Below are 55,776 nucleotides of genomic sequence, written 5' to 3'. Positions count from 1 at the left end.
CCTTGTTGGTCGGCGAGGCGCTGGTGTACGACGAGTTGAAGCCCGGCATGTTGCACTCGTCCATGTACGAGCACTTCTCCTTCATGCTGGAGTAGTAGCGCGCGGTCCAGCCGATGCCGAGGTCGCCATACTGCCAATCCAGGTTGAAGGTGGAGCGCACGCGGAAGTCGCCCGCCCAACCGGTACGCTGTTCCACCGGGGTGGTGGCGGCGCTGTCGTTGCGCTGCTCCAGATAATCGGTGTAGGTGGTGTTCCAGTTGACGGCGAACTTGCCGAACGCGGTTTCCGGCAGGCGGTAACGCACGTTGATGTCATAGCCGGCAGTTTCGCGGTAGCCCGCGTTGACCAGCGAGCGGTCCAGCGCGTTGACCTGGCCGTTGCTGCCACGGGTGAAGCGGCCACAGGCAGCATCCGAACCCTGCACGTAGCACTGTTCCAGGATGTTGGTGGCCGACTCACCGACGATGGCGTTGTCGATGCGGATCTTCCACCAGTCCAGGCTGACGTCCAGGCCCTGCACGAAGTCCGGGCTGTAGACCAGGCCCACGGTCCAGGTCTTGGCGGTTTCCGGCTTCAGGTCCGGGTTGGAACCCGAGCTGAAATCGGTGGTGGCCTGCTGGCCGGGCTTGGTGGCCACGCTGCCATCGCTGTTGAGCTGGCGGAAGTTGGCCGGCACCTTCAGCGCCTGGCAACGGGCGGCGACGGCCGGGCTGCTGGCGGCGGTGCCGAAGGAGGTATCGCACGGGTCGGTGAACGAGTCGCGACTGCTGACGGTGCCGCCATACAGGTCATCCACGGTCGGCGCACGGAAGCCGGTGCCGTAGGTGGCGCGCACCAGCAGGCTGTCGATCGGCTTCCACTTCAGGCCGAACTTGCTGTTGGTGGTGGAACCGAAGTTGGTGTAGTCCGAGTAGCGACCGGCCACGTCCAGCGACAGTTCGCGGGCGAACGGCAGGTCGGCCAGCAACGGCACCTGCAGTTCCAGGTAGGCCTCGTTGAGCGAGTAGTTGCCGCGGGTCGGCTGGCCGCTGGTGCCGGCGATCTCGCCCTTCTGCACCTTCATGTCCGGCGTGTAGCTGGCCTCCTCGCTGCGGTGCTCGAAGCCCATCGCGGCCAGGATGTCGCCGGCCGGCAGGGTGAACAGCGAACCGGAGATGTTGCCGCTGGCGACCTTGGTGGTGCTCTGCATCTTGTCGACGAAGCGGGTGAACAGGTAGTCCTGCACGTCCTGGTTGCTCAGCGAGCCCGGGCCGGTGTAACCCATCGGGGCAGCCGGGTTCCACGGCACGCAGCCGGCGATCACCGCGCCCGGCGCACCGCAACGGGCCACGTTGCCGTCCATGAAGGACGGGCCGACGGCCAGGTTGACGTGCGGCTGGTACATGCTGCCGGTACCGATGCGCTCGCCTTCGTTGCGGTTGTACATGTAGTTGATGTTCCAGTCCCAGTACCGCGAACCGGTTTCGAAGCTGCCTTCCAGGCCGATGCTGGCGCGCTTGGTTTCCAGGTTGTTCTCGGTGCCGCGCGGCAGTTCCTCGGTGCGGTGCGCGAACAGCGCATCCTGGCCCCACAGGTTGAACGCGCTGTCCTTGGACAGGGCGGCACGGCTGCCATTGCGGGCCTGCGCGGCGCTGACCGAGTACGGGTAGCCGGCCAGGTGCTTGGTCGACTCGCGCTTGCTGTACAGCGCGTCGGCGACGATGCGCAGGTTGTCGGTGATCGAGAAGCCACCGTTGGCGAACACCGAGGTGCGCTCCAGGCCGGTCAGCAGGCTCATGTTCGACTTGGTGTTGGCACCATCGGCCGGGTCCGGCGCATGGAAGTTGCCGGCCTTGCTCGGGTCGCCGCCCGGACCCACGGTCAGGTTCTTGCCACCGACGGTGACGTAGCCCCACGGCGTGTTGCCGTTGAGGCCATCGTTCGGGTGGCGCGGGCCGTTGGTGTAACGGCTGAACTCGCGGTCCTTGCCCAGCACCTCGTCTTCCTTGGTGCGCTCGGCGCCCACGCTGAACCAGCCGCGCTCGAAGGTCTTGCCGAAGGTTGCACTGTATGCGCGCTTCTGGCCGTCACCCTGGCCGTACTGGCCGACATAGACGCTGGCTTCGCCACCATCGAAATTCTTGCGGGTGATGATGTTGACCACACCGGCGATGGCATCGGAGCCGTACAGCGCGGAGGCGCCGTCGGTCAGCACTTCCACGCGCTCGACGATGGACGACGGGATCGAGGCCAGGTCGGAGTAGCCGCCGGCGCTGACGCCCATGCGGCGGCCGTCGATCAGCACCAGGCTGCGTTCCGGGCCAAGGTTGCGCAGGCTGACGTACATGCCGCCGAAATCGCGCGAAGAAGTCAGCGACGAGGCGCGGCTCATGCTCGGCGCCCCGGCGGCAGGAATGTCCTGCAGGATGTCGGCGACGTTGACGTAACCCTTCTTCTCGATCTCGGCGCGGTTGAGCGCGACCACCGGCTGTGCGGTTTCGACACTGGCCTGGCGGATGCGCGAGCCGGTGATTTCGATGCGGTCGAGGTTGGTCGGGGTATCGCCGGCGCTCTGTGCGAAGGCGGGGGTGGTGCAGCTGGCGGCCAGCGCGATGACGATCGCGTTGCGCAGCGGATTGGTTTTCAGGGACATCCGTGAAATCTCGTGTTTCAGTAAAAACATGCGCCCGTTCTATGGGCGCGTGGGGTGCTGCAAACCAACGTGGGGGGCGCGATTCTAGAATGTTTCCATTCGTAACTGTTTGTCTCGACGCCGCTGGAAGTGCGCGAAGATGAATCGCAACCAACAATCCACAGATGCACTGTGCGCAGCGTCACGCGCGCTGCGTTTGCGATGAGTAGAGGCATCGATAGCGGCACAGAACCGCGACGCTTGAGCGGTTGTGACAACACGCCGCAGTGCGCACTTGTACCCAGGTGCCTATCCGTTGCGATGCATCCACCCGCATGAAATGCTCTTCGCGCTGTCATCGAAAACAAGAGGCGAAGGAATGATCCAGCTCGACGAAGCACGCCGTCGCGTGCAGGCTGCACTTGCCAGCGACGATGAGCCGGTTGCCATCACGCACGAGCATGAGATGGTCGAAGGCTGGCTGTTCTGCTTCCAGTCGCTGCGCTACCTGCAATCCGGCGAGATCTCGGACGCACTGGCCGGCAATGGCCCGATCTTCGTCGACAGGCATACGGGTGAGCAGCACGCGCTGGGCACGGCGTACGCGCCGGAGGAGGCTGTTCGCCGGCATTTGGCCCTGCGGCACCCACCATCCGATGTTGCGGCGATGGATGCCTGAGTTCAGCAACGAAAAAGGGACGGAGCCTTCGCTCCGTCCCCCTGCGTGATGCGCAGTCCACCGCTGCATGGTGCTCAGGTTTCGCGCAGCGCCGTAGTGATCGGCAAACGCGCCGCGCGCAGCGCCGGGAACAGGCCGCCGACCAGGCCGATGCCCAGTGCCCATTTCAGGCCGGTCCACAGCAGTTCCGGTGATACGTGGAACTTGAACACCACCGCGCTGAAGTTGCTGCCGATGGTGGACACGCTGTAGCCATTGAACAGCAGCCATGCAACCGCACAGCCGAGCAGGCCACCGAGCAGCGCCAGCAGCATCGTTTCCAGCATCACGGCCGTCACCACCGGCAGGCCGCGGAAGCCGATCGCACGCATGGTGGCGATTTCGCGGGCGCGCGTGGCCACGGCCGCATACATGGTGTTGAGCGCGCCGAACACCGCACCGACCGCCATGATCGTGCCGATCACCTTGCCCAGAATGTCGATCAGCTTGGTCAGCCCGCCGCCCTGCTTGCTGTAGTAGACGCGGGTGGTTTCCACGTCCAGCTTCAGGCGTGGGTCGGCAGCGACGGCCGCCTTGAACTGATCGAAGCCGGCCTTGCCATCGGTACGCACGCTGATCGACTGCCAGGCGCTGCGCTGGTAGGTGGCGGCCAGCGTATCGGCGTCGGTCCACAGTTCCGAATCATGCGCATCGCCAGTGGCGAACACACCGACCACGGTCCAGGTCTGGTTGCCCAGCGTCAGCGTCCTGCCGACCTCCATGTCGCGGAACTGGCCCTTGGCGCCCTGGCCGACCACGATCTCGCGCAGCCCGGTGGCGAACTTGCGGCCCTCAACGATCTTGACCTTGTCATGCACAGCCCACGCCTGCGGGCCGACGCCGCGGAACTGCGCGTTGACGTCGGTGCCATCGGACTTGGACACCAGGTTGACCACCTGCGACAGCTCCGGTGACAACAACGGCCGGCCCTGCGCATCGCGGCTGATGCCGGGCAGGGTGGACAGCATGGGTACCTGTTCGCGGGTGATCACCGAGTTGGTCTCGGCCTGCGAGCCACCGCGCAGCACGATGGCAGTGGTGTCATCGCCGGTGTTGTTGAGCGTGGCCTGGAAGCCTTCGCCCATCGCCAGCATCGCCACCAGCACGCCGACCACGCCAGCGATGCCGACCACGATCACCGAGGACGCGCCCCAGCGCTGCGGCAGGCTGGCAACGCCGATGCGGGTGGCGGCCAACGCCAGCCGTCCACCGCGGGTCAGCAGCAACCACAGGGCCACCAGCACGGCCACGGCCAGCACGCCGATCCACGGCAGCCCGATCCACAACACCAGGCCGATCGCCAGCAGCAGCACGGTTACGCCGTTGCCCAGCCACTTCTTGAGCTTGTTCATCTGCAATCCTCCTCAGCGGCCGGCCAGTGCATCGACGATCTTCAGGCGCTTGGCACGCAGCGCTGGCAACAGGCCGACGATGATGCCGATCACCACGATCAGGCCCAGCCCCATCAGCCAGGTTGGCGTCGGCACGTGCGGCGGCAGCATGCCCATGCTCTTCGGGCCGATGGCCGGCAGGATCAGGGCGGCCAGGCCCATGCCGATCAGGCCGCCCAGGCCGATCAGCAACACCGACTCCACCATCACCAGGGTCAGCACGGTGCTGTCCTTGAAGCCCAACGTTTTCAGCGTGGCCAGCTCCGGCACGCGCTCGCGCACGGCCTGCGCCATGGTGTTGCCGGTCAACAGCAGCAGGGTGAAGAACACCGCGCCCATGATCGAGGTGACGATCATGCCGATATCCGCGAACTGCTTGACGAAGGCCTGCTGGAACGCCGATTCGGTCTGGGTCTTGGTCTCGTGGTCGGAGTTGGCCGAGATCGCATCGATCGCCTGTGCCACCCGCGAGGAATGGTCCGGGTTGTCCAGCGTCACCGTGTACCAGCTCACCTGGTTCTTGATGTAGTCGTTGGATTCATCGAAGTACTTCCAGTTCATCATCAACTGGCGTTCTTCGTTGGCGGCCAGCGCACGGTCCTTGGAACGGTAGATGCCCTTGAGCACCAGCGGCCAGTCGTTGCTGCCGCCACGCGGGAAGATCGTCGCCTGCAGCGGGATGGTGTCGCCGATCTTCCAGCCGAACTGCTTGGCCAGGGTTTCGCCGACGATGGCGCCGGTGCGGGTCTGCTTCCAGTCCTCCAGTTGTGCCGGATCGATCTGCAGCTCGCGGTAGACATCGAAGTAGTTGGGTGACACCGAGAAGTTCGGGAAGAAGTTCTTCGGGTCCTGGTAGATGCCACCAAACCACATGCCATAAGCCACGTCACGGACGCCGGCCACCTGCCGAACCTGTGCTTCCAGCCGGATCGGCAGTGACTGGGTGATCGACAGCCGCGAGGCCACCACCAGGCGGTTGGCGCCTTCCACGCTGCCACCCGACGAGAACGCCACGCGCACCGAATCGAGCATGCCGAACAGCAGGAACGCGGCCACCACCGACAGCAGGGTCAGCAAGGTGCGTGTGCGGCTGCGGAACAGCTGCGCCCACACCAACGAGAAGTATTTCATCGCTGTGGCCTCCGTCAGTGGGCCAGCGGCGCGTCGGCCAGCTCGCCCTTGTCCAGGTGCACCGTGTGCGTGGCGTACTCGGCGGCCTTCGGGTCATGGGTGACCATGATGATGGTCTTGCCGTGCTCGCGGTTGAGCTGCTGCAGCAGGCCGAGGATCTCCTCGGCCGATTGGCGGTCGAGGTCGCCGGTTGGTTCGTCGCAGATCAGGAAGGTCGGGTCGGAGACGATCGCGCGGGCGATCGCCACGCGCTGCTGCTGGCCGCCGGACAGTTCATTCGGGCGGTGGCTGCGACGGTCGGCCAGGCCGACCAGGGTGAGCGCGATTTCGGCATTGCGGCGGCGCTGCGCCGCACTGAGGTGGGTCAGCAGCAGCGGCAGTTCCACGTTCTTCTGCGCGGTCAGCATCGGCATCAGGTTGTAGAACTGGAATACGAAGCCGACATGGTGGCTGCGCCACGTCGACAGCTGGCCGCCACTCATCTGGTCGATGCGCTCGCCCTCGATGCTGATCTCGCCGCCAGTGGGGCTGTCCAGGCCGCCGATCAGGTTGAGCAGGGTGGTCTTGCCCGAACCGGACGGGCCCATCAGCGCGACGAAGTCGCCGCTGGCGATGTCCAGGTCGATGCCGTGCAGCACCTTCACTTGCTCGGGGCCACGCTGGTAGGTCTTGGTGATGTTGCGCAGTGAAACCAGGGTCGACATGGGTGGTTCTCCACGGGAGGCGGGAAACGGGGAAGCGCACCTGCGGCGGCCGCAGGCGTGCGTCGAGCGATGCTGCCGGCCGCGCCCACGGGCGCCAGGCCGTTACTGCGCTTGTTTCTGTTGCACCTTGGCGCCATCGCGCAGGGTGTCCGGCGGGTTCACCACCACCGATTCACCTGCGCTCACGCCCTTGAGGATCTGGCGGTCCTTGCCCATCGCCTGGCCGGCCTCGACCGTGCGCTGCTGCACGCGGCTCTCGTCACCCAGCACGAAGGCCACCGAGGCACCGTCGCGCTGCACCACGGCGCCGCCGGGCACGCGCACGCCCTGCGGCTTGGCCGCGGCCTGCGGCTGCGCCTGTTCCAGGAAGCTGACGCGCACGCCCATCTCCGGCACGATGCGCGGGTCCTTCACCTTCAGCGCCACGCGCACCTTGACCGTGGCCTTGCCGCGGTCGGCGGTGGGGATGATGGCGATCACCTCGCCGGGAATCTTCCATTCCGGGTAGGCGTTGAGCGTGGCTTCTACCGGCATCTTCGGCTGCACGCGGCCGATGAAAGCCTCGCCGACCTCGACTTCGATCTCCAGCGAGTCCATGTCCACGATGGTGCCGATGCCGGTACGGGTGAACCCACCACCCGCCGACAGCGGCGAAACGATCTCGCCGGGCTGCGCCGCCTTGGCGGTGACCACGCCGGAGAACGGCGCGCGCACGATGTTGTTGTCCACGCCCAGATCGGCGATGGCCAGCTGGTCGTTGGCAACCTTGACGTTGCGCTGCGCGGTATCCAGCTGCGCACGCAGACTGTCGCGCTGGGCCACGGCCTGGTCGTACTGCGAGCGCGAGACCAGCTGCTGGCCAACCAGCGCCTGCAGGCGGCTGGCTTCGGCGGCGGCCTGCTTCTGCTGTGCCTCCAGGCCGGCCACCTGGCTGCGCGCAGCCTGCAGCTGCGAGGCATACAGGCTGCGCTGCGCGTCGGCATCGATCGGGTCGAGCGTGGCCATCACCTGGCCGGCTTCGACCCGCATGCCTTCCTCGATCATCACCTCGCGCACCTTGCCGGTGATCTTGGCCGACACCGTGGCCATGCGACGGGCAACCACGTAGCCACTGGCGTCGAGCACCGAACTGCTGGCGCTGCCCTGCTGGATGGCCACGGCGGGAGCGGTTTCCACCTCTACGGCCGGTGCGCGACTGAACAGGTAGGCCACGGCCGCGGCGACCAGCAGCACGACCACGATGATCGCGATCCACAACCAGCGGCGACCACCGCCATTGCCTCCGGAGGCCGGCGGCGGCGACTTGCGGTCGATACGGAGTTCCTTCAACAGCTCGGCAGAAGCGTTCATTCGTTCCATCACAGGCGTTCGGGCGGGTGTGGCCGGAAGCGCGGACGACGGCGGTTCCGGCGGTGGAGCGTGCGGCACAGCATGAAGGCAGGCACAGCGATGACGGCAGTGACAGCTGTCATCCGATGACACTGACGGCGGCAACTGCGAAATGTGACCACGACGGCACAGGATGGCAACGTCTCCGCTACCGGTACCGCCCATGGATCCGATCGCCCTATTGCCGGCCCGCCGCAGCGGCGCCGCCAAGCGTACCGTGATCTGCGCTCGGCTGCGCCAGTGCCGCCCAGCCGGCGGTGGCGCCTGCGCGCAGGCGGCTGAACTGGCATGATCGGCGGCGATCGTCCCCGCCTGGAACCGCCCGTGCCGTCCATCTGGCTTGCCTCGCTGCTGCGCCCCGCGCCCGACTCGGCGGTGGCCGATACGCTGCGCCGGGGAAAGTCCCCCTGGGGCGAGGCAATCCACCTGCTGTGGTCAGTGTGGATCTTCCTGACGCCCTTGCTTGGCCATGGCTTCACCCTGCGCTGGCTGCTGCTGACGCTGGCCAGCTACCCGGTGTTCCTGCTGCTGTACGCCAAGGTGATGGTGGCGCCGCGCCATCACGCCCCGCGCTATGCCCTGGGCCTGATCGCGATGTCGCTGGTGCTGCTGCCCTGGTACCCGTCCGGGCTGACCTACTTCGTGTTCGGCTGCGTGCTGCTGCGGGTGAGCGGTCGCGGAGGGTGGTGGCAGTATCTGCTGCAGCTCACTGGCCTGAACCTCCTGTTCTGCAGCCTCGCCCTGCTGTTCCAGTACCCGTGGCAGAGCCTGGTCTGGATCCCCGCCGTGTCCTATATCGTCGGCCTGGTCGTGAACGTGGAGGCACTCAACCAGCAGAAGGATGCGGCACTGCAGCTGTCGCAGGACGAGGTGCGGCGGCTGGCGGCCACTGCCGAGCGCGAACGCATCGGCCGCGACCTGCATGACCTGCTCGGTCACACCCTGTCGCTGATCACGTTGAAGCTGGAGCTGGCGCGCAAGCTGCACGACCGCGGCGACGGGCGCGCGCGGCTGGAGATCGGCGAGGCCGAGGCCATCGCCCGCGAAGCGCTGGCACAGGTCCGCAGCGCGGTCACCGGCATCCGCGCCAGTGACCTGGCCGGTGAGCTGGCGTCGGCGCGGCTGCTGCTGGAGTGCCAGCAGGTCCACCTTCAATACGCACCCCCACCGGCGATGCCGGTGGATGTCGAACGTGGGCTGGCGCTGGTGCTGCGCGAGGCCGCGACCAATATCGTGCGCCACGCACAGGCGACGCAGGCACGGGTGGAGTTCATGCTGGAGGGACGCATGCTGGCGATGCAGATCCGCGACGATGGTCGTGGCGGCGTGCAGGCCGAGGGCAATGGGTTGTGCGGCATGCGCGAACGCGTGGCCGCCCTGGGTGGGAGCCTGCAGGTGCAGTCCGCAAGGGGCGAGGGTACGGTGCTGACCGTGCGCGTGCCACTGGCCGCCGCGACCACACCGCTGCCGCCAAGCGTGCCGCCGTCGCTGGTGCAGGACGGTGCCGCATGATCCGCATCCTGCTGGCCGAAGACCAGGCGATGGTACGCGGCGCACTGTCGGCACTGCTGGGCCTGGAAGCGGATATCGAAGTGCTGGGCAGCGCCGCCGACGGCGAAACCGCGTGGCGCATGCTGCAGCAGCTGCAGCCGGACATCCTGGTGACCGACATCGAGATGCCGGGCTTGTCCGGGTTGGAGCTTGCACAGCGCATCGCGCGTCACGAGCTGCCGATCAAGGTGGTGATCGTGACCACCTTTGCCCGCGCCGGTTTCCTGCGCCGTGCGTTGGAAGCGGGCGTGCTGGGCTATCTGCTGAAGGATGCACCGGCCGAGAACCTGGCCGAGGCACTGCGCAAGGTGAAGCAGGGCATCCGCGCGATCGACTCGCAGCTGGCACTGGATGCGTGGTCGCAGGCCGATCCGCTGACCGACCGCGAGCGTCGCGTGCTGCGGCTGGCGGGCGAGGGCCGCACCGCCAGCGAGATCGCCGAACAGCTGGGGTTGTCGCACGGCACAGTGCGCAACTATCTGTCCGAGTGCATCGGCAAGCTGGGCGTGGCCAATCGCATTGAGGCGTACCGGCTGGCGCGGCAGAAGGGGTGGTTGTAGGGGCGGCCTGCCTTTCCTGGTGATGTCGTTTCCGCGACCGCGGGTGGGTGTCACTTTCTTTGCGCGCAAAGAAAGTAACCAAAGAAACGCTCCGCCGGCCGCGAGCCGGCGCGCTTCGCACGCCGGTGCCCTGCGCTCCTCGGTCCGTCGAGGGACGGTGCGGGAACTCGCTGCGCTCAGACACCCGCACCTCTTCGCCCTCGCCGGACCTGCGGTGCTCGGCTCGCTCAAGGCGGACTTGAAGGTCAAGATCAACAGCAAGAGCATCCACGCATGGCGTGGATCTACTGGGTGCAGCTGTCGCTCTTGATGTTGGGTCCGCCTTGAGCGAGCCGAGCATCGCAGGGGAATCAGGGGCGAAGAGGCGCCGGTGTTTGAGCGTAGCGAGTTCGGCGCCGTCCCCTGATTCACCGAGAAGCACAGGGCACCGGTGCGCAGCACCGGCTCGCGCTCTGGCGGCGCGTTTCTTTTGGTTACTTTTCTTTTCGCGCGAAAAGAAAATTGACACCCCCCGCGGTCGCGGAAACGATCCGCCGGGAACTCCCGGCGAACCCGATCATCACTCCTTCCCGCGCGCCATCGCCTGGAACACCCCGTCGCGACGAACCCACAGGTGGAACAACGCCGCACCCACATGCATCAGCACCGTAGCGAACAGCACATACGCCAACAGGCTGTGCGCATTGCGCAAGGCGGCATACAACGCCGGGGTGTGCGGCACGATCGGCGGCAGGTGCAGCCCTCCCCACAACACGATCGGGTATCCGCCGGCCGACAGCATCGCCCAGCCGATCAACGGCATCGCCAGCATCAGCGCGTACAGCATCCAGTGCGAGGCCTTGGCCGCTACCCCCTGCCAGACCGGCAGGTCGGCAGGCAGCGCCGGTGGGCGATGGCGCAGCCGGTTGTACAGGCGCAGCAGCGCCAGCAACAGGATCGCGATGCCCAGCGGGCGGTGCAGGTCGATCAGCGCGGGACGCAGGTGCAGCGAGGCGACCATGGTCACGCCGATGAACAGCATGGCGACGATCATCAGCGCCATGGACCAGTGCAGCACCCGCGCCAGCAGGTTGAAGTGGCCGTTGCCGGTGCTCATCGTGCGGCCTCCTTCGGTTGTTCGACGTTGCCGCTGGCGCGCTCGCGTTCACGGCGGTTGAAGGACTGCGAGTACACCGCCGAGCGGGCCGCCAGGATCGGATCATTACTGCCGCGCACCCCACTGGGCAGGATCAGCGGATCGAAGTTGATCTGGCCGCAGGCGCCCTGTTCCTGCGATTGCATGCGATCCAGGCTGAGCACGCCCGCCACTACCTGGTCACGCGACTCGGGCCACGGCACCGACGGATCATCGATGGCGTCGCCGGGCCCGGCGGTGGTCACGACCAGGTTCCAGCGCACCGGCCCGCGGGCCAGGCGCTGCTGCAGTTCCTGGCTGAGGAAATCGACGCTGGCCTGCTTGCGCGCTTCCGCATCCATCTCCACCACCGGCGCCAGCGGCTGCCAGCGCCAGCGCACCGCACGCTTCTGGCCCTGCGCATTGATGAACCAGAAACTGTTGACGCTGTTGAAAGTGGTGTCGGCCCAACTGCTGGTCCATGGCGCTGTCTTCGCCCACTGCTGGAACGCCTGCGCACTGGGGTATTTCGCCAGCACTGCCGCCATCTTCTGCGGGTCCGGCCTGCCGGTGGCCGGATCGGGAATCGAGGCGCGGGTCTGCTCGTAGAACGCCTCGGCCGTGGGTACCGCGAAGAACGGGAAGCTGTTCATCGCCATGCGCCATTCCTGGCCATCATCGCTGACCATCTGCACCGCCAGGCTGCGCACGCGTGCGGTGTTGTCGGCGCCGTAGGGGTCGCCGCCACCGATCGACAGGCGGCCCATCACCGGCACACGCGTCTGCGAGAACACCCGGGCACTGGACAGGGTAGGGGCCTGTGCGCTGGGTTCGAACCAGCCGCTTACGCAGACGCCCTTGCTGTGTGCACGGCGGAAGCCCGGATGGGCCGGGCCGGTGGCCTCGATGGTGTCGGTGAAGCGCTGCGCGGTGAGGCGGTCGCCCATCCAGCCGGCCAGCCAGGCGAAGGCCAGCGCCACGGTACCCAGGATGAGCGCGATCAGCGCGATCCAGAGCAGGGGGGAATGCTTGCGCGGTGCGCCCGGCGTCTGGCCGGCACGGGTGTAGCCAAAGAGCGACATGGTCGGAGTCCTGCCTTCACGGAGCGTGTGGGTGGTCGACCCACACATCCTCGCAGAACCCTTCCAGGCCCGGTATTCAAATTTTCGTCAAGTTTGCCGGGGACGGCGTGCCGACCAAGGCCGGCACCCACCCGATCAGCTGTAACGCGCCTTCAACATCGCCCACGCCGAGCGCAGCGCCAGCGCTTCGCCACCGGCCGGACGGCCCGGGCGTTCACCGTCGTTCCAGGCGTACACGTCCAGGTGCGCCCAGCGCTGGCCGTCTTCGAGGAAGCGCTCCAGGTACAGCGCGGCGGTCACCGAGCCGGCCATGCGCGAACCGGCATTGGCCAGGTCGGCAATGCCGCTGCTCAGATAGCGCAGGTAGGGCCGCCACAGCGGCATGCGCCAGACCGGGTCACGGGTTGCGTCGCCGGCCTGCAGCCACTGCTGTGCCACCGTGTCGTCGTTGCTGAAGAGCGCCGGCAGATCCGGACCCAGCGCGATGCGTGCGGCACCGGTAAGAGTGGCGAAATCCAGCACAAGGTCCGGCTTCTGCTCACCGGCGAAGGTCAGCGCATCGCACAGGATCACGCGGCCTTCGGCATCGGTGTTGTCGATCTCCACGCTCAGGCCCTTGCGGGTGGCGATCACTTCGCCCGGGCGGAACGCATCCGGACCGATCGCATTTTCCACCGCCGGCACCAGCAGCGTCAGGCGCACCGGCAGTCCGCGCGCCATCACCAGGCCGGCCAGGGCCAGCGCATGCGCGGCGCCACCCATGTCCTTCTTCATGTTGCGCATGCCGTCGGCCGGCTTGATGTCCAGGCCGCCGGTATCAAAGCACACGCCCTTGCCGACCAGCACCAGTGCCGGGTCGGTTTCCTCGCCCCAGCGCAGCACCACCAGGCGCGGCGCACGGTGCGAAGCGCGGCCCACGGCGTGGATGGCCGGGAAGTTCTGCTTCAGCAGTTCATCGCCGGTGATCGCCTCGACCTGCGCACCATGTGCATCGGCCAGCGCACGCGCGGCGTCTTCCAGCTGCTGCGGCCCCATGTCTTCGGTCGGGGTGTTGACCCAGTCGCGCACGCGCAGGCTGGCGGCGATCAGGTCGGCCACTTCGCCGGACGGTGCGGCCACCAGCTGCGCCGGGGCGCGGTTGCGCTTGCGGTAACGGTCGAAGCGGTAGCTGCCCAAGCCCCAGCCCAGCTGCAGCAGCGCCTGTTCGGCGGCAGGCAGTTCATTGGCCAGCTGCCAGACACTGCCTTCCGGCAGCGCGTGCGGCGCATGCGCATAGCTGTAGGCATCGGCGCGATCACCGACACCGATCACCGCGCCGGCCAGGCCCTCACTGCCGGGCAGCAGGGCCACGCTGTGCGCACCGGCAGTGAAACCCTGCGAGGCCAGCCAGGCCTGGGTGGCGGCCGGTTGGCCGTCCTTCCAGGCGGCGAACTGCTCGCGGTCCAGCACGTACAGCGGCAGCGCCGCGGTGGTGTCGGCGGTGAAACCAGTGATCTCGCTCATGCGTCAGGTACTCCGGGATGCGGCGGCGTCGAGGTTGGCGTCCAACCAGTCGGCCAGGCCGGTGAGGGTGTCGAACTGCAGGTCCGGCTGCAGTTTCGGATGGGTCCAGGTGGCTGCTTCGCGGTTGATCCAGCACCCGCGCAGGCCGGCGGCGATCGCCCCGGCCACGTCCATTTCGGCGTGGTCGCCGACATGCAGTACCTGTGCCGGCGCCACACCCAGTCGGGTGCAGGCGGCGTGGAAAATGCTTGCCTCCGGCTTGGCCGCGCCGTGTTCGCGCGCGCCCAGCTGGAAGGCGAAATGATGCGCCAGGCCGATCCGCTCCAGATCGGCGTTGCCGTTGCTCAGCGCTGCCACCGGCACCCGCGCGGCAATCCGCGCCAGCGCATCGATCGCATCGGGATAGCACTCGACCTGATTGCGCGCGGCGTAGAACGCTTCGTACGCTGGCTCCAGCAGATCGAGGCTGGCGCCACTGGCGTGCAGCGCTTCGTGAAGGGTCAGCCGACGCAGCGCGCTCAGGTCGTGGTGGAGGTGCGGATGGGCGTGGTACAGGCGCTCGCGCAGTTCGCGCATCGCCGCTACCGGATACATCGCGGCGGTGGCGGGGCTGTGTTCACGCATCCACTCGTGCAGGACCAGGTCGATGCGGGCGCCGATCGGAGCGAACGGCCACAGCGTGTCGTCAAGGTCGAGGGTGATGGCTTGGACGGGGAAATTCACCCCGCCATTCTACGCCTGCCCGCGCGGGCTTTCATTCCAGCAGCCGTGCCCAGCCCTGCATGCCGTCCAGCCGTGCCAGCACCAGCTTGATGCAGACCAGCAGCGGCACCGCCAGCAGCAGGCCGATCATGCCCCAGGCCCAGCCGAACACCATCAGCGCCAGGATCAGCACCAGCGGCGACAGCTTCATGCGCCGGCCCAGCACGATCGGGGTCACCATCTGCCCTTCCAGAGTGTGCAGGGCCAGGTACGCGGCCGCCGGCAGCAGCGCCTGCAGCGGGTCGCGGAATTCCACGAAGCCCATCAGCAGCATCAGTGCCACGCCGATCAGCGGGCCGACGTACGGGGCAAAATTCAGCAGCGCGGCCACCGTGCCCCACAGCAGCGCCTCCTGCAGGCCGATGCCGAGCAGCATCAGCACGCCTGCGAACACCAGCCCGACCAGGGTGTTGATCACGCTGATGGTCAGCACGTAGCGCGAGACCTCGCGCTCGATCGACCGCAGGATGTCGGCGGTGAAGCGCTGCTGCTGGCGGTTCGGGAACAGCGCGATTGCCGCGCGCTGCAGGCTCTGCCCATAGATCATGAAGAACAGGGTCAGCAGCACCACGGCCAGCACCGAGGCGGCAAGCCGTGGCGCGCGGGTCAGCATGCGGTACGGGTCGTCGAGCTGGGTGCGGATCACCTGCACCTTGTGGTTGCTGTCGCCGCCGGCGACGCGCGCGAAGTTCTCCGCCGCCTGGTTGGCCTGCTGCACCGGCTTGGTCAGGTCCTGCACCTGGCGGGCGACCTTGCGCAGCTGCTGCGGGGCTTCCTGCGCCCATTCCATCGCCGGGCCGATCAATTGCACCGCCAGCGAACCGGTCACGCCCAGGCCGGCGCCGAGAATCAGCAGCGCCCCCAGCGCGCGCGGAATCCACAGTTTCTGCAGCAGGCGCAGGATCGGGTTGCCGACCAGTGCGAAGAACATCGCCAGCAGCACCGGCAGGATGATGTCCTGCGCAGCCCACAGCGTGTAGCCCACCGCCAGGGTCGCCAGCACCACCAGCGACATCGGCCCGCGTGGGCGAGACGGAGGCGGCAGCGGTGCCTCCGGGTCCTGCGGATCGGCTGGTGACAGGGACAGGGAGGACTCGCTCATCGACGCATCAGCCGGAAAGGGGAGCGCATTATCCGCCGGCCGCGATCGGCGCGGCGGATTCCATGGATCAACGTTCGGACAGTTCGGTGGCGGCTTCGGCCGGGCGCGGTTCGCGCGGCTCCGGTTCTGCGGCGGGCCGTGGCGCCGGCGCTGGCGCGGGCCGTGCGGTTGATGCCGATGCGGCCGCCTGTGCCTGTTCGCTGGCGTTGTCGGCTTCTTCGGCCGCATCGTCGGCGGTAGCCGCAGCCTGCGCCGCCATCGCCGTGGCGAACGCTGCCTGCGCACTGGCGAACAGGTTCGAGACTGAACCCACCATCTGCAGCCAGCGCGCACCGTTGACCTTGCCCGGCATTTCCAGCTTGCCGGCAATGAAGCCACCGGCCAGGCCCACTACCACGATGCGTAGTGGCGACCAGCTTTGGCGCCAGACCTGGCTGAGCGTGGACCAGTGGCCCTGGGTCTCGGCCAGACGCACGGTCACCACCTGTTCGCAGCGCTTCACCCGCCGCTGCAGCGCACCGAACTTCATGGCTTGCCCTCTGGCAGCTGCACATCGGCATCGGGGTCGTCTTCGCTGGGCTCGTCGAACAGGCCCAGGCGGGACAGCTGGCGCCGGGTGGCGTGCATGCCGGTGTGGTGGAAGAAGTAGGACACCCGCCAGATCGCATAACCGGTGACGGCCAGGCTCAGCAGCGAGGTGATCAGCAGGGCCTGCAGCCAGCTCAGGCCCCAGCTTTGCAGCAGGGCGATGAGGGTGGCGGCCATCAGCAGCCAGGCCGACGCACCGAATACGATCGCTACCCCGGCCCAGGCCAGTGCACGGCCGAATGCGCTGCGAGCCAGCGCGAAGTCGGCCGAGGCCAGCCGGCGCAGCGAACGCAGCGAGTGCTTGGCCGAATCGGCAGCGGCACGACCGGCCGCCCCGACCTGGCGGATGCTCTCATCCAGCGGCGGGGTGGCCGCCGGATCAGGGGCTTGCGCGTTGTCTTCGCTCACGCCGCGGCTTACTTGTCGCTGCTGCCGCGGGCCAGCTTGGCGATGATCCAGCCGGCAGCGAAGGCCACGCCGAACGAGGCCAGCGGACGTTCGCGGATCAGCTCGGCGGCGCTGTCGATCAGGTCCTTGCCCTTGTCCATCAGTGCATCGACCTGTTCCTTGGCAGCGGCCCCGCCGAACTCGGCGGCGGCCAGGCCGGACAGCGCGCTGTCGGACAGTTCAGCCTTGACGTTGGCCTTGCCGATCCGCAGTTCGTCGGTCGCGGCACCGGTTGCGCCCTTGATCGCACCGCCGGCGGCCGTGGCGGCCTGCTTCAGGTGGGAACCGGCTTCACCCAGGTGTTCCTTCAGGTTCTCGGTATTGGTGGGGCTCATCGAATCACTCCTGTTGCGATGGGGGAACGGGCGTCGGCGGTGCCGACCTGGACTGACAGCAATAGCATTGCCGGGGTATAGGGGGTGTTACGGCAGGGCGATCAGCGCATCACGAGCTGGCCCTGCTGCTGGCCATTGTTGCGCAGCACGCGCACCACCAGTGTCGGCGGGCGTTGCTGGAAATTGGCACGCCAGCTGGCCAGGTCGGCGAATTCACCCACGGTGGCGTCGGTGATGATGTCGCCCTGCTGCAGGCCGTTGCTGGCCGCGCGGCTGCCGCGCTTGACCTCGCTGACCAGCACGCCGCCGACCCCCGACTGCCGCAGCGACTCGGGCAGGTCGACGAAGGTGGCGCCGGTCAGCCGCGGGTCCAGGCTCTCGCCGGTGACCGCACGTGCCTGTTCCTTCAGCGTTGCCTTGATCTGCACGGGCTTGCCTTCGCGGCGGACGTCCAGCGTCATCGGGCTGCCGACGGCGGCCAGGCCTTCCACGTTGTGCAGGGCTTCGGCGCTGTCCACGCGTTGGCCGTTGGCCGAGACCACCACGTCGCCCGGCTTCAGCCCGGCTGCGGCAGCGGCCGAGCCGGCCAGCACGCGGGTGATCAGCGCACCACGTGTTTCGGCCAGGCCCAGTCCCTGCGCAATCTGCGCGGTCAGGTTCTGGCTTTCCACCCCCAGCGTGCCGCGCACCACCACGCCGTGCTTGACCAGCTGGTCGACCACGCTGCGCGCCAGGTTCGATGGAATCGCCAGGCCCAGGCCGATGTTGCCGGCCATGCTGCCCTGCGGGTTGAAGCTGGCGGTATTGATGCCGACCAGCTGCCCCTGCAGGTCGACCAGTGCACCACCGGAATTGCCGGGATTGATCGACGCATCGGTCTGGATGAAGTTCTGGTAGCCCAGCCCGCGGATGCCGCTGCGGCCCACCGCCGAGACGATGCCGGACGTGACCGTCTGGCTGAAGCCGAACGGGTTGCCGATGGCCACGACGAAGTCGCCGACCCGCAGCTGGTCGCTGTTGCCCAGCTTGATGTCGGTGAGGTTCTGCGCCGGAATGCGGATCAGGGCGATGTCGGTATCGCGGTCCGAACCCAGGAACTGGGCCTTGACCGTGCGCCCGTCGGCCAGTGTCACCTGCACGTCATCGGCGTTCTCGATGACATGGTGGTTGGTCAGTACCAGGCCTTCCTTGGCGTCGATGATCACGCCGGAGCCGAGCGATTCGTTGATGCGTTCCTGCGGGATGTCCGGGAACAGGCGGCGGAAGAACGGGTCGTTGAAGAAGGGATTGCGTACGCGAACTACCTGCTTGGTGTTGACGCTGACCACCGCCGGCATCGCCTTCTCCAGCATCGGTGCCAGTGACGGTACCGCCTGTCCGGCCACCGAGGCCGGCAACGCTGCGGTGGTCGGCAGGACCGCCGGCAGCGGCGCGGCGTCGGCACGGTTGTCCAGGTGGGCATTGATGCCGGTGGCAACGAAGCCACCGAAGGCGGCGGCGATTGCGAGCGTGAGCAGGGTGGGAAGCGGTCGCATGGGAGTCGGTTCGCTGGCGTGGGTGGGGGCTGTTCGGGCCTACGGTAAAACAAGGCTGAATGAGTGTGTCGCGATCTGGATAAATGCGCCATGAAAACGGGGGCCTCGAAGGAGGAGCGCGGGGGCCAAAAACGCGGCTGTGGCGACACCCGGGCAGGTGATGGGTGCGCCACTCAAGGCCAACGCGCGCCGCACTGGCACAGGCGGATGCTTGCGCAGTTCCGCGCAGGCGGGTGCCGCAATGCGCCACGACGGATGCCGGACGCTGCATCCGTGCACGTGCGCGCGACGACGGCCAGACAATGCTGGGTTCGCGTGGCGCAGCACTGAAAAAAAGGGGTTTGCTGCGAACCGCAGGTGGCAACTAGGGCTGCTGCGTACACCATCGGCGTCGCAACAGATGCGATTGCTGGCACATGCCCCGTTCCACGATCGTCAATGTCGGTATAGCATCGCCCCGTTTTGATACTTAAGGCCCGCAGGAGGGCAACATGAGCAACGGTAATGGTGTGTCGGTCGTGACCGACGCTGTCGAGAACGTGAAAGAAACCGCCACCAACGTCGGCGAGACCATCGCCCACGCCGCCGAAGACGCAGTGAAGTCGGTCAAGAAGACCGTCAAGCGCGCCAGCAAGGCTGCCGGTACCCGCGTTGCCAAGGCCAAGAAGGCCGTGGCCAAGGTCGAGAAGACTGTTGCCAAGAAGGCCGAGAAGGCTGCCAAGTCGGTTGGCAAGACAGTTGCCAACGCCAAGAAGAAGCTGGAAGCGGCCAAGAAGAACGCCAAGGCCGAAGCTGTTGCCCTGAAGAAGGAAGTGGCGAAGAAGAAGGCGGCTGCGGGCAAGGCCGTGACCAAGAAGGCCGCCGCTGCCAAGAAGACCACCAAGGCCGCCACCAAGGCTGCCGGCAAGAAGGTCGCCACCGTGAAGAAGGCCGCCACCAAGAAGGCTGCTGTCGCGAAGAAGACCGTTGCCAAGAAGACCACGGCCGCCAAGAAGGTGGTTGGCAAGAAGGTCGCCACCGCCAAGAAGGCTGTGGCCAAGAAGACCGTCGCCGCCAAGAAGGTTGCCGGCAAGAAGACAGTGGCTGCGAAGAAGGTTGTCGGCAAGAAGGTTGCCGCCACCAGGAAGGTCGCCACCAAGAAGACCGCCGCCGCCAAGAAGGTTGTCGGCAAGAAGGCTGCCGTCGCCAAGAAGGCCGTTGCCAGGAAGACCACTGCTGCCAAGAAGGCTGTCGGCAAGAAGGTCGCTTCGACCAAGAAGGTCGTCGCCAAGAAGGCTGCACCGCTGAAGAAGGTCGCCGCCAAGAAGGCTCCGGCCAAGAAGGCTGTTGCCAGGAAGGCCCCGGCCAAGGCCGTGCGCAAGGTCGCCAAGCGCAAGTAATCGCGCCGTGACCGAAGGCCCTGCCGCCCACCGGGTGGTGGGGCCTTTCGCGTTTTCGGGGCGCGGTCTGGGGCAAGATGCAGATTCTTCCCGCCGGAGCCCCAGCATGCGCGGTATCGATTTCAGTTCCTGGCAGGGCGTGCTGTCCACGTTGGCCGGCCTGGTCCTGATCACCCTGCTGGGCGTGGGCATCCGCCTGCTGGTGATGCAGACCCTGCAGCAGCGTCGCGAGCGCGAGAACCGGCAGATCAACGAGCGGCTGCGCACACTGATGGCGGCCTACAAGACCCTGGGCGGTTCATTCACTGGTGAACTGGGCGTGGATCCCAGCCATCGCCGTGATCTGCGCCAGCGCGAAGCAGCCGAAGGCATCGCCGAACCGCGTTCAGATCGAACGCGCCGCATCCGCGATGCGGTCGAGGCCGCGCTCTCGGACATCCTGTTGCTGGGCACCGACGAACAGGTGCGGCTGGCCGCGCGCGCTGCCAACGAACTGGCACAGGGGCGACCGGTGCATACCCACGAACTGGTGGTCTCGCTGCGCGACTTCGTGCGCGAAGCGCTGGACCTGGCGCCGATTCCTCCCGACCTGCGGATTCCGCCGCAGGGGCCGACCCGCCCCGCTGCCAGTGGTGGCGGCAAGGGGCGCAACGATGGCGATGCCAAGGGCGGCCGTGCGGGTGGTGGCGGAGGTGGGGGCGGCGGAATGGGCGCTGGCATGGGCGGCATGGGCCTCGGTGCCGGCGCCGCACTGGGCGCCGGCCATGCCGCTGCCAGCGATGAAACGGACGCGCGCTGAGCACGTCCGCCGGGTTCAGCGGGTCAGCTCGTAGATCGGCACGAAGCCGCCGTAGATCATCCGCGCACCGTCAAACGGCATCGGATTCTTCGTTGGATCAAACCGCGGGTCTTCCATCATCTTCTTCATACCGGCGTCGCGGGTCGATTTGTCGGGCCATTCGATCCAGGAAAACACCACCGTCTCGTCCGGCGTGGCTTTCACCGCGCCGAAGAAATCGGTGGTCTTGCCGTGCGGCACGTCATCGCCCCAGCACTCCACCACGCGCAGTGCGCCGTACTCGATGAAGACCGGATCTCCTGTGCGTGCATGGGCGAGGAACTTCTCCTTGTTGGCGGTGGGAACCGCCAGGACGAAACCATCGATGTAGCTCATTGCCAGCCTCCGGATGGACCGTGCCACATGCACGGCCTTCAAATACACGACGAACCAGCGCGGCGGGGATCGACATCCCGCGTACGCCTGTTCAGCCTGGGCCACCCGGGAGCGGGGCCAGCGCCGTATCCGGTGGCTGCTGGCCGGCCAGGTGGCGCACGAAGTAGTCCCACATGCGGTGCGTATAGGTGGCGTCGTTGCGGAACAGTTCGTGGTCCTGTCGAGCCAGGTACAGCAGGTCGTAGCGACGCTGGGCCTTGTTCAGGGCCGCGGCCAGCTGCAGGGTCAGCGCGGGTGGCGCGTTCTCGTCCAGTTCGCCATAGACCAGCAGCAGATGCCCGCGCAGGTTGCTGGCCAGCGCCGCATTGTCGAGACCGGCAAAGGGGGCCGGCACGCCATCGGCCATGGCTGTAGCTGGCACCACGCCACCGAACAGCCGGTCCATGCCGTGCAGGGCGCCGCCGTACATGCCCTGGAAATTGTGGCTGCCGGCCGAGGCCACGGCCACCCTGTAGAACGCGGGGTAGCGCAGCAGGGCACGCGCCGCGCTGTAGCCGCCGAACGAATGCCCATAGATGCCGACCCGCTGCAGATCGATACCCTGGTAGCGTTCGCCCAGCTGGCGCAGTGCGGCCACATGGTCATCGAGCTGTACATCGGCGCCATGCAGGAAGCTGCTGTCATGGAATGCCTTGTCGCGGCCGCCGGTGCCGCGGGCATCGATGCTGACCACCACGAAGCCGAGCTCGGCGAGGCTGGCGCGGGATGCCGGGTTCTGCGCCGAGACCGCTTCGGCATAGGTGACCGGTGCATTGCTGATGAAAGCACCGCCGTACATCGCGTCGATCACCGGGAAGCTGCCGTCATCGCGATAGTCGCGGGGCAGGTAGATGGTGGCGAAGATCGGCGTGCGCCCGTCGGCGGCCAGCAGCCGCTCGCGCCGTGGCGGCCGCCAGCCAGCAGTGACGACCGCCTGCGCATCCGCAGCCTCCAGCACCATCACTTCGCGGCCATCGTCGCTGGCGCGCAGCACCGTGCGTGGCGGCTGCGCGAGGCTGGACACCGTATCCACCAGGTAGCCACCGCCGGGTGACAGCGCTTGCGGTGCACGTCCACCGAACAGCATGCCGGTGCCCGCATCAACCAGGTGGTCGTCGCCATCGGCGGCCAGGCGCTGCACCGCTCCGCCGTGCAGCGGTACCCGGTACAGGCCACGCACGTAGGGATCGCCGCCCTCGACACCGCCGGCACTGAAGTATGCCCAATCGCCTGCGCTGTCCACGCCGAGCAGGTCCCGCACCGCCCACCGGCCGCCGGTGAGCTGGCCCATCACCTTGCCGTCGGACAGGCGCACCCGGTACAGATGGCCCCAGCCATCGCGCTGCGAGAACCACACGGCGGTGTCCCGGCCGGGCAGGATTGCCACCGCTGGCCGGTTGTAGGAATACACGTTGAGCTGCAGGCGGGTATCACTGGACTCCTCCAGCACGGTGCGCAGCGCACCGCTGCCGGCGTCGATCTCTACCAGGCGCAGGCGCCGTGGCATGCCGAAGTGCGCCATCGCGGCGTACAACCGGCCACCGTCCCAGCCCAGGATGCCCGCCTCGCTCAGGATGTTCCAGCCCTCGGGCAGGGTGATGTCCTGCTGCCGGCCGCTGCGTACATCGACGATGTACAGGCTGTCGCGCACCTGCTGTGCATCGCCCAGTACCCCCAGCTTCACGGTGTGCACGCGTGGGCGCGCGCTGTTGGCCGGCGTGCTTTCCAGATAGGGGTAGTCCTGCAGCGCACGCTCGTCGTAGCGGATGCCGGCCACGTAGCGGCCATCCGGTGACCAGCCGACCGCAAACGGCCGCACCGGCATCCGGCCCTGGCGGCGCGGTATGCCGCGGAGGGTGAAGTCCGGCAGTACGCCATAACCATGACCGGGTTCGCCGCCGGTGGTCAGTGCCCGTGCTGCCGTTCCGGGCGACTGCAGCCACAGATTGTGGTCGCGCACCTGCAGCCAGGCATCGCCAGCGGGCGAAAGCAACGCATCTGCCGGCGGCATCGCATCCTGCGACGGCGCGCATTGCCAGCGCGGCCACCGGCAATCGATCGGCGCCTCGCCGCTGAATCGCAGGCGCAGGCCATCGTCGGTTGCCTGCACGCTGGCCAGTCGCAGGCGTGGCCCGCTGGCACCGAAGGGCGCCACCGCGCTGTCCAGTGCGGCGGGCTCGAACAGGACCTCGCCAGTGGCCTGTAGCGGGTCGACCAGTACCGCCTGGCGTCGACCGCGTGCATCCTCGCGCTCATACCAGAAGCGGCCATCGGCCAGCCAGTTCGGCACGACCGAGGCATTGCGCAATGCACCGCGCAGGTGGCTGTCGTGCACGCGCTCGGCGCGCTGGTAATCAGAAGGCTGCAGTGGCTGAGCCGATACAGTGGAACACCCGCCGATGAAGGCGAGGACGACAGCGCAGAGCGGGAACCGCAGCGGAGCAGGCACGTGCAAGGCAACCTCCTGTTGCAAGGGTCAGCGGAACTCGAATGCACGCGCGCCGCGCGCGTATGCCAGACGCAGCCTGAATCAAGCCAAAAAATTCAGCAATGCGAAGGCTGCTGTTTTCAGGGAGCGTTGTGGCGAATAACGGAGAATTTACATTCCCGATGCGATGGCGCCCTGGCGCTGCTGCACACCATAAGAAAGTAAAGGTGTACCCCCATGAAGAATTCGCTGATTGCCCTGGCCCTGGCCGCTGCCCTGCCGTTCACCGCCTCGGCTGCTGAGAACCTGTCCTACAACTACGCCGAAGCCGACTACGCCAAGACCGACAACGACGCGTTCAAGTCCGACGGTTGGGGTGTGAAGGGTTCGTACGGCTTCCTGCCGAACTTCCACGCTTTCGGTGAGTACAGCCGTCAGGAATTCGACCACACCAACGTCAAGCTGGACCAGTGGAAGATCGGTGCCGGCTACAACGTTGAAATCGCTCCGAGCACCGACTTCGTTGCCCGCGTTGCCTACCAGAAGCTCGACCCGAAGCACGGCCTGGACTTCAACGGCTACAGCGCTGAAGCCGGTATCCGCACTGCCTTCGGCGCTCACGCCGAGGTCTACGGCATGGTTGGCTACGAAGACTACGCCAAGAAGCACGGCGTGAATCCGGAAGGCCAGTGGTACGGCCGCCTGGGTGGCCAGGTCAAGCTGAACCAGAACTGGGGCCTGAACGGCGAACTGAAGATGAACCGCGACGGCGACAAGGAATACACCGTCGGCCCGCGCTTCAGCTGGTAACTGCTGTTCCGGCGCGCCTGCGCGCTGGAGAAGTCTCGACAGGCCCGGCTCTTGCCGGGCCTGTTGCGTTTGTGGCGGCGCGAAACAAAATGCCGTCTGACTGGTGGCGCACGCGGGCCGAGCATTGCAAGGAATTGGATTCCGCCGCTGCGGGCACCGGCCTACGGTGGATGTTCCATGTTGCCTGGACAGGCCGCGATGCCACCGACACTCCCGCCCCTGCGGCCTGATCGGCCACGACGCCTGGCGCTGCTGGATCCGCACCCGGTACTGCGGTTGGGCGTGGAAGTTCTGCTCCGCCAACACAGTGGTGTGCAGGTGCGCGTGAGCCTGTCCAACGAGGCGCACCTGCTGCAGCTGCTGGAGCGCAGCCCGAGGTGTGTCGACCTGCTGCTGATCGATGCGCTGCCGATGGGCGACCTGGGCGATGGATTGGCCCTGCTGCGCGTGCTGTCGCAGCGCTGGCCGGCGCTGCCGGTGCTGGTGCTCTCGGCGCACTGCAACGCCAGTACGGTGACCACCGCGATGCGAGCCGGCGCGCGCGGCTTCCTGTCCAAGTCGATGCCACCGGAGACGTTGCTGCGCGCCATTGACGTGGTCGCTCGCGGAGGGCGCTTCGTGCCACCGGAACTACGCGAGGAGCTGAAGCTGCCGCGCACACGCCGGGTATCTGCACCGGTGCTGACGCCGCTGAGCCAGCGCGAGCGTGAAGTGCTCGGGTTGGTGCTGAAGGGCGTCAGCACCAGTGAAATGGCCCTGCGCTCAGGGCGCTCGGCCAGCACCATCAGCTCGCAGAAAACCTCGGCCTACCGCAAGCTCGGCATCCGCGGGGATGGTGACCTGTTCCGCTTCCGCCACCTGCTCGAATGCGGCTGAGCGGCCTTACTCGCCCTGGTACTGCTTCTCTTCCACCAGCGCCGAACCGGCCACGCGGTTGATCTCGTTCTTCACCTGCACGCGCTCGCCATTGGTGCCATAGACACCGCGTGCCAGCTGGATGAACGCATCGTCGAACACCTGGGCCGCTTCCTTGTCGCGCAGCTGGTCCTGGATGTCCCACATGCGTTCGTTGATCGCCTTCAGCTGCTGCTTCAGCGCGTCCAATGCCGGCTGCGCCTGCAGCTGCTGCTGCAGCAAGGGCAACAGGCCATCCAGTTCGGTGCGCACGTTGGCCAGCTTGGCAGCATCATCGATGCGCTCGGCCTTGATCTCGAGAATGGTGATCTTGTCGATCAGCTCGCCGATCGATACCGGGGTCAGGATGGCGTCCACGTGGTTGGTTCCTGGAAACAAGGCGTCATGATACCGCGCGGCTGGCACGTAGCCTCCATCCACGGGATTTACGCCGAATTTGCGCGGCAGGCCGGGCAGCGCCCTCGATCCGTTACGGCGGCGCCCCCGACACTGCCGTCCCAGCGGCGCGACCGCCTTCGACGAGGAACACAGTGCAGTGAACAGCAAGGAGACGATGGCGGCGCTGGTGGCCGCCCTGGCAGGGCTGCTCGGGATCGGCAGCGCGCAGGCACAGGTGCAGGCCAGTGGCAGTGCTGCACTGACCAGCGACTACGTGTGGCGTGGCAGCTCGCAGAGCGATGGCGACCCGGCGGTGCAGGCCGGCGCGAAGGTCTCGATCCCGTCGGGATGGTACGCCAGCGTGTGGGGTTCGAACGTTTCGTTCAAACCGGACAATGGCGCGCGCAGCGAGTTCGACCTGGTGGCCGGCTGGTCCGGCGCACTGGCGCCGGCCTGGAACCTGGATACGAACCTGACCCGCTACGTGTACCCGGGCACCGGCCGCACGCTGGACTGGACCGAACTCAACACCACGTTGACCTGGAAGCAGCGTGCCTGGCTGCAGGTCGCCCATTCCAGCGATGCACTGGCCGGTGGCCATCGCGGCACCTATGCCCAGCTGGGTGTGCGTGTGCCGCTGCACGAACGCGTCCGCCTGGAAGCGGCGGTGGGCCAGTACTGGCTGGCCACCGCGCAGGGCCCGGACTACCTGCATGGCCAGCTCAGTGCCATTGCCACGCTGGCCCCGGCATGGGAGCTGCGTGCCACCGTGCACGACACCGACAGTGCGGCCAAGCGCCTGTTCCCGGGCAATGCCGGGGGGCGTTGGGAGCTGGCGCTACAGGGCAACTTCTAGCTGGCCACCGAGGCCTGGCGCGCGCGCAGCGCGCCGGGCAGCCACAGCAGCAGGGCCAGCACGGCCACGGCGGCACCGGCCACGCAGACGCCGGTCCAGCCGAAGCGCTGGTAGACCTGTGCAGACAGCAGCGAGCCCAGCGAGCCGCCGATGAAATAGCCGGTCATGTAGCCGGCATTGAGGCGGTTGCGTGCCGCAGGCTGCAGCGCATAGATCAGGTTCTGGTTGCTGACATGCAGCAGCTGCGCGGCCAGGTCCAGCACCACCACGCCGACCAGCAGCGCCAGCAGCGAGTGGGCCGACAGCCCCAGTGGCAGCCACGACAGCAGCAACAGCGCCAGTGCAATGGCGGTGGCACGTCCGGTCTGGCCACGGTCGGACATGCGACCAGCCAGACCCGCCGCCAGCGTCCCGGCCGCACCGACCAGCCCGAACAGGCCGATGGTGGCGTCGCTGTAGGCGTACGGCGGTTGTGCCAGCAGGAATGCGAGCGGGGTCCAGAAGATCGCGAACATGGCGAAGCTGCAGGCCCCCAGCAGCGTGCGCTGGCGCAGCACCGGTTCCCGCACGAACAGCTCGCCGATGGAGCGCAGCAATGCGAAATAGCCAAGGCCGGCGCTGTGGTGGAATCGCGGCAGGCCGCGCTGCAATGCCAGTGCGGTCAGCACCAGGGTGGCAGCGGCGATCGCGTACACCAGGCGCCAGTCGCCCAGGCTGGAAAGCAGGCCGGCCACGGTGCGCGCCAGCAGGATGCCCAGCAGCAGGCCACTCATCAATGTTCCGACCACGCGGCCACGATGTTCCGGCGCGGCCAGCGTGGCGGCGAACGGCACCAGCACCTGGGCCACCACCGAAAACAGGCCGGTGATCGCGGTGCCCACCAGCAACCAGGTCAGCGACGGTGCGCAGGCACTGATCACCAGTCCGCCCGCCGACAGCAGGCTCATCACCACGATCAGGCGGCGGCGTTCGAACAGGTCACCCAGCGGCACCAGCAGGATCAAGCCGGCGGCATAGCTCAGCTGCGCGGCGGTAACCACCATGCCGACCTGGCCGAACGGCACGCCGAAGGCGTCGGCGATGGTGTGCAGCAGCGGTTGCGCGTAGTAGTTGCTGGCCACGGCCACGCCGGTGGCGACCGACATCAGCAGCACCTGCCAACGGTGCAGAGGGGGAAGGGACGGGCTCACGCGATGTTCCAGGAAGCGGGGGGCACAGTGTCCGCCTGCTGCGAGCATGATGGAAATGAATCATCATCATCCATGCCATCTGAAAACAAGATAGTTGTATGAACCTCAAGCAGCTCGAGTTCGCCGTGGCGCTGGCCGAGGAGGGCAATTTCACCCGTGCCGCCGAGCGCTGCCACGTGGTGCAGTCCGCGCTCAGCCACCAGGTCGCCCACTTGGAACAGGAACTGGGTGCCACGCTGTTCGAGCGCCTGCCGCGCCAGGTGCGGGCCACCGCCGCCGGTGAGGCGTTGCTGGTGCACGCACGCCAGGTGCTGGCCAGCCTGCGCCACCTGCGCGCCGACGTGGCCGCCGTCAGTGGCGAAGTGCGTGGGTTGCTGGCCATCGGGCAGATTTCCTCGCTGACCGGAATCGACGTTGTTACGATGCTGGCGGCCTTCCAGCGCGTGCACCCGCAGGTGGAGTTCCAGTTGCGCGTGGACAAGAGCGAGGACCTGATCGCGCAGGTACAGTCGCGCGCGCTGGATGTGGCACTGGTCGGCCTGGCGCCTTCGGCAGCGCTGGACGGTGTCTGCCATCAGGTGCTGCAGGAGGAGGATCTGGTGGCGGTACTGGCGCCATCGCACCGGCTGGCCGGGCGCAAGCGGCTGCCATTGGCCGCACTGCAGGATGAAGCACTGGTCGACTTCCCGCGCGGCACCGGCGCACGCCGGCAGACCGATGATGCTTTTGCCGCAGCCGGACTGCCGCACACGGTCCGTTTCGAGGTCAACCTGATGGAACTGGTCGAGCGCTTCGTCCGCCATGGGTTGGCGGTCGGCATCGTGCCGGCATTGATCGCCGATGGGTTTCAGGGCGTGGTGCAGATTCCGCTGCAGCCGACCCCGACCCGGCGCGTGCACCTGGTCTGGCAGCGCCTGCCGACACCAGCGGCGCGGGCGTTCGTCGACGCCGTGCTCAACCGCGCAGGCGCAGGCTCAGGCCCTTGAGGAAGTTGCGCAGCATCTGGTCCAGGCAACGCCGGTAGTTGGCGTGCCCGGGTTGGCGGAACAGCGCGCCCACTTCCGACTTGGAGACATTGAAGCCTGCGCTGGCAAAGATCTCCATCAGGTCCACGTCGCGCAGCTGGAACGCCACGCGCAGCTTCTTCAGCACCAGGTTGTTGTCGATACGGGTTTCCACTGCGCGCTGCGGCTGGCTCTCGTCGCGGCCACGCAGGTGCACGATCAGGCCGTCGAGGAAGTGCGCCAGCGCGCTGTCGTTCATCGCCTCGAAACCGGCTTCGTCCTCGCGGCGCAGCCAGGCCTTCACCTGCCCGGTATCCACGGCAAAGGCCGGGTCGGCCATCTGGCACAGGGCGACCACGTGCTGGTCACCCAGGTCCAGGGAGTAGCGCACGCTGCGCAGGACATCATTGTTGATCATGGCCCAATTGTACCGGCCCCTGGCGTGTCACCGGAGTGTCATCGAACTGCAGCATCGTGAGCACTCGTTCGCTGGGACCCTTGCATGCGCCGGTATCTGTTTTCCGCACTACTGCTCGCCGGCAGCTTCGCTGCCTTCGCCCAGGACCGCTTCGTACCCGTCGAGCGGCGCCTCAGTGCATCCCAACTGGCCGAGGTCGGGCTCAGTCCAGCGCAGTTGCAGGCGTTGAACCGGGTACTGCGCGAGGCAGAGAGCACGACCGCTGCGTCGACGGCAGTGGTGGCCCCGGTCGCTGCGCCGCTGCCTGCCAATGTGCCGGCACCGGCAGCAATGCATCTGGGCCTGGATGACGAGCCGGTCAGTGCCCGTGTAGTCGGAGAGGTCGCAGGCTGGCAGCCCGGCACGCTGTTCACCCTTGATAACGGCCAGCAATGGCAGGTGATGAAGGGACAGATGAAGCTGCGCAAGGTGTTGCAGTCGCCGCAGATCGCCGTTGTTCCAGGAATTGCCGGGCGCTGGTTCCTGCAGGTCGACGAAGACCTGCCCAAGGCCAGAGTGTTTCGCGTGCGTTGAGCCGGGGGGACGGCTGGACGGCGGGCAACTCAGGACGGGCCGGGAATGCCAGAATGGGCGTCCGGTTTTTCCCCCTGGAGTTGCCTGATGACCCGCACTGTCCTGATTACCGGCGCCACGTCCGGCTTCGGCGCCGCCGCCGTCCACCGCTTCGCCCAGGCCGGCTGGAAAGTGATCGCCACGGGCCGCCGCAGCGAACGCTTGCAGCCGCTGGTCGAGCGCTACGGCAAGGACGTGGTGCACGCCGCCGCCTTCGACATCCGCGATGCGGTGGCGATGGAGGCGGCCCTGCTGGCGCTGCCGCCGGCCTTTGGCGAGATCGACCTGCTGGTCAACAACGCTGGCCTGGCGCAGGGCACCGCGCCGGCACAGAGCGCCACGCTGTCGGACTGGACCACGATGATCGACACCAACATCACCGCGCTGGTGACCCTGACCCACCGGCTGCTGCCGCAGCTGGTGGAGCGCAAGGGCGCGATCATCAACATCTCGTCGGTGGCCGGCGTCTACCCGTACCCGGGTGGCAACGCCTACGGTGGCACCAAGGCCTTCGTCAGTCAGTTCTCGCTGGGCCTGCGTTCGGACCTGCACGGCACCGGCGTGCGCGTGACCACGATCGAGCCGGGCATGGCCGAAACCGAATTCACCGTGGTACGTACCCATGGCGACCAGAACGCCTCGGACAAGCTCTACAGCGGCGCCAACCCGATGACCGCCGAAGACATCGCCGAGCAGATCTTCTGGGTGGCCAGCCTGCCGCCGCACCTGAACATCAACCGGCTGGAGCTGATGCCGGTCAGCCAGTCGTTTGCCGGATTCCAGGTCGCCCGCGAGGGCTGACCTGCTTTGCGGGTCCTGTAGAGCCGAGCCTATGCTCGGCTTCGTCTGGATTCAGCCGAGCATGGCTCGGCTCTACAGAAACAAGAAAGCCGGGCACTGCCCGGCTTTTTCATTCACATCGGCAGGCTTACTGCGCCTTGATCGCCATCGCCTGCAGGCCGGTGCCATCCAGCTTCTGCTTGGCTTCGGACAACTCGCCGGCACTGCCGTACGGGCCCATGCGCACGCGGTACACGGTCTTGCCGTTGATCTGCGCCGACTCCACGCGTGCCGCCAGGCCCATCATGGCCAGCTTGGCCTTGGTGGCTTCGGCGTCACCGGAAGCCCCAAAGGCTCCTGCCTGCAGGATGTAGCGGGCGTTGTCGGCGGCCGCCGGTGCAGCTGCGGATGCCGGCGGTGCCGATGCGGCGGGCGCGCTTTCCGCGCGCGACGCCGGAGTGGCGGCCGCCGTGCTGGCCGACGGGGTTGCCGCGGCCGGGCGCTCGCTCAGCGGTGCCGGCAACGGAAGGTTGGTCGCGGTTACCGGCGCGGTGCTTGCGACGCTGGCCGTTGCGGTCGGTGCCGGCGTGGCCGTACTGGCCGGCGGTACCGGCTTGCCCTCCAGCGCGGCCTGCGCGCGCGACGCTTCGGCCTTGGCCCGGCGCTGATCCTCGGCGCGCGCGCTGGCGGCCAGTTCGGCGTCGGACATTTCCACTTCCTTGCCCGGCAGCAGGGTGTAGAAGTCGTACTGCGTCGCGGCGGGCTTCTCCGGTTCGGCCGGCTTCGACGTGGCCGGCTGCGCGGCCGGCTGGCTGCCGACATCGCTGTCGGCATCAGCGACCGGGGCCGGCTGCGCGTTCGGGTTCGGCTGCGGACCGGCACGCAGGAAGCCATCGCCTTCGCCCTTGAACAGGTTCGGCGCCGCCAGGAACACCACGGCGGCGATCGCCACACCGGCCACCAGCCACACCCATCCGGGGGTGCCCTGGCTGCTGCTGTTGCGTCGTGCCTGGGTTTTGCCGCGTCGTGCTGCCATGTGTACTGCGTCTCCTGATGCTTACATTTTTTCCGGGGCACTCACGCCCAGGAGTTCGAGGCCGTTGGCCAGCACCTGGCGCGCCGCGCAGGCCAGGGTCAGCTTGGCGTTGCGATCGGTGGCGTCGTCCACCAGCACCGGCGTCCCGTGATACCACGTGTGGAAGGCATGCGCCAATTCACGCAGGTACTGCGCCACCAGGTGCGGCTCCAGCGCCACGCCGGCCGCTTCCACCACTTCCGGATACCGCGAGATCTCGTTCATCAGCCCCAGCGAGGCATCGTCGGCCAGGCGGCCCAGATTGGCCAGGCCATTGCCCTGCTCGTACACAAGGCCCTTTTCCTGGGCCTGGCGCAGCAGGCTGCAGACGCGGGCGTGCGCGTACTGCACGTAGAACACCGGATTGTCGTTGCTCTGCTGGCGGGCCAGGTCGATGTCGAAGGTCAGCTGCGAATCGGGCTTGCGCGCGATCAGGAACCAGCGGGTCGCATCGCGGCCGGCCTCCTCGATCAGGTCGCGCAGGGTGAAATAGCTGCCGGCACGCTTGGACAGCTTCACTTCCTCGCCGCCGCGCATGACGGTGACCATCTGGTGCAGCACGTATTCCGGCCAGCCCTGCGGGATGCCCACTTCCAGCGCCTGCAGGCCGGCGCGTACGCGCGCCAGCGAGCCGTGGTGATCGGCACCCAGTTCGGTGATCGCGCGCTCGTAGCCGCGCTGCCACTTGGACAGGTGGTAGGCCACGTCCGGTACGAAGTAGGTGAAGGTGCCGTCGGACTTGCGCATCACGCGGTCCTTGTCGTCACCGAAATCGGTGCTGCGCAGCCACAACGCGCCGCCTTCCTCGTAGGTGTGCCCGGAGGCCTGCAGCTTGGCCACGGCCTCGGCGACCTTGCCATCGGCGTACAGCGAGCTTTCCAGGAAGTAGATGTCGAAGTCGACGCCGAAGGCGGCCAGGTCCAGGTTCTGCTCGTTGCGCAGGTAGGCCACGGCGAAGCGACGGATCGCCTGCATGTCGTCCGGGTCCTTGGCGCCGACCACCAGCGTGCCTTCCAGGTCAACGCTGGCGCCGGCCATGTAGGCGCGGGCAACATCGGCGATGTACTCACCGCGGTAGCCGCCTTCCGGCCAGCCTTCTTGGTCCGGCGCAATGCCCTTCACGCGGGCCTGCACCGACAGCGCCAGGTTCTCGATCTGCACGCCGGCGTCGTTGTAGTAGAACTCGCGCTTGGCGTTCCAGCCGTTGGCGTCGAGCACGCGGGCCACGCAGTCGCCGATCGCCGCCGCGCGGCCATGGCCAACATGCAGCGGGCCGGTCGGGTTGGCCGACACGTACTCTACGCCCACCGTGCGGCCATTGCCGGACAGGTTGCGGCCGTAGTCGTGGGCTTCCTTGATGACCGACGCGGCTTCGCGCTGGTATGCAGCCGGAGCCAGGTGGAAGTTGATGAAGCCGGGGCCGGCGATCTCGACCTTGCTGACGTCCTCGCTGCGCGGAAGCGCCTCGACCAGCGCCTGAGCCAGTGCGCGCGGATTGCTGCGCGCGGCCTTGGCCAGCAGCATCGCGGCGTTGGTGGCGAAGTCGCCATGGTCACGGGTCTTCGGGCGCTCGACCACGAAGTCCGGCGGCAGGGAGTCGGCGGGCAGGGTGCCATTGGCGCGCAAGGCTTCGATGCCTTGGCTGATCAGGGCGCGGAGGAGATTTTTCACGAGGCCTGCTGTGAGAATGAGCGGCGGAATCGCCCATTTTAGCGCAGATACCCGCGCCCACGCTGACCAGAACATGCCTGTGGGGGGGATCTGCCCGGCCCTGGTCAGGCCCGCTCAGCCGAACAGGCGTGGCTGGGGCGGGGACAGCAGGCCCCGTTCAGCAAATGAAACGGGGCGGCCTTCGCCGACCACGAAGTGGTCCAGCAGGCGTACGTCCACCAGTGCCAGCGCCTGCTGCAGTTCATCGGTGATCCGGGTATCGGCGCCGGAGGGTTCCGGGTCGCCGGAGGGGTGGTTGTGGCTGAGGATCACCGCTGCCGCATTGTGCAGCAGGGCTCGCCGCACCACCTCGCGGGGGTAGACCGGGGCGGCATTGATGGTGCCCTGGAACAGTTCCTCGCAGGCGATCAGCCGGTGGCGGTTGTCCAGGAACAGCGCCATGAAGATCTCGCGGGCCTGGCCGCGCAGGCGGTGCTGCAGGTAGCGGCCGACCGCGGCTGGGTTGTTGCCGACCGCCTCGCCCTGCTGAAGCTCGGCGGCCAGGTAGCGATGGGCCAGTTCCAGGCCGGCGGCCAGGGCACAGCTTCGTGCCGGCCCCAGCCCCGGCAACCGGGCCAGCTCGCGGGCCGGGCGGTCCAGCAGCACGCGCAGGGGGCCATGCGCCTGCAACAGGTCGCGGGCGGTCTGCACCGCGTCGCGTCCACCGAAGCCAGAGCCGAGGAACAGCGCCAGCAGCTCTGCGTCGGACAACGTGGCGGGGCCGCGGGCGATCAGCTTCTCGCGGGGACGTTCCTGCTCGGGCCAGTCATGGATGGGCATGCCTGCATCATCGCCAGCGCGGGTAATGCGTCCCATCAGGGCAGTGCGCACGCCCGGGTAGGCTGTTGCCTCAGTCGCGTCGCGACTGCAGATAGGCGAACAGCTCCTGGTTGTTCTGCAGCCCCAGCTTGCGCTTGGCTTCGGCCTTCTGCCGGCTGATCGTTTTCGGGCTGCGGCCGCAGTGGACGGCGATGGCGTTCACTTTCAGCCCGGCGGCCAACAGGTCCAGCACTTCCTGTTCGCGGGCCGACAGCGCCGCCGGTTCACGCGCGAACATCAGGTCGCGCGCCTGCAGGTGATGGCGCAACTGCTGCGAGACGAACACCTGCCCGGCCATGGCTGCGTTCAGGGCCTGCGGCAACTCGCCGAAATCGGCGCACTTGTCGACCAGGCCACTGACACCTTCACGCAGCAGGCCATCGAGCAGGCCGGGGTGACGGGCGCCGGTGAGCACCACCACGGGCAGGCCCGGGTGGCGTGCGCGCAGCTCAGCGATCAGTTCCGGGCCATCCGGGCCGGTACCCGGCATGGAGAGGTCGGTCAGTACCGCGTCGCAGCCGTGGTGCACGACCAGCTGCAGCAGCTGGGCGCCGTCACGCGCGCTGCCGACGACCTCCATCAGATGGGTCTGCAGCACGATGCGGATGCCGTGCAGGACGACGGGATGGTCGTCGGCGATGATGATGCGCGGGTGCACGCGGGATCCTCGAAAAGCGAAGCGGCACACCAGCGGTGGCCACTGACGATTCTGCAAACGTGGCCGGCCTACAGGTATAGGAAAGTTCCGAATCGCGGTGTCTTGAACCCCGGAAGCGTTGTGGTGCAAGTCCCATCTGCTGATAGCCGCCCGCTATGTGCGCTGTGCACCGGGACATTACCGACCATCGGGTAAGCTAATGCCCTCGTTTGCACAGGAATTCCAGGTGGCTGACTCCCCCAACGCTTCCCCCGCGCCGGCCCGCGCGCTGGAAGGCCAGAAACTGCTGTTGTGCGTCGGAGGCGGGATCGCGGCCTACAAGGCCCTGGAGCTGGTGCGGCGCCTGCGTGACGCGGGCGCCCAGGTGCAGGTGGCGATGACCGCCGGCGCCCAGCAGTTCGTCACCCCCCTCAGCTTCCAGGCCCTGTCCGGGCAGCCGACCCGCACCACGCTGTGGGACAGCGCCGCCGAGCAGGCCATGGGCCACATCGAGCTGGCCCGCTGGGCCGACCGCATCGTGGTCGCGCCGGGTACCGCCGATCTGCTGGCGCGGCTGGCCCAGGGCCATGCCGATGACCTGGTCAGCACCCTGTGTCTGGCCAGCACCGCACCGCTGACGATCTGCCCGGCAATGAACCACCGGATGTGGCTGCATCCGGCTACCCAGGCCAACATCGCCCTGCTGCGCCAGCGCGGTGCGCAGGTGATCGGCCCGGTCGATGGCCCGCTGGCCGAAGGTGAATCCGGCCCCGGTCGGCTGGCCGAACCGGGCGACATCGTGGCCGCGCTGGCGACCAATGGCGGGGTCGTTGCGACGGTTGCCGCGCCGGAAACCCGTGCCCTGCAGGGGTTGCGCCTGCTGATCAGTGCCGGCCCGACCTACGAAGACATCGATCCGGTGCGCTACGTCGGCAACCGCAGCAGCGGCAAGATGGGCTTCGCCCTGGCCGCCGCCGCCGCCGCGCTGGGCGCGCAGGTGGTGCTGGTCAGTGGCCCGGTCCAGCTGCCGACGCCGCCGGGCGTGCAGCGCATCGATGTGCGCTCGGCCGCGCAGATGCGCGATGCCGTACTGAAGTCGCTGCCCGCCGACATCTATATCGGTGCCGCCGCAGTGTCCGACTACACCCCGCGCCAGGTCGCCGCGCAGAAGCTGAAGAAGACCGCCGACAGCCAGTCGCTGGTGATCGAGCTGGTGCGCACGCCGGACATCCTGGCCGAAGTCGCCGCGCAGACGCAGTCGCTGAAGTTGGTGGTCGGCTTTGCCGCCGAGACCCATGACGTGGAGAAATATGCTCGCGGCAAGCTGATCGACAAGCGCCTGGACCTGGTGATCGCCAACCAGGTCGGCATCAGTGGCGGTGGTTTCGAGAGCGACAACAATGCCGCCACGGCCTTCTGGCAGGACGGTGAACAGGTATTCCCGGCCACCTCCAAGCGCGAACTGGCCGAACAATTGCTGGCGCTGATCGCGCGGAGACTCCAGGCATGACCCAGGCATCCCTTTCCCAACCGCTGCAGGTCAAGCTGCTCGATCCGCGCTTCGGCGACAGCTGGCCGCTGCCGGCCTACGCCACCGAAGCCAGCGCCGGCATGGACCTGCGCGCGGCGCTGGATACCGCGCTGACCCTGCAGCCGGGCGACACCGCGCTGGTGCCCAGCGGCTTGGCCATCCACATTGCCGACCCGAACCTGTGCGCGGTGATCCTGCCGCGTTCCGGGCTGGGCCATCGGCATGGCATCGTGCTGGGCAACGGCACCGGCCTGATCGATGCCGACTACCAGGGGCCGCTGCTGATCAGCGTCTGGAACCGTGGCCGCGAGGCCTTCACCATCGAGCCCGGCGATCGCATCGCGCAGCTGGTGGTGGTTCCGATTGCCCGCGTCAGCCTGCAGGTGGTGGATACTTTCACCGACAGCGTGCGGGGCACGGGTGGATTCGGCCATACCGGGGTGCGTTGACAGGGGACATCGATGAGCGGCATCGGGGAAGGACAGCGGGGACGGTCGTTGGGTCGCAGTGCACCTCTACTGGGGGTGCTGTTGATCCTGTTGGCCGGCTGGTTCGGATGGAGCGCGGTGCAGCAATGGCGGCAGGAGGCCAACGGGCAGGCGCTGGAAGAAGCGCGTGACCAGGCTGTGCAGGGCCTGCAGCAGGCCGCTGCAGGCCAGTTGCAGCAGCTGCAGCAGCAGTTGAAGAACGATCGCGTGCAGCAGGCGCTGCAGGCCGGCGATGCCGCTGCGGCGGCGCTGGCCGTGCGCGAGAGCTGGACCGGAGTTGAGCAGGTCGAGGTGCTGACGGCCGATCTGGCCAACGCCTATGCCGATCCGGCCACCTTCGGGTATGCACGCCTGGCCCTGCTGGAAGCTGCGCTGGCCGAGGCCAGGCCCAGCCTGCGCGTGGTCCGCGACGGCGGCGGCAATCGCCTGGGCCTGGCCGCGCCGGTGCAGCTGGGCAGCTTGGGGCCGGCCGTGATCTATGTGCGCCAACCGCTGCTGCGGCTGACCTCGCCGCTGGACCAGGTGCGCGCGCCGTCCGCCGGCTTCCTTGGCCTGCGCCAGGGCGGCTTCGATCTGGTCACCCAGGGCGACGCGGGCCTGGCCGAAAGTGCGGAAGCCCTTGCGCGCCCGGTTGCAGGCACACCGTTGCGGCTGGTCGCGTCGGTGCCGAATGTCGACGCCGGTCCGCTGGGCCTGGGCGCGCTGGCCAGCGCCATTGTGGCGTTGCTGCTGGCGTTCATTGCCGTGTTGCTGGTGGTGGGACGTGACCGACTGCCGAAGTCGCTGCCCTTGCCGCGCCGCGCCGCAGCGTCCGAGGCCGACCATGGCCCGACCCTGAGCGAGAGCCTGCAGCAGGCGCCGCCACCCGAGGCCGCTGTGACCGGCAGTGGCGATGCCGCGCCACCGCCGCCACCGCCAGTGCCCGCTGAAGAGCTGGCCGCCGGCATCTTCCGTGCTTATGACATCCGCGGCGTGGTGGGCAGTGAACTGACACCGAAGACCGCGGCGCTGATCGGCCAGGCCATCGGCACCGTGGCACTGGAGCAGGGCCTGCGCGAGGTGGTGATCGGTCGCGATGGCCGCCTGTCCGGCCCGGAACTGGCCGCAGGGTTGGCCGAGGGCCTGAGGCGCGCCGGTTGCGCGGTGATCGACATCGGCCTGGCACCGACTCCGGTCGTGTACTACGCCGCCTTCCATCTGCGTACCGGCACCTGCGTGGCAGTCACCGGCAGTCATAACCCGCCCGAGTACAACGGCTTCAAGGTGGTCATCGGCGGCGAGACGCTGTCCGGCGATGCCATCACCGATCTTTACCAGCGCATCGTCGAGGGCCGCCTGGTGCAGGCCGCCGAGCCGGGCGACTACCAGCAGCGCGATGTCAGTGCCGACTACATCCAGCGCATCGCCGATGACGTGCAGCTGGACCGTCCGCTGAAGGTCGTGGCCGATGCCGGCAATGGCGTGGCCGGCGCACTGGCGCCGCAGCTGCTGGAAGCGATCGGCGCCGACGTCATCCCGCTGTACTGCGATGTCGACGGTACCTTCCCCAACCATCATCCCGACCCGAGCGAACCGGCCAACCTGGAAGACCTGGTGCAGACGGTCAAGCGCTTTGGCGCCGATCTCGGCGTTGCCTTCGATGGCGACGGCGACCGGCTGGGCGTGGTGACCGGCGAAGGCCGGATCATCTACGCCGATCGCCTGCTGATGCTGTTTGCTGCCGATGTGTTGATGCGCAATCCGGGCGCGATGGTGATCTACGACGTGAAGTGCACCGGCAAGCTGTCAGACCACGTGTTGCGCAACGGTGGCAGCCCGCTGATGTGGAAGACCGGGCATTCGCTGATGAAGGCGAAGATGCGCGAGACCGATGCCGAGCTGGCCGGCGAGATGAGCGGCCACTTCTTCTTCAAGGAACGCTGGTTCGGTTTCGACGACGGTCTGTACGCCGCTGCGCGATTGCTGGAGATCCTGGCCCAGCGCGAGGAAACGCCGGGCGAGGTGCTGGGCGAGCTGCCGGAAATGGTCGCCACGCCGGAGCTGAAGGTACCGGTGGCCGACGGGACGCCGCATGCCTTGGTGGCGATGCTGGTGGCGGCGGCGCAGTCCCCGGACAACCCGTATGTGGGTGGCCGCCTGTCGACCATCGACGGGCTGCGCGTGGACTTCGCCGATGGCTGGGGCCTGGTGCGTGCCTCCAATACCACGCCGGTGCTGGTGCTGCGCTTCGAAGGCAACGACGAGGCGGCACTGGAACGCATCCAGGCCCTGTTCCGCAGCCAGCTGCAACCAGTGCTGGGCGACACCCCGCTGGGGTTCTGACCGATCCTGGTGGGTGCCGACCGTTGGTCGGCACGCCTTGCCCGCTCTTGGTAGGTGTCGACCCTGGTCGACACACCCTCACCCCTTGAACCGCAACCCCACGCCCGGCTCGGTGAACAGGTAGCGCGAATCCAGCGCCGAATCGCCCAGCTTGTGCCGCAGCTTGCCGACCAGGATGCGCAGGTAGTGAGTGTCGTGCTGGTGGGTCGGCCCCCAGATCTCCTGCAGGATCTGCGGCTGGGTCACCACCCGTCCGGCATTGCGCAGCAGCAGCGACAGCAGCGCGTATTCCTTGCGGGTCAACGCCACCGGCTCACCCTGCAGGGCGACTTCGCGACGCACCAGGTCCACGTGCAGGTGGCCATCGTCGAACACCGGCGGCGTGCCATCGGTCGGCACGCTGCGCGTGCGCAGCAGCGCCCGCACGCGCGCCATCAGTTCCTGCGTGCCGAACGGCTTGGTCACGTAGTCGTTGGCGCCGGTATCCAGTGCGCGCACCTTCTCGGCTTCGCCGGCGCGCACGGTCAGCATGATCACCGGCACCTGGCTCCACTGGCGCAGCTGTTCCAGGACCTCGTGGCCTTCCATGTCCGGCAGGCCGATATCCAGGATCACCAGGTCCATGTCCTCGCTGGCGGCCAGCTGCAGGCCTTCCTGGCCGGTGGCGGCCTGCCGCACCTGGTAGCCCTGCGCGCGCAGGCTGATGTCCAGGAACCGGCGGATCTGGGTTTCATCATCGATCACCAGCACGCGTGCGGCCGGCACGCTGGCATCAATCGGGGTCGGGCTCATCGTGGGAGGCTGGCTTGAGCAGGGGCAGGGTGATGCGGATCAGGGTACCGCGACCGTCGCGTCCGGGCAGCGCCTGCACGCTGCCGCCATGTGCGCCGATCATGCCCTGGCAGATGGTCAGGCCCAGGCCGGTGCCGTGGCGGCCTCGGTCACCGCGCTCGACGCTGTAGAACATGTCGAAGATGCGCGCGCGCTCGTCATCGGGAATGCCGGGGCCGGCGTCGATCACGTCGATGCGCAGCTGGCCGTCCAGCTCGCGCGCCTGTACCTGCACGGCGGCGTCGGGCGGCGAGAACTTGGCCGCGTTCTCCATCACGTTGAACACGGCCTGTTCGACCAGCGCCGGGTGCACCCAGATCGGTGCCAGCGTGGCTGGAATGTCCAGCTCCAGCCGCACCTTTGGCTGGTAGCGCTGCAGGCGCCGTGCCGCCGAGCCGATCAGCTCGTCCACGCCGATCCAGTCGCGGTTGATCTTCAGCCCTTCGTGGCCGAGCCGGGTCATGTCCAGCAGGTTCTGGATGTAGCGGTCCAGCCGTTCGCCCTCGACCAGGATGGTGTCCAGCAGGGCGCGGCGATCAGCGGTATCCATCGCTGCACCGTAGCTGGCCAGGCTGTCGGCCGACCCGATCATCGCCGCCAGCGGCGAGCGCAGGTCGTGCGACACCGAGGAGAGCAGGGCCGAGCGCAGCCGCTCGGTCTCGTTGCTGACGTGCGCCTGCTCCAGTTCCGCCACCAGCCGCGTGCGCAGCGCGGCCTGGGCGATGTCATCGACCATCGCTTCGGCCAGCTGCCGCTGCTCGGGCAGCAGGCGCGCCTGTGCGCCGGGCAGGTACAGGCCGGCCACGCCGATCGCACGGTCTTCGCCGTCCAGCAGCGGCAGGAACCACCATTGCGCGCCGGCCAGGGTATCGGTGAAACGCCCGCTGGGCTGGCCGTGGCGCAGCGCCCAGTCGGCGGCAGCCAGGTCGGTATCGCCGGGCTGGCTGCGGCCGCCGGCGGCGGTATCGGTGCCGATCCGCAGCCACGCCGGCACGTCCAGGGCCTGCTCCAGCGCATGCCGGCCCGCCTGTGCCACCTCGCCGTTGCCGGCCGCGCTGGCCAGCTGGCGTCCCAGCTGCTGGCGCGCGCGCGCATGGCGGTTGGCCGCACGCAGCGCGATGACCTGCATGCGCAGGCGCGAGGCCAGGCGCCCGGCCACCAGTGCCGCGGCCAGGAACAGGAAAACGGTGATCACGCCCTGGCGTGCACCGATGGCGAAGGTGAAGCGCGGCGCGATGAACAGGAAGTTGTAGGCGAGGAAACACAGGATCGCGGCCATCACCGCCACGCTGGCGCGCGTGCGTGCAGCCACCAGTACCACCGCGACGATGAACACCATCGACAGGTCGGCCATGCCCACCCAGTGTTCGGCCAGCCACGCCACCGCACAGGCCAATGCGGTCGCGATCAGGGCTTGTGCAGGCTCGTAGCTGATGCCGCGCATCGGCGGCAGCAGGCTCTCGCGGCGCGAGCGTGCGCGTGCCTGCGGCGTGCTGATGATGGTGATCTCGTAATGCGCGCCACGCTGGATCAGCTGCTGGGTCAGGGTGCGGTTGAACATCCGTGCCAGTGGACGTTCGCGGGTACGGCCCAGCACCAGGGTCGACACGCCGTTGTGTGCGGCATGGTCGAGCAGGGCATCGGCAATGCTCGATCCATGCAGCAGTTCGGCGTCGCCGCCCAGCCGCCTTGCCAGCGCAAAGGCCGCATCGATCTCGCGCCGGGTCGCCTCGTCCTGGCGCCGGCCCTGCACGGTCACTACCGTCCACGGTGCGTCGCGGCGCTCTGCGATGCGCCGCGCCACCCGCACCAGGTATTCGCTCTGGCCGCCCCCGTCGATGGCCACCAGAACGCCGCGACGCAGGGGCAGATTGCCTTCGCCACGCGCGGCGCGGGTTTCGCGCAGGCTGCTGTCGACGCGGTCGGCGGCTTCCTGCATCGCCAGTTCGCGCAGCGCGGTCAGGTTGGCCGGCGAGAAGAACGCCTGCAGGGCCTGTGCGGCTTGTTCGGGCACATAGACCTTGCCCTGCTGCAGGCGCGCGATCAGTTCGCGCGGCGGCAGATCGACCAGCACGATGTCGTGCAGGCGGTCGAGCACGCCGTCGGGCACGGTCTCGCTGACGCGCACGCCGGTGATCCGCATCACCACGTCGTTGAGGCTTTCCAGATGCTGGATGTTGACCGTGGTCCAGACGTCGATGCCGGCGTCCAGCAGCTCCATCACATCCTGCCAGCGCCGCTCATGGCGGCTGCCCGGTGCATTGCGATGGGCCAGTTCGTCCACCAGTACCAACGCTGGATGCCGTGCCAGCACGGCATCCAGGTCCATCTCCTGCAGGGCATGGCCGTGATAGGCCACGTCCTTCAGCGGCAGCTGCGGCAGGCCCTCCAGCAGCGCCTGGGTATCGGTGCGTCCATGGGTTTCCACCAGGCCCACCACCAGGTCGACGCCGCGGCGCAGCTGTTCCTGCGCGCGGGTCAGCATGGCGTAGGTCTTGCCCACGCCCGGCGCCGCACCGAGGAACACGGTCAGCTTGCCGCCGGCTTCGCGTTGCAGGCCTTCAACCAGGGCATCGGCCTGGCGGGTACGTGCATCAGTCATGGGGGCCGCTGTCATGGCCACCATTGTGCGCGCAGCAGGTGCAGCCCAGCATCACGGCGCCTTGGCCGCATGGTCCAGCGCGAAGTTCAGCGTCACCACGTTCACCCGTGGCTGCCCGAACAGGCCCCACTGGCGCCCTTCGGTATGCGCCTGCACCAGTGCCTGCACGCGCTCCACCGGCAGGCCACGGGCACGCGCCACGCGTGCTACCTGCAGCTGCGCCGCCGCCGGCGACAGCTGCGGATCCAGTCCGCCGGCGGACTGGGTGACCAGGTCCGCTGGCACCTGCGCCGGGGCGACACCTTCGCGCGCGGCCACCGCAGCGGTGCTGGCGGCGACGCGCTCGGCCAGCGCCGGGTTGCTGCGCGCCAGGTTGGAACCGGCCGCGGCCATCGGGTCGTAGTTGGCCGCCGACGGACGCGCCTGGAAGTAGCCGTCAGCGGTGAACGGCTGCGCCAGCCAGGCCGAGCCGCGCACCTGGCCGCTGCCATCGCGCAGCAGGCTGCCTTCGGCCTGGGTCGGGTAAGCCAGGCCGGCAAAGCCGGTGGCGATGCCGGCATAGACCGCGCCGGCCAGCAGCAGGGTGGCCAGGCCCAGGCCGATCGCCGGGCGCCAGCGGGCGCCATCCTGCAGGCTGGCCACGCGGGCCTCGGCCTTGGCGTCGCCCGGAAGGGAAGATGAGGTGGAAGCAGAACGGTTCATGCGCCGAATACCAGGACAAGAAGGAGGTCAATCGCCTTGATCGCTGCGAACGGCAGCAGCACGCCGCCGAGGCCGTACACCAGCATGTTCCGGCGCAGCAGTGCGGTGGCGGTGGCCGGGCGGAAGCGCACGCCACGCAGGGCGAGCGGGATCAGCGCGGGAATCACCAGGGCGTTGAAGATCAGCGCCGCCAGCACCGCGTTGCGCGGGCTCGACAGCTGCATCACGTTCAGTGCGGCCATGGTCGGAACGGCCACGGCGAACAGCGCCGGCAGGATCGCGAAGTACTTGGACACGTCGTTGGCCAGCGAGAAGGTGGTCAGCGCGCCGCGGGTGATCAGCTGCTGCTTGCCCACTTCCACCACCGACAGCAGCTTGGCCGGGTCCGAATCGAGGTCGACCATGTTGCCGGCCTCCTTCGCCGCCTGCGTGCCGGAGTTCATCGCCAGGCCGATGTCGGCCTGGGCCAGCGCGGGAGCATCGTTGGTGCCATCGCCCACCATCGCCACCAGTCGGCCACCGGCCTGTTCCTGGCGGATGCGTGCCAGCTTGTCTTCCGGACGGGCCTCGGCGATGTAGTCGTCGACGCCAGCCTCGGCGGCAATGGCTGCTGCCGTCAGCGGGTTGTCGCCGGTGATCATCACCGTACGGATGCCCATCGCCCGCAGCTGCGCGAACTTCTCGCGCATGCCGTGCTTGACCACGTCCGACAGCTCGATCACGCCCAGCACGTGGCGACCCTCGGCCACCACCAGCGGGGTGGCGCCATTGCGCGCGACCTGCTCGACGCGGCCGGCCAGTTCAGCCGGCACGTTGCCGCCCAGCGCCTGCACGTGGGCGCGGATCGCATCGGCAGCGCCCTTGCGGATCTGCCGCCCATGTTCCAGATCCACGCCGGACATCCGGGTCTGGGCACTGAAGGCCAGGTAGTCGGCATGGTCTGGCTCGGCGGTGGCGCAGCCCTGTTCGCGCGCCAGGCGCACGATCGACTTGCCTTCCGGGGTCGGGTCGGCCAGCGAGGACAGCAGCGCCGCCTCGCGCAGTTGGCTGGCATCGATGCCGGCCAGCGGATGGAAGTGGCTGGCCTGGCGGTCGCCGTAGGTGATGGTGCCGGTCTTGTCCAGCAGCAGCACGTCGACGTCCCCGGCCACTTCCACCGCCTTGCCCGACTTGGCCAGTACGTTCGCGGCCAGCGCACGGTTCATGCCGGCGATGCCGATGGCCGGCAGCAGGCCGCCAATGGTGGTCGGGATCAGGCACACCAGCAGCGCGATCAGCAGCAGCGGATCGACCTTGACGCCGACGGCTGCACCAATGGCCGGCAACGTGGCCACCACCACCAGGAAGGTCAGCGTCATCGCCGCCAGCAGCAGGGTCAGCGCGATCTCGTTGGGGGTCTTCTGGCGGTTGGCACCTTCCACCAGCGCGATCATCCGGTCCAGGAAGCTGTGGCCCGGCTCGGCGGTCACCCGCACGATGATCTGGTCGGACAGCACCTTGGTGCCACCGATCACACCGGAACGGTCGGTACCTGCCTCGCGCAGCACCGGTGCCGATTCGCCGGTCACCGCCGCTTCGTTGATGGTGGCCAGGCCCTGCACGATCTCGCCATCGGCCGGCACCAGCTCACCAGCACTGACGATCACATGGTCGCCCGGGCGCAGTTCGGCGGCCGGCACCTGGGCTTCTGCGGCACCCGGCTGCGGCGCCGCCAGCCGGCGTGCCACCAGGTCCTGGCGGGCACGGCGCAGTGACGCGGCCTGGCCACGGCCACGCGCCTCGGCCACTGCTTCGGCGAAATTGCCGAACAACACGGTCACCAGCAGGATCGCGGTCACTGCCAGGCCGAAGCCCAGCGGCGCATTGCCGGTCAGTGTGACGATGGCCGCGACGATCGTGCCAGCCATCACCACCGCCATCACCGGGCTGCGCACCAGGTGCATCGGCGAGAGCTTGCGTACTGCTTCGACCAGCGCACGGCGCAGGCCGGCGCCATCAAGCAGCGCAGGGCGCGGGGCAAGGGAACTACGGGTGGAACTTGCGTGGGTACTCATCGGGGTGTCCTTAGTGCAGTCCCAGGCTGAGGTGGTCGGCGATCGGGCCGAGTACCAGCGCCGGCATGAACTGCAGCACGGTCAGGATGACGATCACCGAGACCAGGGTCAGGGCGAAGGTCGGGGTTTCGATCTGCAGGCTGCCGGCAGACTCCGGCGCCTGGCGCTTGGCGGCCAGCTGTGCGGCCACCACCAGCGGGATGATCAGCAGCGGGAAGCGGCCCAGCAGCAGCACCAGCGAGCAGCTCAGGTTCCACCACAGCGTGGCGTCGCCCAGCCCCTCGAAGCCCGAGCCGTTGTTGGCGTAGGCCGAGACGTACTCGTAGAACACCTGGCTGATGCCATGGAAGCCCGGGTTGGAGGTAGCGGCCAGCCCGGGCACGGCCAGGGTGATCGCGGTGAACACCAGCAGGGTGATCGGCTGCAGCAGCACCAGCAGGGCCAGCAGGCGTACCTGTGGCGTCTCCAGCTTGCGGCCGAACAGTTCCGGCGTACGTCCGGTCATCAACCCGGCCAGGAACACGCCCAGCAGCAGGTACACGATGAACTGCTGCAGGCCACAGCCGATGCCGCCCCAGATCGCGCTGACCAGCATGTTGACCATCGCGATGCCGCCACTCAGCGGCGCCAGCGAGTCATGCATGCCGTTGACCGACCCGTTGGAGACCTGGGTGGTCACCGCCGCCCACAGCGCCGTGCCGTCGGCGCCGAAGCGCACCTCCTTGCCTTCCATCAGCAGCGGCGTGGCGGCGCTGGCACTGTGCCCTTCGCTCCACACCATCGCGCCGGTGGACAGCAGCGACATGCCCAGCATGCAGCTGAACACCAGGGCGCCGAACCGGCGCCGGCCGGTGAACGCACCGATCATGAAGATCACCGCCATCGGCACCAGCAGGATGCCGACGATCTCCAGCGCGTTCGACAGCGGGGTCGGGTTCTCCAGCGGGAAGCTGCTGTTCGGGCCGTACCAGCCGCCACCGTTGGCGCCCAGCTGCTTGGCCGCGACCATCGCCGCCACCGGGCCCAGCGGCAGTTTCTGTCCGGTCATGCCGGCGCTGGCATCGATCGGCGTGGCCTGCGGGCCACCGGCCATCGTCGACGGCACGCCCTGGCTGGTCAGCAGCAGGGTCCACACCAGGCACAGCGGCAACAGGAAGCGCACGCACAGGCGCACCACGTCCACGTAGTAGTTGCCCACCGCCACCTGGCGGTCGTCGCCGGCACCGGTGGCCGCCGCAGCCTGCGGCGCACGCGAGAACAACGCGCGCAGCGTGGCCACAGCCAGCGCCAGGCCCATCATCGGTGTCACCACCTGCAGGCCGGTGATGCCGGTCATCTGTGAGAGGTAGGACAGCTGGGCCTGGCCCGAATAGTGCTGCTGGTTGGTGTTGGTCAGGAACGAGATCATCGTGTGCAGCGCGGTGTCCCAGCGCATGTTCGGGATCTGGTCCGGGTTCAACGGCAACCAGGCCTGGGTCATGAACACCGCCTGGGTCAGTACGGCGATCACTACGTTGCTCAGCACGAAGGCCAGCACGTAGCCGCGCCAGGACATCGCGCGCGAGGGATCGACGCCGAACACCTTGTACAACGGCTTTTCGATCCAGTTGAACAGCACGTCGGCCTTCATCGGCGTGCCGCGCATCACGCGCGCCACGTACAGGCCCAGCGGCCACGCCAACAACAGGCTGGCGGCAATAATCACAAGCATCTCGGTCATGGCAGGCTCCGCTCAGAACGACTCGGGCCGCAGCACGACATAAAGGAGATAGGCGGCGGCGACCAGCACCAGCACGCCACACAACAACGACAGCCAGGGGGACATTGCAATAGCGTCCTGGTGGAACCCCTCCACCTCAGGCCGTCATCGTCGTCCTGCCGCCCATAAACGCACTACGCGCCGGACCGTGCCGACGCGTAAAGAGTGCATAAATTCCGTGGGCCAAGCCGTAACCAGGCGCCGCCCACTGTAGAGCCGGGCCCATGCTGGGCTGCTCTTTCCCAAGGCCACGCGGAGCCAAGCATGGGCTCGACCCTACAAGCGAATCACGGCGCCTGGCTCGCTGGCGCCACGCCCTTCAGCTCGCGGTAGCGCTGCAGCGTGCTGTCGATCTCGGCCTTCAGCGCCTGCTGCTGCTGCAGGAACCCGGCCTGCAGGCGCTGCTGCGCCCGCAACTGCACGTGCCGCTGACGGATCGCCTCGGCCTGCTTGTCGGCCACCTTGCCACCGGCCAGTTCTCGGTCGCCAGCGGCCGACAACAGCGCCACCAGCGATTCGCGCAGGCTGGTGACGTTGTACTCGGCGGTCTTCAGGTTGTTGTCGAGCACTTCCTGGCGCTCGGCGAACACCCGGCGCAGGTCGTCCTCGCTGCCATAGGTGGACAGCATCGCCTGTTCGGTGCGCTGGCGGGTCTGCTCGGCCATCAGGTCCAGCTGCTGCTGCTGCGCCTCGGTGCTGGCCGCGGCGCGCTCTTCGTCGGTCAACGCGCGCTGGACCTGCGCATTGCGCAGGCCGCTCTTCGCGTTGAACTCCTCGCGGGCGTGATTGACCGCATCGGCTGGCAGCGAATCGCTGCAGATCCGCTCCTTGCCCTCGTTCCAGCAATACAGCTTCTTCTCCACTTTGCCGCCGTCGCGCGACTGCGCCGGCACGGTGGACGGCACGGCCAGCAGCAGGCCGGCAAAGAGAACGGCAGGAACTCGGGACATGACCTTTCCCCTGGGTCGGTCAGCGGATCGAACGGACGCCGTACTGGGCCCGGTAGGCTTCCAGCGGCTGGCGGTAACCCACAAGTTCCGGGTTGCCGGAGGCGAAATCAAGCAGATCGGCCAGCGACGCCACGGCGATCACCGGAATCCCGGCCTCTTCGGCCACCGACTGCGCCGCCGAGCGGCGGTCGGTTTCCGAGGCGATCTCCTGGCGGTCCAGGGCTACCACGATGCCGGCCGGGGTGCCGCCGGCAGCGCGGATGATGCCCAGCGCTTCGCGGATCGCGGTACCGGCGGTGATCACGTCGTCGACGATCAGCACGCGCTTGCCATTCATGTCGGCGCCGATCAGCTGGCCGCCTTCGCCGTGGTCCTTGGCTTCCTTGCGGTTGAACGACAGCGGCAGGTCGCGGCCGCGCTGGGCCAGCTCGCAGGCCATCGCGGTGGCCAGCGGAATGCCCTTGTAGGCCGGGCCGAACACCACGTCGTACTTGATCCCGCTGGCATCGATGGCATCGGCATAGCAGGCGCCGAGCTGGGACAGCAGCGAACCGGAGTCGAAACGGCCGGCGTTGAAGAAATAGGGGCTCAGCCGGCCAGACTTGAGGGTGAACTGGCCGAAGCGCAGGGCGTCGGCAGTCAGGGCCAGCTGCAGGAAACGGTGGCGGTGGTCGCTCATCAAAACTCGATTCATCTTCATTTGGAGCACAAATCCTAATCCAGCTGGGCGTTTCGCGCTCGTCCGGCCCCGCGTGAAGGCTGTCGCGGCGCTGCCTGGCGGACTGCGCAGCCCCACGGGCAACCGGTATGCTTGCCCGGTTTCCCGCCGCAGGTCCCCGCATGCGCATCATCAGTTTCAACGCCAATGGCATCCGTTCCGCCGCGACCAAGGGCTTCCTGGACTGGTTCCGTGCCCAGGACGCCGACGTCCTGTGCATCCAGGAAACCAAGGCCCAGGAAGACCAGCTGACCGACCCGATGTTCCGTCCGGATGGCCATCACTGCTTCTACCGCGACGCCATCACCAAGAAGGGCTACAGCGGTGTGGCGATCTACAGCAAGCGCGAGCCGGACCAGGTCATCACCTCGCTGGGCTGGGCCCCGTTCGACGACGAAGGCCGCTACATCGAGGCGCGCTACGGCAATCTCAGCGTGGTCTCTTTCTATATTCCCTCCGGCAGCTCGGGTGACCTGCGCCAGGGCTTCAAGTTCGAAGTGATGGAATGGCTGCGCCCGATTCTGGAGGAGTGGGCGCGCAGCGGCCGCGACTACGTGCTGTGCGGCGACTGGAACATCGTGCGTTCGGCGCTGGACATCAAGAACTGGAAGTCCAACCAGAAGAATTCCGGCTGCCTGCCGGAGGAGCGCGACTGGCTCAACGCCCTCTGCGCCGACCATGGCCAGGCCACCGATGTCGCCGCCGGCCGCGGTTGGGCCGATGCCTACCGCCTGCTCAATCCCACCGGCGAGGATTACACCTGGTGGAGCAACCGCGGCGCCGCCCGCGCCAACAACGTCGGTTGGCGCATCGACTACCAGTTCATCACGCCGGGCCTGCGCGACAAACTGCGTAGCTGTTCGATCTACCGCGACGAGCGCTTCTCCGACCACGCCCCGTTCACCGTGGACTACGACCTGTGACCGAGGCCGCCACGCCGGTCAGCTACAAGGGCTGGGCAGGCATCAAGCGCGCCTTCGGTACCCCGTCGGCGCTGACCATGGCCATGCTTGGCTTCGGCAGTGGCCTGCCGTTCCTGCTGATCGCTTCGCAGACGCTGTCCACGCGCCTGCGCGACGTCGGCCTGGACCTGGGCAGCATCGGCCTGATCAGCCTGGCCAGCTTCTTCTACCTGCTCAAGTTCCTGTGGGCGCCGCTGCTGGACCGCTATGCATTTCCGCTGCTGGGCGCGCTCGGCCGCCGCCGTTCGTGGCTGCTGGTATCGCAGGTGCTGGTGCTGGTCGGCCTGGTCGCACTGGCCTTCGTGCGGCCGGAAGAGGGCGTCTGGCCACTGGTGATGTGGGTGCTGGTGGCGTCGTTCGCTGGCGCCACCCAGGACTCAGCGGTCGATGCCTACCGTATCGAGATCGCTCCGCAGACCGCGCAGGCCGCGCTGGCGGCCACCTATACGCTGGGCTACCGGATCGGCCTGATCCTGGCCGGTGCCGGCGCGCTGTACCTGGCGCAGTTCGAAGGCTGGATCGTCGCCTACCTGGCGATGGCCGCGCTGATGCTGCTGCCGATCGTCACTACCCTGCTGTGCGCCGAACCGGAGCGCCCGGCCACGGCGGTGCAGCGTCGCATCGATATCGCCGAAGCCTTCGTCCAGCCCATCTCCAGCTTCTTCAGCCGTAATGGCGTGGCGTTGGCCCTGGTGCTGCTGGCCTTCGTCGGCCTGTTCAAGTTCCCCGATCAGGTGATCGGCGTGATGGCCGGGCCGTTCTATCTCGATTCGGGGTTCGACAAGGCCGACATCGCCACCGTGTCCAAGCTGTTCGGTGTATGGATGGGGATCGGCGGTGCGTTCCTGGGGGGTATTGCGGTGGCCGCATTCGGCTTCCGGCGCATGCTGCTGGTGGCCGCACTGGGCGTGGCGATGTCCAACCTCGCCTTCCTGCTGATGGCGCACAACCCAGGCAAGCTGTGGGCGTTCTATGCCGCGCTCAGTGCCGACAACCTGTTCCAGGGGTTCGCCGGCACCGTGCTGGTGGCCTTCATGTCGTCGCTGACCGACCGCAACTTCACCGCCACGCAGTACGCGTTGCTGGTATCGCTGGCCAACCTGCCGGGCAAGTTCATCGGCGGTGTCTCCGGATACATCGTTGAAGCGACGTCCTACAGCACGTTCTTCATCCTCAGCTCGATCACTGTGGTGCCGACCCTGCTGCTGCTGGCCTGGCTGTGGCCGCGGATCGCCGACCGCGGGCCGCCGCCGGTCGCCTGATTGCCTGCCCGCCCGGACTGCGGGATCATCGCCCCCGACGCGCCGAGGGGGCGGTGCCTTGCGAACGGGGAAGTGAGCATGGCCGACGTTGTGCTGCGGGACCTGGACCCGCTGCTGCTGGAACGTATCCGACGTGTCGCGGTCGCCCGCGGCTGGACCCATGAACAGACCTGCGCCGCCTTGTTGGAGCAGGGCCTGTTCAGCAGTGAACTGGAGGTTCGCTCCGGCTTCGGCGATCCCGAAGTGGACGCCCTCTCCGATGCGATCGCCGCCCTGCAGGCCTTGCCCGCAGGGCAGGGCTTCGATTAGCGGCTTTGTAGAGCCGAGCCCACGCTCGGCTGCCCGGTGAATCCACGCCGTGCGTGGATGGCGCCACCTCACGCCAGGTGGATTGCCCCAAGGATCCGCGGCCCCTTCGCTCCGGTCACGCTCGGCAGGTTGCCGGCCAGCCCGTCCATCGTCCGCTGCGCCAGCCAGGCGAATCCCATCGCCTCCACGTACTCCGGGTCCAGCCCATGCACCGCGCTGGACTCCACCTGCACCTCCGGCAGCCGCGCCGCCAGCCGCTTCATCAGCTGCCGGTTGCGTACGCCGCCGCCACAGACCAGCAGGCGCCGGGTCTGCGGCTGCTGCGCCAGCAGCGCATCGGCCACGGTTGCCACGGTCAGCTCCAGCAGCGTGGCCTGCACATCGGTGGCGGCGTACTGGCCTTCCCCCATGTGCGCCTCGGCCCAGGCCAGGTGGAACTGCTCGCGCCCGGTGCTCTTCGGCGGCGGCAGCGCGAACCACGGGTCCGAACGCCAGCCGGCCAGCAGGCCCTCGTCCACCGCGCCACTGGCGGCATACGCGCCATCGGCATCGAAGGTACGGCCGGTGTGGCGCTGGCACCAGGCATCCATCAGCGCGTTGGCCGGGCCGGTATCGAAGCCGCGCACCGCGCCTTCGCGCGGGATCAGGGTCAGGTTGGCGATGCCGCCCAGGTTGAGCACCGCGCGGTCTTCATCGGCGGCACCCAGCATGCCCAGGTGGAAAGCCGGCATCAGCGGCGCACCATGCCCCCCGGCCGCTACGTCGCGACGGCGGAAGTCGGATACTGTGGTGATTCCGGTCAGTTCGGCGATGCGGTTGCCGTCGCCCAGCTGCACAGTGAACGCCGGATCGGCCAGCGGGCGGTGTCGCACGGTCTGGCCGTGCGAGCCGATCGCGCGCACCTGGCTGCGGTCCACGCCGGCTTCGGCCAGCAGCTGGTTGGCGGCCTCGGCGAAGTTGATCGCAATCCGCGCGTCCAGTTCGCCCAGCTCCTCCAGCGAATCCAACGGGCCACCTTCGCCCAGCGCCACCAGCCGCGCGCGCAGCACCGGTTCCCAGCGTGCGGTCAGGCCGTGCACGAAGCGGCAGCCACCGCCCGCGGGAAACTGCACCAGCGCGGCGTCGATGCCGTCGGCGCTGGTGCCCGACATCAGGCCAAGATACAGGGGGGCGTCAGCGTCGGCAGTAGTGTTCATGGCAGGCACAAAAAAAGGACGCGGCAAGCTTGGGCTGCCGCGTCCTTGCTCGTCAACGCAGGGGCTCAGCCGCGCTTGCGGCCGGTCGCCTGCTTGTCCTTGGCGCTGGCCACCTCGGCGGCGGCCTCGTCGCGGCTGGTCGGTGCCGGGCTGGCATCGGCGTAGATCAGCTTCTCCATGCCCTGGATGCGGGCCATCGCTGGCGCGGTCTGCGCGCGGAAGGCGACCAGCTCGGCGCCCTTCAGCGGCTCCGGCGGCGGCATGGTCACGGTCAGCGGGTTGCGGTGTTCGCCGTTGACCCGGAATTCGTAGTGCAGGTGCGGCCCGGTCGCCAGGCCGGTCGAGCCGACATAGCCGATCACCGTGCCCTGGGCCACGCGCTGGCCGGTCCTGATGTTCGCAAAGCGCGACATGTGGCCGTACAGGGTGGTGTGGCCTCGACCGTGGTCGAGGATCACCACATTGCCGTAGCCGCGCTGCACGCCCGCGAACTGCACGCGGGCATCGCCGGCGGCCATGATCGGCGTGCCGGTACGCGCGGCGTAGTCCACGCCCTTGTGCATGCGCATCTTGCCCAGCACCGGGTGCTTGCGTGCGCCGAAGGTCGAGCTCAGCCGCGCGAACGGGATCGGCATGCGGATGAAGCTCTTCTTCAACGAACGGCCGTTGATGTCGTAGTACTCGGACTTGCCGTTGCGGTCGAAGCGGAAGCCGGAATAGGTCTTGCCCCCGGTGGTGAAGGTCGCCGCCAGGATCTTGCTGGTGTCCACCTTCTCGCCCTCGCGCCAGGTCTCGTCCATCACCACGCTGAAGCGGTCGCCCGGCTGCAGGTCCTTGGAGAAGTCGATGTCGTACTTGAAGATGTCGTCGGTCATCGTCGCGATCGCCGACGGCGACAGCCCGGCCCGGCGGGCCGCGGCATACAGCGAACTGGTGATCTCGCCGCTGGTGACCACGGTACGCGTGGAAGTCTCGCGCCGCGTCACCTTCTCCTTGATGTCATCGCCGGCCAGGCTCAGTTCCACCCGGTTGTCGGCGTCGCGATCGAAGCGGATGCTGCGCAGGTCGCCGGACAGCGGCATGTCGAAGGCGATCTCGGCGCCCGGGCGCAGCTTGGTCAGCGCCTCGCGCGCACCGGGGTGCTCCAGCACCCGGTGCAGGGTGCTGGCCGGAATGCCGGCTTTGTCGAACAGGTCGCTCAGGGTCTGGCCGCGCTGGATGCGCAGCACCTGCCAGCTGTCGCCCGGCACCTGCTGCTGGCGGGCCATGGTCAACGGCGGCAGCGGCAGCGCCAGGCTGGTGTGGCTGTCCGCGTAAGGCGCATCAATGGTGTGCGAGAAACCGGGGACGATCGTCGCCACCAGGGCGCCGATGGTCGCAAACAGGCTGGCGTGCATCCAATGGCGGCGGGTCCAGCGCTCATTGAAGGCGGCGGGAAGGTGTTGCCTGAGCTTCCGATGCAGGGCGTTGTCGTGCAGGACGTGAAGGCGTTCCTGGAAGCGCTGCTTGCGTGCGCGCCCTTGTTCGGAATTGTGCATCGGCGGTTTTTTCCTGGCGGCCCGGGAGCGCGGGCCTGATCGCCGGTTACCATAGACACCCGAGAAAACCGCGTCAAACCCTTGTGCCCATTGGCTTTTGTGAAGCCAATCGGGTTAACTTTGCTTTAACACCCCACACAAGAATCGGCGTTGCCGGGAGTAGTCACGTGTCCTCGATTGAAGAAGCCCTTGCCCTGATCGGCCGCGGTGCCGACGAGATCCTCAAGCTCGAGGATCTGCGTGCGCGCCTGCAGGAAGGCCGCCCGCTGCGGATCAAGGCCGGCTTCGACCCCACTGCGCCCGACCTGCACCTGGGCCACACGGTGCTGCTGAACAAGATGCGCCAGTTCCAGGACCTCGGCCACCAGGTCATTTTCCTGATCGGCGACTTCACCGGCATGATCGGCGATCCCTCGGGCAAGAGCCTGACCCGCAAGCCGCTCAGCCGCGATGACGTGCTGGCCAACGCCCGTACCTACGAGGAACAGGTGTTCAAGGTGCTCGACCGCAGCCGTACCGAAGTCCGCTTCAACTCGGAGTGGTTCGGCAAGATGGGCGCGGCCGACATGATCCGCCTGGCCGGCCAGCACACCGTGGCACGCATGCTCGAGCGCGACGACTTCGCCAAGCGCTATGCCGCCCAGCAGTCCATCGCCATCCATGAGTTCCTGTACCCGCTGGTGCAGGGCTACGACTCGGTGGCCCTGGAGGCCGACGTCGAGCTGGGCGGTACCGACCAGAAGTTCAACCTGCTGATGGGCCGTGGCCTGCAGGAACACCATGGCCAGAAGCCGCAGGTGGTGCTGACCATGCCGCTGCTGGAAGGCCTGGATGGCGTCAACAAGATGTCCAAGTCGCTGGGCAACTACATTGGTATCAGCGAGCCGGCCATCGACATCGTCACCAAGACCATGAAGGTGGACGACACCCTGATGTGGCGCTGGATCGAGCTGCTGTCCTTCGACATCAGCCAGGCCGAGGCCGTGCAGCTGCGCGAGCAGGTGGCCAATGGCGGCCTGAACCCGCGCGTGGTCAAGCTGCGCCTGGCGCGTGAGCTGGCGACCCGTTTCCACGACGCCGTGGCGGCAGAGCAGGCGATTGCCGGCTGGGAGGCGGCGGTGACCGGGCAGGGCGACATCACCCAGTTGCCGCTGCAGGATGTGGCGATCCCGGCCGAAGGCCTGCGTATTGCCGCGTTGCTGACGGCGGCCGGCCTGACCCCGAGCAACTCCGAAGCCAACCGCAAGCTCAAGGAGCGCGCGGTGAAGGTGGACGGTGAAGTGGTTGAAGACGGCCAGCAGGTGCTGCAGCCGGGCTTCGAAGGCCTGCTGCAGGTCGGCAAGCGCACCTTCGCCCGCGTGCGCCTGGTTGCTGGCTGAGAAGAAGGAAGGGCCGGCGCCAGCCGGCCCTTCCTTATGCTCTTGTAGAGCCAAGCCCACGCTTGGCTCATCTTCGCGGGAGCCTACCGCAGCGCGCCGGATGAACGGATGCAACATCCGGTGAAAAAAATCGCCACACCCCCTTCACAAATGATCGGAATGGGGACATACTTCTCCTCCCCCGTCGCAGGGGTCGCCACCAAGGGGCTTCAGCGACAACAGGGCGCCCACCACCGCCGAACGAGATGATCGAACGAAGGTGTTGACGGACTGAAAAAGTCTGGCATAATGGGCGGCTCGCTACGAAGGAAACTTCGCAGCACACGGGAACGGCGCTGAGGCCACTTCCCCGGATCTTTGAAAGTATGCGCAGGTATCTTGTGAAGGCGCCTGCAGGAAGGATGATTGTCCATCTTGCAGACGTTT

General features: G+C 67.7%; 52 protein-coding genes (1 of these 52 only partly in view). 19 read left to right on the top strand and 33 right to left on the bottom strand.

Annotated elements, in window-relative coordinates:
• Positions 1-2,632, bottom strand: partial view of a TonB-dependent receptor gene (locus AC5P7X_RS18665; RefSeq protein WP_495215252.1) — the 5' portion only. It extends 194 nt beyond the left edge of the window; 2,632 of the gene's 2,826 nt are visible here — the first part of the coding sequence; its start codon is at positions 2,630-2,632; its stop codon lies off the left edge, out of view.
• Positions 2,633-2,990: 358 nt separating this feature from the next.
• On the opposite strand from AC5P7X_RS18665, the gene AC5P7X_RS18660 reads away from it, so the two are divergent.
• Positions 2,991-3,290, top strand: coding sequence for a YrhB domain-containing protein (locus tag AC5P7X_RS18660; protein ID WP_005420578.1), 300 nt, complete (start codon positions 2,991-2,993; stop codon positions 3,288-3,290).
• Between the two features lie 74 nt (positions 3,291-3,364).
• On the opposite strand, the gene AC5P7X_RS18655 is transcribed toward AC5P7X_RS18660, so the two are convergent.
• The 4 genes from AC5P7X_RS18655 to AC5P7X_RS18640 form a co-directional block, all read right to left on the bottom strand.
• Positions 3,365-4,681 (bottom strand): ABC transporter permease, encoded by a 1,317-nt coding sequence (locus tag AC5P7X_RS18655; RefSeq protein ID WP_053500634.1) that lies wholly within the window; start codon positions 4,679-4,681, stop codon positions 3,365-3,367.
• Between the two features lie 12 nt (positions 4,682-4,693).
• Positions 4,694-5,851 carry an ABC transporter permease gene (locus AC5P7X_RS18650; protein ID WP_005420575.1) on the bottom strand — a complete coding sequence of 386 codons (1,158 nt, stop codon included), beginning with the start codon at positions 5,849-5,851 and terminating at the stop codon, positions 4,694-4,696.
• A gap of 14 nt (positions 5,852-5,865) precedes the next feature.
• On the bottom strand, positions 5,866-6,555 hold the full coding sequence (locus tag AC5P7X_RS18645) for an ABC transporter ATP-binding protein (protein WP_053500632.1): 690 nt from the start codon (positions 6,553-6,555) through the stop codon (positions 5,866-5,868).
• Positions 6,556-6,657: 102 nt separating this feature from the next.
• The gene (locus tag AC5P7X_RS18640; RefSeq protein ID WP_111176978.1) at positions 6,658-7,905 is read right to left on the bottom strand and encodes an efflux RND transporter periplasmic adaptor subunit; all 1,248 of its coding nucleotides are present in this window, start codon (positions 7,903-7,905) and stop codon (positions 6,658-6,660) included.
• A 202-nt stretch (positions 7,906-8,107) separates the two neighbouring features.
• On the opposite strand from AC5P7X_RS18640, the gene AC5P7X_RS18635 reads away from it, so the two are divergent.
• Genes AC5P7X_RS18635 through AC5P7X_RS18625 form a run of 3 tightly spaced genes read left to right on the top strand, consistent with a single transcriptional unit; the run spans position 8,108 to position 10,055 of the window.
• Positions 8,108-8,236 (top strand): hypothetical protein, encoded by a 129-nt coding sequence (locus AC5P7X_RS18635; protein WP_257244013.1) that lies wholly within the window; start codon positions 8,108-8,110, stop codon positions 8,234-8,236.
• On the top strand, positions 8,233-9,456 hold the full coding sequence (locus tag AC5P7X_RS18630) for a sensor histidine kinase (RefSeq protein ID WP_206619909.1): 1,224 nt from the start codon (positions 8,233-8,235) through the stop codon (positions 9,454-9,456). Before AC5P7X_RS18635 ends, AC5P7X_RS18630 begins: the two co-directional genes overlap by 4 nt.
• Entirely contained in the window at positions 9,453-10,055 is a 603-nt protein-coding gene (locus tag AC5P7X_RS18625) for a response regulator transcription factor (protein WP_171958078.1), read from the top strand. Before AC5P7X_RS18630 ends, AC5P7X_RS18625 begins: the two co-directional genes overlap by 4 nt.
• A 559-nt stretch (positions 10,056-10,614) precedes the next feature.
• Here the strand turns inward: AC5P7X_RS18625 and AC5P7X_RS18620 are convergent.
• From AC5P7X_RS18620 to AC5P7X_RS18580, 9 genes are all read right to left on the bottom strand, one after another.
• Positions 10,615-11,151, bottom strand: coding sequence for a cytochrome b (locus AC5P7X_RS18620; RefSeq protein ID WP_005420561.1), 537 nt, complete (start codon positions 11,149-11,151; stop codon positions 10,615-10,617).
• Complete coding sequence (locus AC5P7X_RS18615; protein WP_329843269.1) at positions 11,148-12,251, bottom strand: catalase family peroxidase; 1,104 nt, start codon at positions 12,249-12,251, stop codon at positions 11,148-11,150. The genes AC5P7X_RS18620 and AC5P7X_RS18615 overlap by 4 nt, the downstream gene beginning before the upstream one ends.
• 135 nt (positions 12,252-12,386) lie before the next feature.
• A complete protein-coding gene (locus tag AC5P7X_RS18610; protein WP_495215251.1) occupies positions 12,387-13,754 on the bottom strand; it encodes a leucyl aminopeptidase family protein in 1,368 nt (455 codons plus the stop codon).
• 3 nt (positions 13,755-13,757) lie between these two features.
• Positions 13,758-14,477 (bottom strand): HAD family hydrolase, encoded by a 720-nt coding sequence (locus AC5P7X_RS18605; protein WP_053499497.1) that lies wholly within the window; start codon positions 14,475-14,477, stop codon positions 13,758-13,760.
• A gap of 31 nt (positions 14,478-14,508) precedes the next feature.
• Entirely contained in the window at positions 14,509-15,618 is a 1,110-nt protein-coding gene (locus tag AC5P7X_RS18600; RefSeq protein ID WP_005420552.1) for an AI-2E family transporter, read from the bottom strand.
• A gap of 67 nt (positions 15,619-15,685) precedes the next feature.
• Positions 15,686-16,147, bottom strand: a complete 462-nt coding sequence (locus AC5P7X_RS18595) for a protein sip-5 (RefSeq protein ID WP_329843266.1) — start codon at positions 16,145-16,147, stop codon at positions 15,686-15,688.
• Positions 16,144-16,614 carry a phage holin family protein gene (locus AC5P7X_RS18590; protein WP_004153834.1) on the bottom strand — a complete coding sequence of 157 codons (471 nt, stop codon included), beginning with the start codon at positions 16,612-16,614 and terminating at the stop codon, positions 16,144-16,146. The genes AC5P7X_RS18595 and AC5P7X_RS18590 overlap by 4 nt, the downstream gene beginning before the upstream one ends.
• An 8-nt stretch (positions 16,615-16,622) precedes the next feature.
• A complete protein-coding gene (locus AC5P7X_RS18585; RefSeq protein ID WP_004153835.1) occupies positions 16,623-16,988 on the bottom strand; it encodes a hypothetical protein in 366 nt (121 codons plus the stop codon).
• A gap of 101 nt (positions 16,989-17,089) precedes the next feature.
• The gene (locus AC5P7X_RS18580) at positions 17,090-18,523 is read right to left on the bottom strand and encodes a Do family serine endopeptidase (protein ID WP_005420544.1); all 1,434 of its coding nucleotides are present in this window, start codon (positions 18,521-18,523) and stop codon (positions 17,090-17,092) included.
• Between the two features lie 491 nt (positions 18,524-19,014).
• Between AC5P7X_RS18580 and AC5P7X_RS18575 the strand changes: the two genes are divergently transcribed.
• The gene (locus AC5P7X_RS18575) at positions 19,015-19,902 is read left to right on the top strand and encodes a histone (protein ID WP_495215250.1); all 888 of its coding nucleotides are present in this window, start codon (positions 19,015-19,017) and stop codon (positions 19,900-19,902) included.
• Positions 19,903-20,008: 106 nt separating this feature from the next.
• Positions 20,009-20,701, top strand: coding sequence for a hypothetical protein (locus tag AC5P7X_RS18570; protein ID WP_065178993.1), 693 nt, complete (start codon positions 20,009-20,011; stop codon positions 20,699-20,701).
• A gap of 15 nt (positions 20,702-20,716) precedes the next feature.
• On the opposite strand, the gene AC5P7X_RS18565 is transcribed toward AC5P7X_RS18570, so the two are convergent.
• Both AC5P7X_RS18565 and AC5P7X_RS18560 read right to left on the bottom strand, forming a co-directional pair.
• On the bottom strand, positions 20,717-21,076 hold the full coding sequence (locus AC5P7X_RS18565) for a DUF1428 domain-containing protein (RefSeq protein ID WP_005420538.1): 360 nt from the start codon (positions 21,074-21,076) through the stop codon (positions 20,717-20,719).
• 91 nt (positions 21,077-21,167) lie between these two features.
• Entirely contained in the window at positions 21,168-23,570 is a 2,403-nt protein-coding gene (locus tag AC5P7X_RS18560; protein WP_495215249.1) for a S9 family peptidase, read from the bottom strand.
• Positions 23,571-23,780: 210 nt separating this feature from the next.
• Between AC5P7X_RS18560 and AC5P7X_RS18555 the strand changes: the two genes are divergently transcribed.
• Positions 23,781-24,353: an OmpO family porin gene (locus AC5P7X_RS18555; RefSeq protein ID WP_171958086.1), complete on the top strand. Its 573-nt coding sequence runs from the start codon at positions 23,781-23,783 to the stop codon at positions 24,351-24,353.
• Between the two features lie 198 nt (positions 24,354-24,551).
• Positions 24,552-25,229: a response regulator transcription factor gene (locus AC5P7X_RS18550; RefSeq protein WP_032954668.1), complete on the top strand. Its 678-nt coding sequence runs from the start codon at positions 24,552-24,554 to the stop codon at positions 25,227-25,229.
• Positions 25,230-25,235: 6 nt separating this feature from the next.
• On the opposite strand, the gene AC5P7X_RS18545 is transcribed toward AC5P7X_RS18550, so the two are convergent.
• Positions 25,236-25,625 carry a DUF6165 family protein gene (locus tag AC5P7X_RS18545; RefSeq protein ID WP_049414316.1) on the bottom strand — a complete coding sequence of 130 codons (390 nt, stop codon included), beginning with the start codon at positions 25,623-25,625 and terminating at the stop codon, positions 25,236-25,238.
• Positions 25,626-25,803: 178 nt separating this feature from the next.
• Between AC5P7X_RS18545 and AC5P7X_RS18540 the strand changes: the two genes are divergently transcribed.
• A complete protein-coding gene (locus AC5P7X_RS18540) occupies positions 25,804-26,502 on the top strand; it encodes a TorF family putative porin (protein WP_495215248.1) in 699 nt (232 codons plus the stop codon).
• Here the strand turns inward: AC5P7X_RS18540 and AC5P7X_RS18535 are convergent.
• Positions 26,499-27,647, bottom strand: a complete 1,149-nt coding sequence (locus AC5P7X_RS18535) for an MFS transporter (RefSeq protein WP_343244763.1) — start codon at positions 27,645-27,647, stop codon at positions 26,499-26,501. The genes AC5P7X_RS18540 and AC5P7X_RS18535 overlap by 4 nt on opposite strands.
• Before the next feature lie 143 nt (positions 27,648-27,790).
• Here AC5P7X_RS18535 and AC5P7X_RS18530 point away from each other — a divergent pair, with 143 nt between their 5' ends.
• Positions 27,791-28,678: a LysR family transcriptional regulator gene (locus AC5P7X_RS18530; RefSeq protein ID WP_329843256.1), complete on the top strand. Its 888-nt coding sequence runs from the start codon at positions 27,791-27,793 to the stop codon at positions 28,676-28,678.
• Here AC5P7X_RS18530 and AC5P7X_RS18525 read toward each other — a convergent pair.
• Positions 28,647-29,114 (bottom strand): YehS family protein, encoded by a 468-nt coding sequence (locus AC5P7X_RS18525; RefSeq protein ID WP_005420526.1) that lies wholly within the window; start codon positions 29,112-29,114, stop codon positions 28,647-28,649. The two genes, AC5P7X_RS18530 and AC5P7X_RS18525, sit on opposite strands and share 32 nt — an antisense overlap.
• Positions 29,115-29,198: 84 nt before the next feature.
• On the opposite strand from AC5P7X_RS18525, the gene AC5P7X_RS18520 reads away from it, so the two are divergent.
• On the top strand, positions 29,199-29,687 hold the full coding sequence (locus AC5P7X_RS18520; protein WP_495215247.1) for a hypothetical protein: 489 nt from the start codon (positions 29,199-29,201) through the stop codon (positions 29,685-29,687).
• Positions 29,688-29,774: 87 nt separating this feature from the next.
• Positions 29,775-30,527: an SDR family NAD(P)-dependent oxidoreductase gene (locus tag AC5P7X_RS18515; RefSeq protein WP_005420523.1), complete on the top strand. Its 753-nt coding sequence runs from the start codon at positions 29,775-29,777 to the stop codon at positions 30,525-30,527.
• A gap of 127 nt (positions 30,528-30,654) precedes the next feature.
• Here AC5P7X_RS18515 and AC5P7X_RS18510 read toward each other — a convergent pair whose 3' ends face one another.
• The 4 genes from AC5P7X_RS18510 to AC5P7X_RS18495 all read right to left on the bottom strand — a co-directional run bounded on the left by AC5P7X_RS18510 (position 30,655) and on the right by AC5P7X_RS18495 (position 34,768).
• Positions 30,655-31,542 carry an SPOR domain-containing protein gene (locus tag AC5P7X_RS18510; protein WP_495215246.1) on the bottom strand — a complete coding sequence of 296 codons (888 nt, stop codon included), beginning with the start codon at positions 31,540-31,542 and terminating at the stop codon, positions 30,655-30,657.
• 21 nt (positions 31,543-31,563) lie between these two features.
• Positions 31,564-33,252, bottom strand: coding sequence for an arginine--tRNA ligase (argS, locus tag AC5P7X_RS18505; protein WP_005420518.1), 1,689 nt, complete (start codon positions 33,250-33,252; stop codon positions 31,564-31,566).
• A gap of 114 nt (positions 33,253-33,366) precedes the next feature.
• The gene (gene radC / locus AC5P7X_RS18500) at positions 33,367-34,071 is read right to left on the bottom strand and encodes a RadC family protein (protein ID WP_014035697.1); all 705 of its coding nucleotides are present in this window, start codon (positions 34,069-34,071) and stop codon (positions 33,367-33,369) included.
• A 70-nt stretch (positions 34,072-34,141) separates the two neighbouring features.
• A complete protein-coding gene (locus tag AC5P7X_RS18495; protein ID WP_005420514.1) occupies positions 34,142-34,768 on the bottom strand; it encodes a response regulator in 627 nt (208 codons plus the stop codon).
• Positions 34,769-34,967: 199 nt separating this feature from the next.
• On the opposite strand from AC5P7X_RS18495, the gene coaBC reads away from it, so the two are divergent.
• Genes coaBC through AC5P7X_RS18480 form a run of 3 tightly spaced genes read left to right on the top strand, consistent with a single transcriptional unit; the run spans position 34,968 to position 39,088 of the window.
• A complete protein-coding gene (coaBC, locus tag AC5P7X_RS18490) occupies positions 34,968-36,257 on the top strand; it encodes a bifunctional phosphopantothenoylcysteine decarboxylase/phosphopantothenate--cysteine ligase CoaBC (protein WP_005420512.1) in 1,290 nt (429 codons plus the stop codon).
• Positions 36,254-36,727: a dUTP diphosphatase gene (gene dut / locus AC5P7X_RS18485; protein WP_005420510.1), complete on the top strand. Its 474-nt coding sequence runs from the start codon at positions 36,254-36,256 to the stop codon at positions 36,725-36,727. The genes coaBC and dut overlap by 4 nt, the downstream gene beginning before the upstream one ends.
• 12 nt (positions 36,728-36,739) lie before the next feature.
• Positions 36,740-39,088, top strand: a complete 2,349-nt coding sequence (locus AC5P7X_RS18480) for a phosphomannomutase/phosphoglucomutase (RefSeq protein ID WP_053499476.1) — start codon at positions 36,740-36,742, stop codon at positions 39,086-39,088.
• 78 nt (positions 39,089-39,166) lie between these two features.
• On the opposite strand, the gene AC5P7X_RS18475 is transcribed toward AC5P7X_RS18480, so the two are convergent.
• The 8 genes from AC5P7X_RS18475 to pyrE form a co-directional block, all read right to left on the bottom strand.
• Positions 39,167-39,880 carry a response regulator transcription factor gene (locus AC5P7X_RS18475; protein ID WP_005420506.1) on the bottom strand — a complete coding sequence of 238 codons (714 nt, stop codon included), beginning with the start codon at positions 39,878-39,880 and terminating at the stop codon, positions 39,167-39,169.
• Positions 39,861-42,521 (bottom strand): ATP-binding protein, encoded by a 2,661-nt coding sequence (locus AC5P7X_RS18470; protein ID WP_053500336.1) that lies wholly within the window; start codon positions 42,519-42,521, stop codon positions 39,861-39,863. The genes AC5P7X_RS18475 and AC5P7X_RS18470 overlap by 20 nt, the downstream gene beginning before the upstream one ends.
• Positions 42,522-42,572: 51 nt before the next feature.
• Positions 42,573-43,223, bottom strand: coding sequence for a potassium-transporting ATPase subunit KdpC (gene kdpC / locus AC5P7X_RS18465; protein ID WP_171958093.1), 651 nt, complete (start codon positions 43,221-43,223; stop codon positions 42,573-42,575).
• Positions 43,220-45,277 carry a potassium-transporting ATPase subunit KdpB gene (gene kdpB, locus AC5P7X_RS18460; RefSeq protein WP_053500333.1) on the bottom strand — a complete coding sequence of 686 codons (2,058 nt, stop codon included), beginning with the start codon at positions 45,275-45,277 and terminating at the stop codon, positions 43,220-43,222. The genes kdpC and kdpB overlap by 4 nt, the downstream gene beginning before the upstream one ends.
• A gap of 10 nt (positions 45,278-45,287) precedes the next feature.
• Entirely contained in the window at positions 45,288-46,997 is a 1,710-nt protein-coding gene (gene kdpA / locus AC5P7X_RS18455) for a potassium-transporting ATPase subunit KdpA (RefSeq protein ID WP_005420476.1), read from the bottom strand.
• Between the two features lie 12 nt (positions 46,998-47,009).
• A complete protein-coding gene (locus tag AC5P7X_RS18450) occupies positions 47,010-47,102 on the bottom strand; it encodes a potassium-transporting ATPase subunit F (RefSeq protein WP_005407770.1) in 93 nt (30 codons plus the stop codon).
• Between the two features lie 221 nt (positions 47,103-47,323).
• Positions 47,324-47,986, bottom strand: coding sequence for a hypothetical protein (locus tag AC5P7X_RS18445; protein ID WP_005420473.1), 663 nt, complete (start codon positions 47,984-47,986; stop codon positions 47,324-47,326).
• A gap of 19 nt (positions 47,987-48,005) precedes the next feature.
• Positions 48,006-48,665, bottom strand: coding sequence for an orotate phosphoribosyltransferase (pyrE, locus tag AC5P7X_RS18440; protein ID WP_005420471.1), 660 nt, complete (start codon positions 48,663-48,665; stop codon positions 48,006-48,008).
• Between the two features lie 161 nt (positions 48,666-48,826).
• On the opposite strand from pyrE, the gene AC5P7X_RS18435 reads away from it, so the two are divergent.
• The 3 genes from AC5P7X_RS18435 to AC5P7X_RS18425 all read left to right on the top strand — a co-directional run bounded on the left by AC5P7X_RS18435 (position 48,827) and on the right by AC5P7X_RS18425 (position 51,237).
• Positions 48,827-49,627 (top strand): exodeoxyribonuclease III, encoded by an 801-nt coding sequence (locus AC5P7X_RS18435; protein WP_005420469.1) that lies wholly within the window; start codon positions 48,827-48,829, stop codon positions 49,625-49,627.
• Positions 49,624-50,928: an AmpG family muropeptide MFS transporter gene (locus AC5P7X_RS18430; RefSeq protein WP_053500327.1), complete on the top strand. Its 1,305-nt coding sequence runs from the start codon at positions 49,624-49,626 to the stop codon at positions 50,926-50,928. Before AC5P7X_RS18435 ends, AC5P7X_RS18430 begins: the two co-directional genes overlap by 4 nt.
• A gap of 78 nt (positions 50,929-51,006) precedes the next feature.
• Entirely contained in the window at positions 51,007-51,237 is a 231-nt protein-coding gene (locus AC5P7X_RS18425; RefSeq protein WP_005420465.1) for a hypothetical protein, read from the top strand.
• Between the two features lie 68 nt (positions 51,238-51,305).
• Here the strand turns inward: AC5P7X_RS18425 and AC5P7X_RS18420 are convergent, their stop codons facing one another.
• Complete coding sequence (locus tag AC5P7X_RS18420; protein WP_053500325.1) at positions 51,306-52,433, bottom strand: anhydro-N-acetylmuramic acid kinase; 1,128 nt, start codon at positions 52,431-52,433, stop codon at positions 51,306-51,308.
• A gap of 65 nt (positions 52,434-52,498) precedes the next feature.
• Positions 52,499-53,971 (bottom strand): M23 family metallopeptidase, encoded by a 1,473-nt coding sequence (locus AC5P7X_RS18415; protein ID WP_495215245.1) that lies wholly within the window; start codon positions 53,969-53,971, stop codon positions 52,499-52,501.
• A gap of 167 nt (positions 53,972-54,138) precedes the next feature.
• Between AC5P7X_RS18415 and tyrS the strand changes: the two genes are divergently transcribed.
• The gene (gene tyrS, locus AC5P7X_RS18410; protein ID WP_005420460.1) at positions 54,139-55,350 is read left to right on the top strand and encodes a tyrosine--tRNA ligase; all 1,212 of its coding nucleotides are present in this window, start codon (positions 54,139-54,141) and stop codon (positions 55,348-55,350) included.
• The last annotated feature ends 426 nt before the right edge of the window (positions 55,351-55,776 follow it).

The organism is Stenotrophomonas sp. YJH_SMC_53 (genome assembly GCF_059369995.1).
Note: the sequence above shows the minus strand (reverse complement) of the source record. Positions and strands in the feature narration are given on the sequence as shown.

Bases quoted from the DNA above. Each gene is read 5' to 3' on its own strand.
- AC5P7X_RS18555 (WP_171958086.1), top strand. From the start codon at position 23,781: ATGAAGAATTCGCTGATTGCCCTGGCCCTGGCCGCTGCCCTGCCGTTC.
- coaBC (WP_005420512.1), top strand. From the start codon at position 34,968: ATGCCCTCGTTTGCACAGGAATTCCAGGTGGCTGACTCCCCCAACGCT.
- AC5P7X_RS18525 (WP_005420526.1), bottom strand. From the start codon at position 29,114: ATGATCAACAATGATGTCCTGCGCAGCGTGCGCTACTCCCTGGACCTG.
- AC5P7X_RS18580 (WP_005420544.1), bottom strand. From the start codon at position 18,523: ATGCGACCGCTTCCCACCCTGCTCACGCTCGCAATCGCCGCCGCCTTC.
- AC5P7X_RS18640 (WP_111176978.1), bottom strand. From the start codon at position 7,905: ATGAACGCTTCTGCCGAGCTGTTGAAGGAACTCCGTATCGACCGCAAG.
- AC5P7X_RS18550 (WP_032954668.1), top strand. From the start codon at position 24,552: ATGCCACCGACACTCCCGCCCCTGCGGCCTGATCGGCCACGACGCCTG.
- kdpB (WP_053500333.1), bottom strand. From the start codon at position 45,277: ATGAGTACCCACGCAAGTTCCACCCGTAGTTCCCTTGCCCCGCGCCCT.
- AC5P7X_RS18650 (WP_005420575.1), bottom strand. From the start codon at position 5,851: ATGAAATACTTCTCGTTGGTGTGGGCGCAGCTGTTCCGCAGCCGCACA.
- AC5P7X_RS18520 (WP_495215247.1), top strand. From the start codon at position 29,199: ATGCGCCGGTATCTGTTTTCCGCACTACTGCTCGCCGGCAGCTTCGCT.
- AC5P7X_RS18470 (WP_053500336.1), bottom strand. From the start codon at position 42,521: ATGACTGATGCACGTACCCGCCAGGCCGATGCCCTGGTTGAAGGCCTG.
- AC5P7X_RS18570 (WP_065178993.1), top strand. From the start codon at position 20,009: ATGCGCGGTATCGATTTCAGTTCCTGGCAGGGCGTGCTGTCCACGTTG.
- kdpC (WP_171958093.1), bottom strand. From the start codon at position 43,223: ATGAACCGTTCTGCTTCCACCTCATCTTCCCTTCCGGGCGACGCCAAG.
- AC5P7X_RS18435 (WP_005420469.1), top strand. From the start codon at position 48,827: ATGCGCATCATCAGTTTCAACGCCAATGGCATCCGTTCCGCCGCGACC.
- AC5P7X_RS18425 (WP_005420465.1), top strand. From the start codon at position 51,007: ATGGCCGACGTTGTGCTGCGGGACCTGGACCCGCTGCTGCTGGAACGT.
- AC5P7X_RS18630 (WP_206619909.1), top strand. From the start codon at position 8,233: ATGATCGGCGGCGATCGTCCCCGCCTGGAACCGCCCGTGCCGTCCATC.
- AC5P7X_RS18575 (WP_495215250.1), top strand. From the start codon at position 19,015: ATGAGCAACGGTAATGGTGTGTCGGTCGTGACCGACGCTGTCGAGAAC.
- AC5P7X_RS18415 (WP_495215245.1), bottom strand. From the start codon at position 53,971: ATGCACAATTCCGAACAAGGGCGCGCACGCAAGCAGCGCTTCCAGGAA.
- pyrE (WP_005420471.1), bottom strand. From the start codon at position 48,665: ATGAGCGACCACCGCCACCGTTTCCTGCAGCTGGCCCTGACTGCCGAC.
- AC5P7X_RS18510 (WP_495215246.1), bottom strand. From the start codon at position 31,542: ATGGCAGCACGACGCGGCAAAACCCAGGCACGACGCAACAGCAGCAGC.
- dut (WP_005420510.1), top strand. From the start codon at position 36,254: ATGACCCAGGCATCCCTTTCCCAACCGCTGCAGGTCAAGCTGCTCGAT.
- AC5P7X_RS18475 (WP_005420506.1), bottom strand. From the start codon at position 39,880: ATGAGCCCGACCCCGATTGATGCCAGCGTGCCGGCCGCACGCGTGCTG.
- AC5P7X_RS18635 (WP_257244013.1), top strand. From the start codon at position 8,108: ATGGATCCGATCGCCCTATTGCCGGCCCGCCGCAGCGGCGCCGCCAAG.
- AC5P7X_RS18625 (WP_171958078.1), top strand. From the start codon at position 9,453: ATGATCCGCATCCTGCTGGCCGAAGACCAGGCGATGGTACGCGGCGCA.
- AC5P7X_RS18530 (WP_329843256.1), top strand. From the start codon at position 27,791: ATGAACCTCAAGCAGCTCGAGTTCGCCGTGGCGCTGGCCGAGGAGGGC.
- AC5P7X_RS18660 (WP_005420578.1), top strand. From the start codon at position 2,991: ATGATCCAGCTCGACGAAGCACGCCGTCGCGTGCAGGCTGCACTTGCC.
- kdpA (WP_005420476.1), bottom strand. From the start codon at position 46,997: ATGACCGAGATGCTTGTGATTATTGCCGCCAGCCTGTTGTTGGCGTGG.
- AC5P7X_RS18615 (WP_329843269.1), bottom strand. From the start codon at position 12,251: ATGTCGCTCTTTGGCTACACCCGTGCCGGCCAGACGCCGGGCGCACCG.
- AC5P7X_RS18480 (WP_053499476.1), top strand. From the start codon at position 36,740: ATGAGCGGCATCGGGGAAGGACAGCGGGGACGGTCGTTGGGTCGCAGT.
- AC5P7X_RS18600 (WP_005420552.1), bottom strand. From the start codon at position 15,618: ATGAGCGAGTCCTCCCTGTCCCTGTCACCAGCCGATCCGCAGGACCCG.
- AC5P7X_RS18535 (WP_343244763.1), bottom strand. From the start codon at position 27,647: ATGTCGGTCGCCACCGGCGTGGCCGTGGCCAGCAACTACTACGCGCAA.
- AC5P7X_RS18445 (WP_005420473.1), bottom strand. From the start codon at position 47,986: ATGTCCCGAGTTCCTGCCGTTCTCTTTGCCGGCCTGCTGCTGGCCGTG.
- AC5P7X_RS18515 (WP_005420523.1), top strand. From the start codon at position 29,775: ATGACCCGCACTGTCCTGATTACCGGCGCCACGTCCGGCTTCGGCGCC.
- AC5P7X_RS18565 (WP_005420538.1), bottom strand. From the start codon at position 21,076: ATGAGCTACATCGATGGTTTCGTCCTGGCGGTTCCCACCGCCAACAAG.
- AC5P7X_RS18585 (WP_004153835.1), bottom strand. From the start codon at position 16,988: ATGAGCCCCACCAATACCGAGAACCTGAAGGAACACCTGGGTGAAGCC.
- AC5P7X_RS18645 (WP_053500632.1), bottom strand. From the start codon at position 6,555: ATGTCGACCCTGGTTTCACTGCGCAACATCACCAAGACCTACCAGCGT.
- AC5P7X_RS18620 (WP_005420561.1), bottom strand. From the start codon at position 11,151: ATGAGCACCGGCAACGGCCACTTCAACCTGCTGGCGCGGGTGCTGCAC.
- AC5P7X_RS18450 (WP_005407770.1), bottom strand. From the start codon at position 47,102: ATGTCCCCCTGGCTGTCGTTGTTGTGTGGCGTGCTGGTGCTGGTCGCC.
- radC (WP_014035697.1), bottom strand. From the start codon at position 34,071: ATGCCCATCCATGACTGGCCCGAGCAGGAACGTCCCCGCGAGAAGCTG.
- AC5P7X_RS18655 (WP_053500634.1), bottom strand. From the start codon at position 4,681: ATGAACAAGCTCAAGAAGTGGCTGGGCAACGGCGTAACCGTGCTGCTG.
- AC5P7X_RS18610 (WP_495215251.1), bottom strand. From the start codon at position 13,754: ATGAGCGAGATCACTGGTTTCACCGCCGACACCACCGCGGCGCTGCCG.
- AC5P7X_RS18420 (WP_053500325.1), bottom strand. From the start codon at position 52,433: ATGAACACTACTGCCGACGCTGACGCCCCCCTGTATCTTGGCCTGATG.
- AC5P7X_RS18595 (WP_329843266.1), bottom strand. From the start codon at position 16,147: ATGAAGTTCGGTGCGCTGCAGCGGCGGGTGAAGCGCTGCGAACAGGTG.